The 43,039-nt window shown below is 51.0% G+C and carries 47 protein-coding genes; 22 read left to right on the top strand and 25 right to left on the bottom strand.

The window, feature by feature from the left end; genetic code table 11:
• From AC5JLP_RS08635 to AC5JLP_RS08620, 4 genes are all read right to left on the bottom strand, one after another.
• A partial coding sequence (locus AC5JLP_RS08635) for an ATP-dependent metallopeptidase FtsH/Yme1/Tma family protein (protein WP_496067522.1) occupies nt 1–412 on the bottom strand: 412 nt, incomplete at its 3' end.
• Between the two features lie 451 nt (nt 413–863).
• A complete protein-coding gene (locus AC5JLP_RS08630; RefSeq protein WP_496067521.1) occupies nt 864–1,367 on the bottom strand; it encodes a hypothetical protein in 504 nt (167 codons plus the stop codon).
• Nucleotides 1,368–1,476: 109 nt separating this feature from the next.
• Nucleotides 1,477–2,928, bottom strand: coding sequence for a glutamate--tRNA ligase (gene gltX, locus AC5JLP_RS08625; protein ID WP_496067520.1), 1,452 nt, complete (start codon nt 2,926–2,928; stop codon nt 1,477–1,479).
• Between the two features lie 125 nt (nt 2,929–3,053).
• Complete coding sequence (locus AC5JLP_RS08620) at nt 3,054–3,470, bottom strand: hypothetical protein (protein WP_496067519.1); 417 nt, start codon at nt 3,468–3,470, stop codon at nt 3,054–3,056.
• Nucleotides 3,471–3,650: 180 nt separating this feature from the next.
• Between AC5JLP_RS08620 and AC5JLP_RS08615 the strand changes: the two genes are divergently transcribed.
• A complete protein-coding gene (locus AC5JLP_RS08615; protein WP_496067518.1) occupies nt 3,651–4,316 on the top strand; it encodes an HAD family hydrolase in 666 nt (221 codons plus the stop codon).
• Between the two features lie 68 nt (nt 4,317–4,384).
• On the opposite strand, the gene AC5JLP_RS08610 is transcribed toward AC5JLP_RS08615, so the two are convergent.
• Complete coding sequence (locus tag AC5JLP_RS08610; protein ID WP_496067517.1) at nt 4,385–4,588, bottom strand: hypothetical protein; 204 nt, start codon at nt 4,586–4,588, stop codon at nt 4,385–4,387.
• A gap of 186 nt (nt 4,589–4,774) precedes the next feature.
• Between AC5JLP_RS08610 and AC5JLP_RS08605 the strand changes: the two genes are divergently transcribed.
• From AC5JLP_RS08605 to AC5JLP_RS08580, 6 genes are all read left to right on the top strand, one after another.
• Nucleotides 4,775–6,301, top strand: a complete 1,527-nt coding sequence (locus AC5JLP_RS08605) for a YifB family Mg chelatase-like AAA ATPase (RefSeq protein WP_496067516.1) — start codon at nt 4,775–4,777, stop codon at nt 6,299–6,301.
• A gap of 27 nt (nt 6,302–6,328) precedes the next feature.
• The gene (locus tag AC5JLP_RS08600; RefSeq protein ID WP_496067515.1) at nt 6,329–6,544 is read left to right on the top strand and encodes a type II toxin-antitoxin system HicB family antitoxin; all 216 of its coding nucleotides are present in this window, start codon (nt 6,329–6,331) and stop codon (nt 6,542–6,544) included.
• Nucleotides 6,541–6,765, top strand: a complete 225-nt coding sequence (locus AC5JLP_RS08595) for a type II toxin-antitoxin system HicA family toxin (protein WP_496067514.1) — start codon at nt 6,541–6,543, stop codon at nt 6,763–6,765. Before AC5JLP_RS08600 ends, AC5JLP_RS08595 begins: the two co-directional genes overlap by 4 nt.
• 22 nt (nt 6,766–6,787) lie before the next feature.
• Nucleotides 6,788–6,886, top strand: a complete 99-nt coding sequence (locus AC5JLP_RS08590) for a magnesium chelatase subunit ChlI family protein (protein ID WP_496067513.1) — start codon at nt 6,788–6,790, stop codon at nt 6,884–6,886.
• Nucleotides 6,887–6,980: 94 nt separating this feature from the next.
• Nucleotides 6,981–7,151, top strand: a complete 171-nt coding sequence (locus AC5JLP_RS08585) for a hypothetical protein (protein ID WP_496067512.1) — start codon at nt 6,981–6,983, stop codon at nt 7,149–7,151.
• A gap of 183 nt (nt 7,152–7,334) precedes the next feature.
• Entirely contained in the window at nt 7,335–8,819 is a 1,485-nt protein-coding gene (locus AC5JLP_RS08580) for a C1 family peptidase (RefSeq protein WP_496067511.1), read from the top strand.
• Nucleotides 8,820–8,898: 79 nt separating this feature from the next.
• On the opposite strand, the gene queC is transcribed toward AC5JLP_RS08580, so the two are convergent.
• Together queC and AC5JLP_RS08570 are read right to left on the bottom strand one after the other, a co-directional pair.
• A complete protein-coding gene (queC, locus tag AC5JLP_RS08575) occupies nt 8,899–9,594 on the bottom strand; it encodes a 7-cyano-7-deazaguanine synthase QueC (protein WP_496067510.1) in 696 nt (231 codons plus the stop codon).
• A 43-nt stretch (nt 9,595–9,637) separates the two neighbouring features.
• Nucleotides 9,638–9,958, bottom strand: coding sequence for a hypothetical protein (locus AC5JLP_RS08570; protein WP_496067509.1), 321 nt, complete (start codon nt 9,956–9,958; stop codon nt 9,638–9,640).
• A gap of 292 nt (nt 9,959–10,250) precedes the next feature.
• Here AC5JLP_RS08570 and AC5JLP_RS08565 point away from each other — a divergent pair, with 292 nt between their 5' ends.
• The gene (locus tag AC5JLP_RS08565; protein WP_496067508.1) at nt 10,251–11,768 is read left to right on the top strand and encodes a dolichyl-phosphate-mannose--protein mannosyltransferase; all 1,518 of its coding nucleotides are present in this window, start codon (nt 10,251–10,253) and stop codon (nt 11,766–11,768) included.
• 289 nt (nt 11,769–12,057) lie between these two features.
• Here the strand turns inward: AC5JLP_RS08565 and trmB are convergent, their stop codons facing one another.
• Together trmB and AC5JLP_RS08555 are read right to left on the bottom strand one after the other, a co-directional pair.
• Nucleotides 12,058–12,681, bottom strand: coding sequence for a tRNA (guanosine(46)-N7)-methyltransferase TrmB (trmB, locus tag AC5JLP_RS08560; RefSeq protein WP_496067525.1), 624 nt, complete (start codon nt 12,679–12,681; stop codon nt 12,058–12,060).
• Between the two features lie 143 nt (nt 12,682–12,824).
• Nucleotides 12,825–14,114 carry an FIST signal transduction protein gene (locus AC5JLP_RS08555; RefSeq protein ID WP_496067507.1) on the bottom strand — a complete coding sequence of 430 codons (1,290 nt, stop codon included), beginning with the start codon at nt 14,112–14,114 and terminating at the stop codon, nt 12,825–12,827.
• 388 nt (nt 14,115–14,502) lie between these two features.
• Between AC5JLP_RS08555 and AC5JLP_RS08550 the strand changes: the two genes are divergently transcribed.
• From AC5JLP_RS08550 to AC5JLP_RS08525, 6 genes are all read left to right on the top strand, one after another.
• A complete protein-coding gene (locus tag AC5JLP_RS08550) occupies nt 14,503–14,748 on the top strand; it encodes a Calvin cycle protein CP12 (RefSeq protein WP_496067506.1) in 246 nt (81 codons plus the stop codon).
• A 181-nt stretch (nt 14,749–14,929) separates the two neighbouring features.
• Nucleotides 14,930–15,532, top strand: a complete 603-nt coding sequence (locus AC5JLP_RS08545; RefSeq protein ID WP_496067505.1) for a DUF3177 family protein — start codon at nt 14,930–14,932, stop codon at nt 15,530–15,532.
• Nucleotides 15,533–15,536: 4 nt separating this feature from the next.
• Nucleotides 15,537–15,842, top strand: coding sequence for a DUF7734 family protein (locus tag AC5JLP_RS08540; protein WP_496067504.1), 306 nt, complete (start codon nt 15,537–15,539; stop codon nt 15,840–15,842).
• A gap of 148 nt (nt 15,843–15,990) precedes the next feature.
• Entirely contained in the window at nt 15,991–17,535 is a 1,545-nt protein-coding gene (gene glmM / locus AC5JLP_RS08535; RefSeq protein WP_496067503.1) for a phosphoglucosamine mutase, read from the top strand.
• 501 nt (nt 17,536–18,036) lie between these two features.
• The gene (locus AC5JLP_RS08530) at nt 18,037–19,434 is read left to right on the top strand and encodes a hypothetical protein (RefSeq protein ID WP_496067502.1); all 1,398 of its coding nucleotides are present in this window, start codon (nt 18,037–18,039) and stop codon (nt 19,432–19,434) included.
• Between the two features lie 472 nt (nt 19,435–19,906).
• Nucleotides 19,907–20,680 (top strand): hypothetical protein, encoded by a 774-nt coding sequence (locus AC5JLP_RS08525; protein WP_496067501.1) that lies wholly within the window; start codon nt 19,907–19,909, stop codon nt 20,678–20,680.
• Between the two features lie 127 nt (nt 20,681–20,807).
• Here the strand turns inward: AC5JLP_RS08525 and AC5JLP_RS08520 are convergent, their stop codons facing one another.
• The 3 genes from AC5JLP_RS08520 to AC5JLP_RS08510 are packed head-to-tail and all read right to left on the bottom strand — an operon-like array spanning nt 20,808 to nt 24,041.
• Entirely contained in the window at nt 20,808–21,032 is a 225-nt protein-coding gene (locus AC5JLP_RS08520) for a type II toxin-antitoxin system HicA family toxin (RefSeq protein ID WP_496067500.1), read from the bottom strand.
• Nucleotides 21,029–21,232: a type II toxin-antitoxin system HicB family antitoxin gene (locus tag AC5JLP_RS08515; RefSeq protein WP_496067499.1), complete on the bottom strand. Its 204-nt coding sequence runs from the start codon at nt 21,230–21,232 to the stop codon at nt 21,029–21,031. Before AC5JLP_RS08515 ends, AC5JLP_RS08520 begins: the two co-directional genes overlap by 4 nt.
• 34 nt (nt 21,233–21,266) lie before the next feature.
• Nucleotides 21,267–24,041 carry a tetratricopeptide repeat protein gene (locus AC5JLP_RS08510; protein WP_496067498.1) on the bottom strand — a complete coding sequence of 925 codons (2,775 nt, stop codon included), beginning with the start codon at nt 24,039–24,041 and terminating at the stop codon, nt 21,267–21,269.
• 461 nt (nt 24,042–24,502) lie between these two features.
• Here AC5JLP_RS08510 and AC5JLP_RS08505 point away from each other — a divergent pair, with 461 nt between their 5' ends.
• Nucleotides 24,503–25,108 carry a DUF3318 domain-containing protein gene (locus AC5JLP_RS08505; RefSeq protein ID WP_496067497.1) on the top strand — a complete coding sequence of 202 codons (606 nt, stop codon included), beginning with the start codon at nt 24,503–24,505 and terminating at the stop codon, nt 25,106–25,108.
• Nucleotides 25,109–25,195: 87 nt separating this feature from the next.
• Here AC5JLP_RS08505 and AC5JLP_RS08500 read toward each other — a convergent pair whose 3' ends face one another.
• Both AC5JLP_RS08500 and AC5JLP_RS08495 read right to left on the bottom strand, forming a co-directional pair.
• Nucleotides 25,196–26,656: a glycosyltransferase family 2 protein gene (locus AC5JLP_RS08500; protein ID WP_496067496.1), complete on the bottom strand. Its 1,461-nt coding sequence runs from the start codon at nt 26,654–26,656 to the stop codon at nt 25,196–25,198.
• Complete coding sequence (locus tag AC5JLP_RS08495; protein WP_496067495.1) at nt 26,610–27,584, bottom strand: radical SAM protein; 975 nt, start codon at nt 27,582–27,584, stop codon at nt 26,610–26,612. The genes AC5JLP_RS08500 and AC5JLP_RS08495 overlap by 47 nt, the downstream gene beginning before the upstream one ends.
• Nucleotides 27,585–27,870: 286 nt before the next feature.
• On the opposite strand from AC5JLP_RS08495, the gene ebsA reads away from it, so the two are divergent.
• The 4 genes from ebsA to AC5JLP_RS08475 all read left to right on the top strand — a co-directional run bounded on the left by ebsA (nt 27,871) and on the right by AC5JLP_RS08475 (nt 30,708).
• Complete coding sequence (gene ebsA, locus AC5JLP_RS08490) at nt 27,871–28,248, top strand: type IV pilus biogenesis protein EbsA (protein WP_496067494.1); 378 nt, start codon at nt 27,871–27,873, stop codon at nt 28,246–28,248.
• 150 nt (nt 28,249–28,398) lie between these two features.
• Nucleotides 28,399–28,785 carry a C6orf136 family protein gene (locus tag AC5JLP_RS08485; protein WP_496067493.1) on the top strand — a complete coding sequence of 129 codons (387 nt, stop codon included), beginning with the start codon at nt 28,399–28,401 and terminating at the stop codon, nt 28,783–28,785.
• Between the two features lie 42 nt (nt 28,786–28,827).
• Complete coding sequence (locus AC5JLP_RS08480) at nt 28,828–30,018, top strand: TRC40/GET3/ArsA family transport-energizing ATPase (protein ID WP_496067492.1); 1,191 nt, start codon at nt 28,828–28,830, stop codon at nt 30,016–30,018.
• 102 nt (nt 30,019–30,120) lie between these two features.
• Entirely contained in the window at nt 30,121–30,708 is a 588-nt protein-coding gene (locus tag AC5JLP_RS08475; RefSeq protein WP_496067491.1) for a Uma2 family endonuclease, read from the top strand.
• 87 nt (nt 30,709–30,795) lie between these two features.
• Here the strand turns inward: AC5JLP_RS08475 and AC5JLP_RS08470 are convergent, their stop codons facing one another.
• On the bottom strand, nt 30,796–30,933 hold the full coding sequence (locus AC5JLP_RS08470; RefSeq protein ID WP_496067524.1) for a hypothetical protein: 138 nt from the start codon (nt 30,931–30,933) through the stop codon (nt 30,796–30,798).
• Nucleotides 30,934–31,005: 72 nt separating this feature from the next.
• On the opposite strand from AC5JLP_RS08470, the gene AC5JLP_RS08465 reads away from it, so the two are divergent.
• Together AC5JLP_RS08465 and AC5JLP_RS08460 are read left to right on the top strand one after the other, a co-directional pair.
• Nucleotides 31,006–32,190, top strand: coding sequence for an isomerizing glutamine--fructose-6-phosphate transaminase (locus tag AC5JLP_RS08465; RefSeq protein ID WP_496067490.1), 1,185 nt, complete (start codon nt 31,006–31,008; stop codon nt 32,188–32,190).
• Between the two features lie 112 nt (nt 32,191–32,302).
• Complete coding sequence (locus tag AC5JLP_RS08460) at nt 32,303–32,899, top strand: DUF4126 domain-containing protein (protein WP_496067489.1); 597 nt, start codon at nt 32,303–32,305, stop codon at nt 32,897–32,899.
• A gap of 81 nt (nt 32,900–32,980) precedes the next feature.
• Here AC5JLP_RS08460 and AC5JLP_RS08455 read toward each other — a convergent pair whose 3' ends face one another.
• The 5 genes from AC5JLP_RS08455 to pstS form a co-directional block, all read right to left on the bottom strand.
• The gene (locus tag AC5JLP_RS08455) at nt 32,981–33,352 is read right to left on the bottom strand and encodes a hypothetical protein (RefSeq protein ID WP_496067488.1); all 372 of its coding nucleotides are present in this window, start codon (nt 33,350–33,352) and stop codon (nt 32,981–32,983) included.
• Between the two features lie 107 nt (nt 33,353–33,459).
• Nucleotides 33,460–34,266 carry a phosphate ABC transporter ATP-binding protein PstB gene (gene pstB, locus AC5JLP_RS08450; RefSeq protein ID WP_496067487.1) on the bottom strand — a complete coding sequence of 269 codons (807 nt, stop codon included), beginning with the start codon at nt 34,264–34,266 and terminating at the stop codon, nt 33,460–33,462.
• Between the two features lie 30 nt (nt 34,267–34,296).
• Nucleotides 34,297–35,169, bottom strand: a complete 873-nt coding sequence (gene pstA / locus AC5JLP_RS08445) for a phosphate ABC transporter permease PstA (RefSeq protein WP_496067486.1) — start codon at nt 35,167–35,169, stop codon at nt 34,297–34,299.
• A gap of 7 nt (nt 35,170–35,176) precedes the next feature.
• Complete coding sequence (pstC, locus tag AC5JLP_RS08440; RefSeq protein ID WP_496067485.1) at nt 35,177–36,175, bottom strand: phosphate ABC transporter permease subunit PstC; 999 nt, start codon at nt 36,173–36,175, stop codon at nt 35,177–35,179.
• Between the two features lie 267 nt (nt 36,176–36,442).
• Nucleotides 36,443–37,483 carry a phosphate ABC transporter substrate-binding protein PstS gene (pstS, locus tag AC5JLP_RS08435; protein WP_496067484.1) on the bottom strand — a complete coding sequence of 347 codons (1,041 nt, stop codon included), beginning with the start codon at nt 37,481–37,483 and terminating at the stop codon, nt 36,443–36,445.
• Nucleotides 37,484–38,029: 546 nt separating this feature from the next.
• On the opposite strand from pstS, the gene AC5JLP_RS08430 reads away from it, so the two are divergent.
• A complete protein-coding gene (locus AC5JLP_RS08430) occupies nt 38,030–39,136 on the top strand; it encodes a hypothetical protein (RefSeq protein ID WP_496067483.1) in 1,107 nt (368 codons plus the stop codon).
• 177 nt (nt 39,137–39,313) lie between these two features.
• Here the strand turns inward: AC5JLP_RS08430 and AC5JLP_RS08425 are convergent, their stop codons facing one another.
• The 5 genes from AC5JLP_RS08425 to AC5JLP_RS08405 all read right to left on the bottom strand — a co-directional run bounded on the left by AC5JLP_RS08425 (nt 39,314) and on the right by AC5JLP_RS08405 (nt 42,900).
• Nucleotides 39,314–39,721, bottom strand: a complete 408-nt coding sequence (locus AC5JLP_RS08425; protein ID WP_496067482.1) for an ExbD/TolR family protein — start codon at nt 39,719–39,721, stop codon at nt 39,314–39,316.
• Nucleotides 39,722–39,785: 64 nt separating this feature from the next.
• Nucleotides 39,786–40,484: a MotA/TolQ/ExbB proton channel family protein gene (locus tag AC5JLP_RS08420; protein WP_496067481.1), complete on the bottom strand. Its 699-nt coding sequence runs from the start codon at nt 40,482–40,484 to the stop codon at nt 39,786–39,788.
• Nucleotides 40,485–40,825: 341 nt separating this feature from the next.
• On the bottom strand, nt 40,826–41,791 hold the full coding sequence (locus AC5JLP_RS08415) for a hypothetical protein (RefSeq protein WP_496067480.1): 966 nt from the start codon (nt 41,789–41,791) through the stop codon (nt 40,826–40,828).
• Between the two features lie 226 nt (nt 41,792–42,017).
• Complete coding sequence (locus AC5JLP_RS08410) at nt 42,018–42,509, bottom strand: hypothetical protein (RefSeq protein WP_496067479.1); 492 nt, start codon at nt 42,507–42,509, stop codon at nt 42,018–42,020.
• Between the two features lies 1 nt (nt 42,510).
• Nucleotides 42,511–42,900 (bottom strand): hypothetical protein, encoded by a 390-nt coding sequence (locus AC5JLP_RS08405; protein ID WP_496067478.1) that lies wholly within the window; start codon nt 42,898–42,900, stop codon nt 42,511–42,513.
• Nucleotides 42,901–43,039 lie beyond the last annotated feature (139 nt).

Here is a 43,039-nt window from a genome sequence, read left to right as displayed (position 1 = left end):
CCATTTGAAAGCGGGCGCGTGATTTGCCAAAGCTCATCGCTTGACCTGGGCCACCCGGAACATTACCAGAGCGACGGAACAAGAAGAACAAGCCGCCTAGCAGCAATACTGGAAAGATTAAATTGCCAAGAAGACCCCAAATGGCACCATCGTTACGAGCTGGGTGAGAGTCAAAGCTGATCTTGTCGGTTCTGAGACGAGTAATCACCTCTGGCGCATTTCCAGGCAAATCGACACGCAGACGCTGGAACCGATTATCCAGCTCAGGGTCTACAGCTTCTACGATCGCCGTGCGCCCGTTTTCATAAAAATCAACACTCGTCACTCGATGAGCATCTAGATACTCTAGAAACCTCCCGTAAGTCATCCGAGTACTGGCAGCATTGTTGCCCATGTTAGCAGGTGTGCTCATGGACGAACCTTGCCATAGAAAAAATCCAATAATTACGGCTGGCAACGTCCATAACAAGACTGTTCGCCAAGAAAATTTCATACGCTAGCGCCTCTCACTACAACTAAAGCAATTTGATAACGATGGGTGCCATCACCCAAAACCTATCGTGAATGTCATAACCCAGCGATCAGTCAATATCCTTTTCTGAAACTAGAATCCTCATCTTGCTCGTGCAAATGACGATCGCACACTCGCAGATCGGCCATGAGTTCCTGTATGAGAACAATTGTTAACTAAATTTAACGTATTTACTCAGATCAAAGCAACTGAGTTCTCTCAGTCTCATCATGACGCGTTGATCAGGCATGCTTTGAAGAATAACGGGGTGGCTTTGAACACTTAGCGGTCAGCCGTTCACGCTTGGTTTAATCCTGTGAAAAAGAGACGAGAAGTCGCCACAACCCTGCTACTACTGGCGCTTTTCGGTGATGTGAAGCACATAGGCAGGCGTGCGATTTTTAGCGTATGAGCTAACCCAAATCTTATATGTGCCACGCAGCCATTGACCCGAAACACCAGGGTTTTTGCCCTGGTAATCGTCGTTGCACCAAACGCCACCAGGCCCTTGAATCGCCAATGCTGTGTCTTCGGAACTCTGCACAACAAGGCTTAACGATTCAAAAAAGTCGGTTAGCTCGATCGTTTGGTTGGGTTTGGCATTGCCATATCCGACACATTCACCCGTTGGCGTTTTGGCAAGATTCACAATCTCCTTGAGAGATGTATCACCACCAGCAGTGCCCTGCACGTCTAACGGATTCGGTGCAAAACGCGGCCCGATCGTGACAACATCGAGATCCTGCGTCGATTGTGCTTGCAAGGGCGCGATCGCAAACAAAACAGCAGACGCGATCGTCAGAGCAGCAAGAACGCCTGCACCGATCCGTGAGTCGCGATGATTTGTGTAAGACATACCTGAAATGGTAACAATGGGAACAACGACGCGCGGACGAGGGCAGAGTTCCTGATGGGAAAGGCTAAAGGATAAGGTTGGCTCCTGACTCCTGACCCCTGATCATCCACTACTTCCCCTGTGCTGCTTCTAACGCTGCTTGAAGGCGAGTCTGGTCTAAACCATGCTGATGCAGTAAGAGCCAGGATTGCACCAGATCAGGGCCGTTCATGGCACCTGTAAGGGCAGCGCGAAGGGTGCGCATGACCAATCCTTTTTTCAAATTTTGGTCTTTAACGACCTGTTTGATTAAGTCCTGAACGGTTGTTTCGGTGAGAGGCTGGTGGGCTGCGATCGCATCCGCAACCGCTTGTATGGCTTTAGCAGACCCATCTTGCTTGAGTTGGGCGATCGCGTCTTCGGTAAAGCCAACCGCATCCTTGAAAAGATACTCACTCATGGGTACAGCTTCGTCCAAGCGTGACAAACTTGGCCCAATGACGGCAGCAAGGCGTTCTAACCAGGGGCGATCGCTCCAGTCTGCCTGAAAGCCTGCTGCTTGCCAGTAAGGAATCAACAGATCAGTCAGTTTGTCGGCAGGTTTGATGTGCAGGTATTGACCGTTGAGCCAGTTAAGTTTATCCCAATCAAACTTGGCACCCGCCCGGTTTACTCGTTCAAACCCAAAGTGCTGAGCGGCTTCTTCCAGCGCGAAGATTTCGGTCATCCCTTCTGGCGGTGACCAGCCCAGCAGTGTCATATAGTTGACCAATGCTTCTGGAACGTATCCCATGCGCTGAAAATCTGAGATTGACGTAACTCCATCCCGCTTAGAAAGCTTTGCCCCGGCTTCGTTGAGAATTAAGGGTGTGTGTCCAAAGGTTGGCATCGTGGCTTCGAGCGCTTCGTACAGCAAGATCTGCTTGGGCGTATTGCCAATGTGATCTTCACCGCGAATGATGTGGGTGATGTTCATATCAATGTCATCGACGACGACGACAAAGTTATAAAGGGGTTGACCAAAATCATTTCCAGAGGCTGCACGGGCAATCACCATATCGCCGCCAAGGTCTCGCCCCTTCCAACTCACGTTGCCACGCACAAGATCGTTCCAGGCAATCTCACGATCGTCCTCGATAATGAACCGAATCACAGACGATCGTCCGTCTGCTTCGTATGCTGCCCGCTGCTGTGGAGTCAGGTTGCGATGACGATTATCGTAGCGAGGCGCTTCACCGTTTGCCTTTTGCGCCTCTCGCATGGCATCCAGTTCTTCTGGGGTGTCATAGGCACGATACGCCAAGCCTTTATCCAACAGCGCCTGCACCTTCTGCTGATACAGTTCCAACCGTTTGCTCTGGTAAAACGGGCCTTCATCCCAGGTTAAGCCCAACCAGGTCAAGCCATCGAGAATATTCTGTGTATATTCGGGGCGCGATCGCTCCTGATCGGTATCCTCAATCCGCAGTACAAACGTACCACCTAGATGACGAGCGTAGAGCCAATTGAATACGGCTGTACGGGCTGTACCAATGTGCAGGTTTCCGGTAGGACTGGGAGCAATGCGAACGCGAACAGTCATAGAAAATGCGGGCGAACCCGGAATTGTGGCTTTTCTATTTTAAGCGCAGATTCCCTTCTCTCGCTGAGTCAGAATCAACCTAAAAGATACTCTGCCAGCACAATCAATCAACGACGGCTCAGTAGTCAACGACGGCACACGTAGCGCATCACAGGATGTTTTCGATCACCTGAACCTAATAAACCGCCATTTTTAGCATCGTCAGAAAGCTCTGGAATTAAATTCTGATTTTTGTCATATGAACGCAGGCTTCTGAGTCGAGTGGCACCGCTTCGACAGTCAACAGACTCATACAAAGCGATAAAGCGAACGCGATAAAAGCGATCGTCAGGTTTGACATCGGGCGGTATGATAACAGCCGCACCGGACCAGAACCAGGCGAAATTCCCCTTTCGTTTCAGAGAATTTACGTCTACGTAATATTGAAAAGAACGATCGCTACTAATGTAAACCCACTTTTCTTTAGCCAATGCGGGTGTAGAAGACTGGAGTTGCAGAGCAGCGATCACCACGGCTGCTGCAATTTGAAAGAACCTGAGCATACCTTTTATAGATAGATGTCATTGTTAAGGTACCCAAGCGCCGATGCTGGAGCTAACTTTGCGCTGTCAGCCCGACTACAACTCAAGGCACTGGCAAGATAACCTCTGCAACAAGGGAGACGTTTTCTGATGGGTTCTGCACCATCGTTAATAGGCTGGTAGCTAGGGGACGATCGCGCGATGCTGGATGGCGTTTTGCTGGATATTGATGGCACCTTTGTATTAAGTAATGATGCTCACGCTCAAGCCTGGGTGGAAGCGTTTGCGGCTTATGGCTACGAGATTTCATTTGAGCAGGTGCGTCCATTCATTGGTATGGGTGGCGACCAAATTATTCCTCGCTTTGCGCCAGAGTTAAACGATAAAGATGGTACTGGAAAGCAAATTGCCGATCGTCGCAAAGAATTAATCCTGAAAAAATTTGGTTCACGCCTCATGCCAGCGAAAGGCGCACGCTCATTAGTTCAGAAGCTACAGGAGAATAAGCTGCATCTCATGGTTGCCAGTTCCGCGACTACAGAAGAGTTGGATCTTCTGCTAAAAGTGGCTCAAATCGATGACTTAGTGCATGAATTCACAACGTCTAGTGATGCCGAAGCTTCCAAACCACAACCCAACATTGTCGAAGCGGCACTCAACAAAGCGCAACTTGCTCCTGACCGTGCGGTTATGTTGGGTGACACGCCCTATGATGTCGAAGCGGCAAGCAAAGCAGGTGTTGCTGTCATTGCGTTTCGGACGGGTGGTTTTAGCGATGAGCAACTCGCAGACGCGATCGCCATCTACGACGATCCTGCCGATCTACTACAGCACTATGAGGAATCACCGCTGCATCAATCAGCCTAAACACATCCGCATGCCTAATGTCCGCGATTGCCGCTACGGTGATTCGCCTTCTGTGCCCCTAAATCGGTTTACGGTTTTGGCTCATTGGGATGCATAATGCCCCATAGCTTCTCGGCATCACTGCCAGATAGGGTCACGACACTGTTGCGATCGGACGCATCTGCGGCTAGATGGACGAAACCTGTCAATACTTCGTTGGTTGACCACATGATTCTAGTGATCTGGTCAGTGTTTAAGGTTGCTTGGACAGTGGGGAAATAGATGAAAGCCATGTGGGTTCCTTAAGAGTGTAAATTCGCGCAGATCCATCAGCCCAGGCGCGATCGCCTTCAAGAGTACCGTAATACAACCACCTTTTGGCTCACCCATAGGGTCAACGCGATGACTGCATCAGTGATAGCTCTGTTGTCTCATCGAGTCTTCAGGGCACTCTAGCAAGAGTACGATCGCGGGAAAGTATGCTTGCCAGAGTTTGGAGTGCATCACTGGTTGGAATCGACGCAGTTAAGGTCGGCGTTGAGGTTGATATTGCAGGCGGACTACCGGGCATCGTTGTGGTAGGTCTGCCTTCACAAGAAGTGCAGGAATCGAAAGAACGAGTGAGAGCGGCACTGAAGAATGCAGGCTACGTCTTTCCCATGCGTAAGGTGGTCGTCAACCTGACTCCAGCCGATCTGCGGAAGGAAGGCCCAAGTTTTGATTTACCCATCGGCGTGGGCATTCTGGCAGCCTCAGAACAGGTAAACACCGATTTGCTGGATGACTATTTGTTTCTGGGAGAAGTCTCGCTGGATGGGAGTTTGCGTCCGGTAGCGGGAGTACTGGCGATCGCAGCGGCGGCCAAACGTCTTGGGATCTCTGGGCTAGTCGTACCTGCGGATAATGCTCGTGAAGCGGCTGTCGTCAAAGGGCTATCGGTCTTTGGCTTCAAGCATCTATCTGATGTGGGTAATTTTCTATGTGCGGCGGATCAGTATGTGCCGACTCAAGTAGATGGATTGGAAGAACTGGAGCGATCGCAATTTGCTGGCCCCGACTTAAAGGATGTGAAAGGGCAGGCACACGCTCGCCGTGCCTTAGAAATTGCCGCAGCCGGAGGGCACAACCTTATATTCGTAGGGCCTCCTGGTAGCGGAAAAACCATGCTGGCACGTCGTCTTCCTGGCATTTTGCCGCCCTTATCCTTTGAAGAAGCCCTTGAAGTCACTCAAATCCATTCCGTCGCTGGTTTGCTAAAAAATAAGGGTTCACTGGTAGCGACGCGTCCGTTTCGCAGTCCCCATCACTCTGCGTCAGGACCATCGCTTGTAGGCGGCGGCAGTTTTCCCAGACCCGGTGAAATCTCTTTGTCACACCGAGGCGTACTTTTTCTGGACGAGCTAACAGAATTTAAACGCGATGTCTTAGAATTTCTTCGCCAACCGCTGGAGGACGGGTACGTCAGCATCTCGCGCACACGGCAATCAGTGTCGTTTCCGGCACAGTTTACGCTGGTTGCTAGCGCTAATCCCTGCCCCTGTGGCTACTTTGCGGATACGGTGCAACCCTGTACGTGTACGCCGAGGGCGCGAGAACAATACTGGGCACGCCTATCGGGGCCACTAATGGATCGCATTGATCTACAAGTGGCGGTGAATCGCTTGAAGCCAGAAGAAATTACCCAACAGCCGAAGGGCGAAGAGTCCGCTTCGGTGCGCGATCGCGTCCAAACTGCTCGGCATTGTGCCCAACTGCGCTTTAAGGACACAACCCTACGCTGCAATGCTGAAATGCAAAGCCGTCATCTCAAACAATGGTGTGTGCTAGATGATGCCACGCGGAACTTACTCGAAGCAGCCATTCGCAAATTGGGGTTGTCGGTACGGGCGAGCGATCGCATCCTCAAAGTGGCACGAACGATCGCGGATCTTTGTGGTGATGAGCATCTACAAACCCAGCATGTGGCTGAGGCGATTCAGTACCGCACAATAGATAGGATGCAGTAGATGATCCGAACTGCAAACCACTGAACTATGAGCAAAGAGTTTAATGTGATTATCGAACGCGACTCCGATGGCTATTTTGTTGCCTCGGTGCCAAGCCTTCCAGGGTGCCATACGCAAGCAAAATCTTTAGATGAACTGATGGAGCGCATTCGGGAAGCGATCAAGCTTTGCCTGGAAGTTGAGGGTAGTCTAAGCGAATCCCTAGATTTTGTGGGTGTGCATCAAATTTCAGTTGAACTATGACCAGACTGCCCAGTGTAACAGGGCGTAAAGTGATTGCAGCGCTTCGGAAAGCAGGATTTGCAGTTGCTAGAGTTCGTGGTAGCCACCATTTCTTACTGCATGTGGATGGTCGAGCAACCGTTGTCCCAGTCCATGCTGGTGAAACGATCGGCACTGGGCTATTGTCCCAGATCTTGCGAGACTGTAAGCTGACGCGCGAGGAGTTTAGAAATCTCTTGTAGGTTCCGCGATCGCATCCTTAAAGTGGCACGGACGATCGCTGATTTAACAGGCGACGAGAACCTGCAAACCCATCACGTGGCTGAGTTCATTCAGTACCGCACAATAGATCGGATGCAGTAGAAAACACGGTTGTCGTGATTAACCCAAAAGTTAGATGCAGCGTTTGTGGTCCGGCATGAAGATGAGGAATCAACCACGCTAGGACATCACAGTTATGAAAACTGGTCAACCCCCGACACGATCGCTGCAACAAATTGAGCGTGAACAGCCCATCAGCAAGAGAGCGTCCTTTTCTCTACTCATGAGCACGGTTGCCATCATACTTGGCATGTTAGTTGTAGCAGCGCTTTACTACTACAACACCAACACCCATCTTACGCCTTAGCCTCATAACCCTGATCGCACGCGATCAGTTATGACCACCATCCTGCTTTTGACTCTCCTCATGGGTGGTGGTTTTTTCTGGCTTGAACATTCTTTGTGTTTAAACCTCGTTAGCCCGGTTCTGGACAAGGGAATCCTGTATCAATGAGCACTGCACTCAGATACTCCTCTTAAAGGTTTCCCGATGCCAACCAAGAACTTTCGTCACGTCCGCAAAACAACGGTGGTTAAAACGCCCGATGGTGGGCAAATCAAACTGGGCAGCTATCGTCCCGATAAGAAAAATCCTAACGACAAAACCTATAAATCGAGCCGATCGACCGACGATCTGCCAGCCAAAGTTGATTTGCGCCCCTATATGACCCCAGTGGAAAACCAGGGGAACTCTAATAGCTGCACTGCCAACGCGATGGCAGGCGCATATGAATATCTGGCAAAGCGCGTTAGAGGGTCTGCACACGATGTCAGCCGCCTCTTCATTTACTACAACGCTCGTGATTTAGACGGTGCTCCCGACTCTGATGAAGGTACGTACCTCCGGAGTTGCATCAAGGTGCTGAAAAAGTATGGTACCTGCGCCGAAGCAACCTGGCCGTTTGATCTCCATCGCATCTTTGAGCCGCCCCATGAAAACGCGTATGAAGAAGCCACAAACTTTCTCATCGAAGATGCTTACCGGGTGGATGTCAATCTGGATGCCATGCGGCAATGTTTGGCAGATGGCTACCCCTTCACCTTTGGCTTAGATTTATTCTCATCGTTTCAAAAGGCTGGTTCAAAGGGTCTAGTGCCCACGCCCGATCCAGACAATGAAAAGCATGATGGTGGACATGCCATGCTCTGCGTAGGCTACTCCGATGAAGACAAGGTATTCATTGTCCGTAATTCCTGGGGCGAAGGTTGGGGCGACCGTGGCTACTGCTACATCCCCTACGACTACATGACCAACCCCGACTTAAACGGCGATTTGTGGGCTATTCGCCACGTAGCGGATGCCAATATCGACCTGAGCCAGGATATTCAAGGTGAGCAGGCTTCGTTGTTTAGTGGTGCAACGGCTGCGATCGCGCACGCAATGCAGTCTGCTGGCGCAGGTCGCACCGCAGAGTATGACAGCGACTACACCGTTGAATATGTACAAGAGTCAGTCTTTGTCGATGGGCACTATATCGATACTTCAGTCTGCGAAGATCTGGATGCTCTGTATTACGCCGAATACGAGGATGAATATGAGGAATTTACACTCGTAGAGACCTCTGAAGAATCCGAGTATAGCTACGAAGAAACGTCTGAAGCGACTTCTGAAGAAACAGAGTATAGCTACGAAGAAACATCTGAAGCATCTGAAGAGATCGAAGATAGCTACGAAGAAGAGTCGGAAGAGGAAGACGCTGAGGAGGATGAAGATGAAGAGGAGGAGGACTCTGAGGAAATAGAAAACAGCTACGAAGAAGACGAATCGGAAGAGGAAGAGGAGGAATCTGAAGACGAGGATTCTGAAGAGGAAGAGGACTCCGAGGAAATAGAGGCCAGCTACGAAGAAGACGAATCGGAAGAAGAAGAGGAGGCAGAAGAGGATTATGCCGAAGACGAAGCTGAAGAGGATTACGGCGACGCTGAAGCAAGCTACGACGAAGGCGGCGAGGATTATGGTGGCGAGGAAGAATAGCTAGCTGCCACAGAAGCCTCAAATTCAAAGGCTCAGTTTCAGGTCTCCGATGTCTTCAAGATGTTGGAGACCTGAAGGTTTAAAGCGTGTTGTGCAACGCCTGACCGATCGCTGTAGCCAGCTCGATACATCCCGCTTCAATCAAGGCCCGATCGCGAATACGGCACGAGTCACATAAGCCGCATGGTTCCGATTCTCCCTGATAGCACGACCAGGTTTGAGCGATCGGTACGTCCAACTGCATCGCACGTCGCACAATATCTGCTTTGCTATCCATCACTAACGGTGCCATCAATTTCGGTGCGTTGCCTGCCAATCCTGCTTTAGAAGATAGCGTTGCAAGGTGCTGATATGCCTCTAGATAGGCGGGTCGGCAATCAGGATAGCCAGAGTAGTCCACTGCATTGATGCCCAGGTAGATAGCGGCTGCGTTTTTGGCTTCTGCCAGCGAAAGGGCGGTCGCCAGAAACACCGTATTGCGCCCCGGCACATAGGTATTGGGAATGACATCGGACTGTACACCCTCTAGCGGTACTGTGATCGTCTCATCGGTCAATGAGGAACCACCCCACTGCGCCAGGTTCACGTCCAGGGTGAAATGTTCCTGAATGCCGAGATGTATTGCAATTTGCTTGGCAGCCAGAAGTTCGCGTACATGGCGTTGCCCGTAATCAAGCGACAAGGCAATGACGGTATAGCCATCCGCGATCGCTTGAGCCGCTGCGGTCGCAGAATCGAGTCCGCCGGAAAGTAATACGATGGCTATTGGCTTCATGCTTTAGGAAAAAACTGAGTAATGAGGGCAGGACGCGATCGCCTCATGCCTCCCTTTCGAGTAACTGTTCCACAATGCGAGACAGTCGTGCCACACTTTCAGCCTGCTGCTGGCTAATTTTAGACTGCTCTCTAACCGTCTCTTTGATTTCTGCCATATCAGCTCTAAATTCAGTCATCCCATCCGTTAGATGACTGATTTGAACGCTGACTTGAGCAATCTGAGCGCTATTAGCTTTGATGGCTTCTTTGATTTCTGCCATATCAGCCCTAAATTCGGTTGTACTCTCGGTAAGCCTACCGATCTGTTCGGTGATGATTTCGAGGCGGTGGTCGATGGTGTCCAGGCGCTTTTCGGTAGTCATGGCAGGTTTAAGAGGCGATCGCGACTGATCGTCTGGCTTATTCTACACGAGTTGCAATCTAGGCAGAAGGCAGAGGGCAGAAGAAAGGAGTCGGGAGTCGAGAGTCGGGAGTGGGTTAACGGCTGACCGCTAATAGCTCTTCAACTCAAAACTCAAAACTCAAAACTTCTCCGCTGACCGCTGACCGCTGACCGCTAGAACCTGACTATCCAACTTTGCCACTTCAGATCTATGGCAATCGCTCCCCCCTATGCGACAGTAGGAACGCACACGGAAGGACAAAACGTGAGCTATGTTCAACAAAGCATCGGGTGGGACTGCCACCTGGTTCAAAATTGGCCTGATCGGGCTACTGCTGTCGTCCTTAGCGCTACGCTTTTGGGGCTTGGGACGGTTTAACAGTTTGGTCTTTGACGAGGTGTATTACGTCAAATTTGCCCACGATTATTTGACACAGACTCCGCTGTTTGATGGGCATCCACCTCTAAGCAAATACCTCATTGCAATCGGCATTTGGCTGGGTAATCAGTGGCCGATCGGGCGAGATACTGTCAACAGTTTGGCGGGGGCTGAGTACAGTACGTGGAGCTACCGTTGGCTGAATGCGCTGACGGGATCGTTTATGCCACTGGTCATTGCAGGCATTGCGTATCAGTTGACTCGTCGCCCCAGCTATAGTTTTCTGGCGGGGCTATTTGCGGCACTGGATGGGTTGTTTCTGGTAGAGTCGCGCTATGCCCTGAATAACGTTTACCTGGTGATTTTTGGGCTGTTAGGGCTGTGGTTTCTATTGCTGGCGTTGGAGGGACGATCGACCCGTCGCAGCCTTTACTTCATTGGCTCAGGCATTTTCTTTGGAGCCTCGGCATCCATTAAGTGGAACGGACTGTGGTTTCTGTTTGGTGCTTACGGGCTATGGCTTGCCGCCTGGTTGCTCTGCTGGCTTCAGAAGCGCTTCCCTTACCATTCTGGGCTACAGCTATTCGCGGGTGCGTCAGACACAGCACAGATCGATCGCATACCGCGCATTCCGCTTCAACGATTGGCCCAGGTAGCGCCCTGGCAAATTGCTTTGAATCTGGGCGTTGTACCAGCCGTTTTTTATCGCCTGATCTGGATTCCTCACCTCAAATTCAACACAACGGTTGGCTTTTGGGAGTTGCAAAAGCAAATTCTGGAGTACCACGAGCGGGTGCCAAATGGGCCGAAAGTGCACCCCTATTGCGCTGATTGGTACACCTGGATTTTGATGCTGCGTCCAGTAGCGTACTACTACAAAGTCGAGGCGCAGGGTGGGCCGCTCTTGTCTACCGATCCGGCTGTGCGCCCTGGCAGTATGGTGATCTACGATGTCCACGCAATCGGCAACCCCTTTCTTTGGTGGCTGTCAACACTGGCGATTGTGCTTGTCTTCGTCGTCCTGGTACAACAGCTTTTAAATTGGCGGACAACGCCGCTATCAACGGAAGGTGTCGCTACGTCCGATCGCCGTCTCACCTTGAGTACAACTGAAATCTGGCTGGCGCTCTTCATCGGTGTGAATTATGCTGCCAACCTGTTGCCCTGGGTAAAAGTAACGCGGTGCACGTTTCTGTATCACTACATGGGTGCGTCAGTCTTTGCGACAATGGCGATCGCCTGGTTAGTCGATCGCTGGCTCCATAGCAAACAAACAAACTTGCGAATGCTCGGCATTGTGGCGATCGTCCTCATCGTTCTAGCCTTCATCTTCTGGCTACCCATTTACTTAGGGTTGCCCCTATCCACTCTGGGGTTCAAGCTACGGATGTGGCTACCATCGTGGGTGTGAGGGATGGGGGATGAGGGATGAAGGCTAAAGGCTAAAAGTTTTGAGTCATACTTTGCGCTGCTGGGCTAGAGAGTCTTGAGTTGATTGAGCGGTCAGCAGTCAGCAGTCAGCAGGCAGCGTAAAAGTTTTGAGTTTTGAGTTTTGAGTTTTGAGTTTTGAGTTGAAGAGCTATTAGCGGTCAGCGGTCAGCGGAGAAGTTTTGAGTTAAAGAGCTACTAGCGATCAGCCGTTAACCCATTCCCCACTCCCCACTCCTTTCTTCTGCCCTCTGCCTTCTGCCTTCTGCCCACTATTTCCTAACAAACATTGATCGATACACCGCTTCGCCTCGCTCTATTGTTGAGGTTTCGCGTTCGGTAGGAATGGGGAGAGGGTTGGAGTCTAGCCAGCCGTCGTGTTTATAGACAAAGGCAGGATGGGCAGCGAAGCGATCGCGCATTTCTACCGCCACCGCTTCCACATCGGATTGCATGAAAACCATACCACCGTTCGCCAGCGCCTGTGCCAGTGCTTCGATTAGTTCTGGTTGCACCACACGGCGTTTTTGGTGTTTGCGCTTGAACCAGGGATCGGGAAATTGAATCGTGACTTGCTGGAGCCTTCCTGCGGGAAGCGATCGCAGCAGCGGATGCAGCGAATTGCTGGCATTGCAGAACAGATAATGCAAATTGGTCAAGCCCAACTCAGCTTTCCAACCATTTGCCTGAGCAACCAGCGGTTCCCGAATTTCCAACCCTAAATAATTCCAGTCGGGCTGTACCTGTGCCATTTGTAAGAGAAAGCGACCTTTACCGCAGCCGATATCCAGATGTAGTGGTTGATCGGGATCACGATAAACCTGGCTCCAATCTGGCGGACTAATTGGAGTTTGATACTTTTTGCTGAGCGGGTTGACGTGTTCACGCACGCGCACGATGGACAATGGAAAAACACCTCCTAAAAATAAGGCAAAAGGTAAGGGCAGAAGGGCTAAATGAGCCGATTTTCCACACTACTACCGATCGTTCGTTACAGGTAAAGCTTTCGGCAGGAAGATCGGTCTCGTCTACAAAAGCCTTACTTGGCTGACTGGCGCACAATGCCAAATACGGATGTGTACCCATGCAGAAACGTGCTGTTACCCACAGGGCCGATTTCGCCACTGCAAAAGAACCCACTCAGCGGCACGTGTGGAAAGTAGCGGCTGAAAAGCTGAGAATCAAAATTGGGTTCGTCGTACAACTGTTCACCCCGACCCACGCAAGCAAACATGAGTGCCCCGATCGTTCCAGGAGGATGGGTTTGCTGATAGCGTTCGAGCAGCATTTCCAGGTCTTCGGCAGATGTTTCTGCATCGCGCAGGTGAAACTGAATGCGTTGACCGGGACGAATGCGATCGCCAATCGCGATCGCGCCCACTCTGGGATCAACCCCCAACAAATACCGAATCAAAAAGTCTCCCTGCTCTAAGTCTTGCTTGAACTCATTTTGCGCCACGCCCACAAAGAGGGCATTTTGTGCCAGCATCCGATCGTCTTCGTCCAAAGTCTGGATGAGATCTTGCAATACTTCTAACGGTGTGCGCTTTTGAGAGACCCGTGATCCACCGCCATGCGGTACGGGGCTGGCGTCTTCCTGCTCTTCCAGCCCCAGGAGAATATTTCGTTCGCCCTCCGTTACCCAGTAGGGTTGCCCGATCGGTCGGCAGCCTTGGGCCACGATCGTCTCTACTACCACATTGCCGCTCAGTGCCAATCCTACTAGCCCTTCGCGCTTGAGATGGTAATTGCAGAATAAGCCCCCAAGGCCATCGTTGGTTGCAGCGCTGGCAACGCCACCAACTTTGACAGAGCCAGGGTAGGCAAAATCAAGTCCCTGAAGGAGGTCATTAATTTTATTAAAAGTTTGATCAGCCAGTAGGATGAACTGTGGTTGGTCGTCGATGGGGACACCAATCAACTCAACCCACGCATCCGGCGCACTATCTAAATCGGGCAACTGTTCAGCGGTGAGGTGAAACGATCGCACCGTGACACCTGGTAGCGTTGCCAATGTAAGCACGATCGCAGGTTCACCCTCTATTTCTTGCGGCTGGGTACCGATTGTGCCAACAACACCCGTCCCTCCACAACCAATGAGGGGAATATCGGGCAACCGCTCTCGTAGTAGTGGCATCAGGCGGGAGTATTCACTGGCAAAGGCAGCAGCAATAAACACAAAGCCAACGTCAGGCAAACCGACCAGTGCCGCTTGTGCCTTTTGCACCACGTCATCCACAGCAGCTTCCAAGGATGGACGCGTTGATAGCGCACTCACCCACTGGGTTGCACTGGCAGACGTTGCTTTGGCGATGTCTCCTCCCGTCATGCGTTCCTCCTTTGCGCAAAGGATGATCACCAGCGTAGCTGGAAATGTTTCAATCGTTTGAAAATTATGAGCAATTATTAGAACGGCCTCAACAATTCTCAAGCTTCCGATGGCACCTGACGGCTCTAGTCAGGTCGTGTTAGCGTTACGATAAGTAAAGGTGAAACTGTACTCATCGTCCTCATCTTGAGGGTAGCGAAAAATCTTGACCGATTTGGTACGGTTTTCCTGAGGCGCGATCGCGCTCTGCCTTACCCAAGCAGAGATGACTAAGGCGATGGATGTAAGCGTACATCAATCGGGCGATCGACACGATGCTAAAGTGCAGAGAAGTGGCTGTAACGTATGAATCAGTCGCAGACCTACGCTTACCCCATACTCGATAAGAATGATTAGTAGCGAACAATCCATGAGCGATATTCAAGAAAAAATCCAAGACGAGTTACAGCAAGCCCGCGCCGCTTGTGACGTGAATGGCAGCACTTCCCCTGAGTGTGCCGCTGCCTGGGATGCTGTTGAAGAGCTGCAGGCTGAAGCATCGCATCAACGGCAATCCAAACCCAAAAAGAACTCTCTCGAAATTTACTGCGACGACAATCCTGAAGCGGCTGAATGCCGGATCTACGAGGACTAGTGTCCACTTCCCACGCTTAACGCTGAACATCCCACACGGTTTATGCTGGTAGGGTGGTCGAGTTGACGAGTAGCTAAACCGCTGATTGGCGCTAGGTTACTCGTCAATTTTCGCGTTTAGCTGTCCAATATAGAAGATGTTTCAATCATTAGATGTTTCACTTATTGGTGATCTGATCGTTATGCCGTCTCCATCCTGGTTGCCATCGCTCGTCTGGACAGATTACCGCCTCGCGGTTCTGTTTACCGTTTTGATTCCGCTGGCGCTTTTGCTCTGGTCCTTTGTTGCCAAAGCCGATGCCATACAGAGTCTACTCATGATCTATTGGCGTGTTTCAAGTCTGCTGGCAATCACGGTGTATTTGTTGATTGGGGCGCTACCCGTTGGTTTTTTATCTGGTTGGCTGGCACGGATTTTAATCCCAGTTTCTCTTTGGTTTTGGGCCGATTTGAATGAAGAAATTTCGGAGCAGCCCTCTAGTCGCCTGAAGTGGGGTTTTGTTTCGTGGCGCTGGGCAGTCTCTCTGTATTGTGGTCTTGGCGTGATCGCCCAACTTCCGGTGTTACGCTGTGCGCTGATGAGTACCGATACCCTGATCAAGGAGCCGTTTTGCCGCCTCTGGCTTGATCCACCCTGGGCCTTCAGAGAACTGTTTCACCCTACCACAAGACCCTTTTTCTTAGGCTTTTTGGCCCTGGTTGGTCTGGCGATTTATGTCTTGTATCTGGGCTACTTTGTGGTGGTGCGTTTAGGCAGACAGGGCCGATCGGCGACCGGGCAGTAAACAGATGGCTCCATCGTTAGACACCTCCATCCATCGATTAGAACGGTACACCGAGAAGCAGCCAGAGGTGCTACTCGTCACAGCTATGGTAGAGGGTGAGATCGATCAGGTTGCTATTTTTCGAGGGTTTTCGAGTTCTTTGGTGCGATCGACGGCGTTTGATCCGGATCTTCCGATGCTAGCTGAGAATGCAGTAATCCAGTCCATCGATCGCCTACAGAGTCCTTATGATCCCAACCATCCTCGCTACATCCAACAGGGGCTGACCTGGGAAACAATACAGCCACTGCTTGAGTCCGTAGGCGTATAAAGGCTTGCAGGTTGGTTGTCCGTATCAGACTGTTAATTAGAGCGGTGCTGGTGAGTGGACGCTTACTTTTAAGTGGTGAGATACAGTCGCATTTCTAAAGAAAATGTTATCCTCCACTGTGAGTGTGTTGTGAGGGGTTATTTAGTGTATGGTTCAATCTCCTGTGAGGACGCAAGAGTCCGATAGCATTGGCTTAGCGCTACCGCAGCCATCATCGATCGTCGAACGGGCGCGATCGCCCATTTCAGCTACACCATTTGTTGATTCTGCGCTAGAGTCTGCTTTAGCAAACGCTGGCTCTGGGTGGGTTGGTCTCAAGCTTCCAGCCAGTCGTCTGTTTGGTACAGATGGTATTCGTGGGCGGGCTGGAGAGCTGCTAACCGCGCCACTAGCCTTACAAATTGGGTTTTGGGCAGGGCATATTTTACGATCGCAGGCTGCCAGTACAGCGCCTATTGTCATTGGTCAAGATTCGCGTCACTCTGGTAATATGCTGGCGATGGCGCTTGCATCCGGGTTGAATGCCGCCGGACTAGATGTTTGGAATTTGGGACTCTGTCCCACGCCTGCGGTCGCTCATCTGACCAGCACGTCAGGCGCGATCGGGGGTGTGATGATTTCTGCCAGCCACAACCCACCCGAAGACAACGGCATCAAATTTTTTGGTGCTAGCGGCAGCAAACTATCGCTGGTGCTGCAAGAACAAATTGAAGCGGCACTACGAGGCATCGGCACAATTAAGGGAACAGATGGCACTTCCTACGGGCAGCACTACTACCGCTCCGAACTGCTGAATGACTACCTGACTTCGATTCAGCAGCCCCTACAAGCAAACGCAGCAGCACAGCCTCTGCAAGGCTTGCGAATCGTCTTAGATCTAGCTTGGGGAGCCGCTGTACATTTAGCGCCAGAAGCTTTTCGAGCGCTGGGGGCTACGGTCATTTGTTTGCACGATCAACCCGATGGCGATCGCATCAACGTTAACTGTGGTTCCACCCACCTGGCAGCACTGCAAGCGGCTGTGCAGGAAAATCAAGCGGAGATTGGCTTTGCGTTTGATGGGGATGCCGATCGCGTGTTGGCAGTTGATGCCAGGGGACGTGTCGTCGATGGTGACTATATTCTTTACCTGTGGGGGCAAATGCTGAGGCAGGCGCAGCAGCTACCCAAAGACACGATCGTGGCAACGGTCATGTCTAATTTGGGCTTTGAGCGTGCCTGGGAAAAGCAGGGTGGCAAGCTGATTCGTGCGGCGGTGGGCGACCAGTACGTGCATGCCGAAATGGTGCAACATGGCTATGCGTTGGGAGGCGAACAGTCGGGGCACATCCTCTGTAGCCATTACAGCGTCAGTGGTGATGGCTTGTTGACAGCACTCCATCTGGCAATGTTGGTGCAGCAGTCAGGCGGATCGCTGGCGGCTCTGATGGATCAGAGTTTTCAAACCTATCCACAACGGCTGCAAAATGTGCGCGTTGAAGACCGCGATCGCCGACTCCATTGGCAAAACTGCGATCCCCTTCAGCAGGCGATCGCTCAGGCAGAAACCGCAATGGGCGACCAGGGACGTATTCTCGTCCGCGCCTCTGGTACCGAACCCGTGATTCGCGTCATGGTCGAAGCTGCTACACATGAGTTGGTAAATCATTGGACGGGTACACTTGTCTCTGTCGTGCGGCAACACCTTGTCTAAAACCCACAACACTTGACCTGTGGAAAAGGCAAAAACCGGGTTCTGGCGTAAAGATGCCGTTTGGGCATCCAAGTCCAGCAGCCCGGTTTCGTTTTGCAATCATTCGCGGAACGCTGGAAGCAGCTTGATCCTTCTGGAGTCAACAGGTGAAGCAAGTTCAATGGGCTACCAGCAAAAATGCCGCCACCATGCTAGTTTGGCTGCTGTTGTGGGCACTCTGATCGGGATAGCGATGACAGATTAGACTGAAATGAGCCAGACTTAAAGAGCCTGTTTCAGCATTAGCTGAACTTTAGCGAAGGCACGCGAAAGCCTTCAGTGAGGAGATGTTAAGGCTCAAAAAGTTTCACTAGAAGTCTTGCTGTCATAGTCGATCGTCAAGTTTTGTGCGAGCAAGTTGAATCTTTGTTAACAGCATCAAGAACGGTCGTTTCCTACAGGCGTTCCTGATACCATGCAAACAACTTGTGCATCGTACTCAATCCAAGTGGAGAAACCCCTATGGCGCTTGAACGGGATTGGGAATCGGGACAGGATCAAGAACGCTGTTTGGAGAAGCTGCTTTGGGCAGTGGAGCAGTTAGGAGGAGATGCTGATCCCGGTCGCTTGAACAAAACAGCCGCACTGGTGATTCAAACGATGACAGGCCCGTGGCGCTTCTTCCACACGCCTGAACATATTTTTGAGGTGGGCGCATCGGGGGATGCTATTGAAGTCTTGGCGGCCTTATTTCATGATCTGGTGTACGTTCAGGTCGATCAGGGCGTTAGCGTCAATATCAGTGGCTATATCTCTGCTTTCGTGAAAGAAATCACGGGACAGTTGGTGATTCGCGATCGCACCGAGCTACCGAATGATCCCCTGTTTGACCTGGTGACGCACTTGTTTGGTTTTGTGCCTGAGGAGGTGCTAAAACCCGCTGCGGGCCAGAATGAATTTCTCAGTGCGCTCATTGCCGCTAAATCGTTGGAACACTCGCTTGAGGCAAGACACATTGCGCAGGTCGTTGCCTGTATTGAGGCGACCATCCCGTTCCGCAGTCTATCTGAGGCGGGTTTGAGTCCCAGCGATCGCCTTTACGCGCGGTTGCAAGAGACTAATGCCAGCATGGGCTTTGGTTGGGATGATGAGGAAGTGAGCTACATCGTCCGGCGATCGGTACGACTCGCCAATCGCGATGTGGAAAATTTTGCCTATCCTTCAGCCGCAGATTTCCTCGACAATACCTGGAACCTCTTGCCTGAAACTAACCATGACTTGACGAATGCCAACTCTTACACGGTGAGCGGCTACCGGAGTTCACTGCAAAAGATGGAAGGCTTCATGTACTTTCTGAAGCCCGAACTGGTGTTCCAGATATTTCAATCGGAACCGCCTGTAGAGGTGTATCAACAACTGATCGCACGAACCCAACGCAACCTGGAAGTAGCACGGCTCTATCTCGGCAGTAAGCTGCTGTCGATCGCCGTCATCGAGGCCCTATCACAGCGACTTGGACGCGATATTCCCCTGGCAACGATGATGGGTGAACTCTCGTCTCAGGGGCGATCGGTGGCGCAGCTAGAGAACTTTTTACCCTACGTGGTGATGACTGTTGCACCCAGTAACGCGATCGAAGAAGACGTGTTGAGCCTGGTTGAAAAAGGCCGTGGGCAATCATCCTCCTATGACATTAAAAATTCACCTGTAGCAACCTATATCATCAAATCGATCGGGTTCTCGGAGTCGCGACGGTTGCTTGTCCACGCGAAAGATTTCTTCAAAGGAACGCTGACCGCAGAAGCCTTTTTAGCTGCATGCGATCGCACCGTGGTTGACACGATTACAAACGGGATTTTGCAAGTGTTTGAAAGCCGCAAAGTAGCGATGCGCGGACTTCCTGTAGAAAGTAGTGTGTGAAGCAAAGGTAGAAAGTAGAAGGCAGAGGGCAGAAGGTAGAAGGGAAAAGGAAGGAGTGGGGAGTCGGTTAAAGGCAGATGGACAAAGGCTAAAGGGCTAAAGGCTAAAGGATGAGGGCTTAAAGGCTAAAAAGCTGATGGCTGACCGTTGAAAGCTAGAGAACTGACCGCTGATCGCTCTTTAATAGGACTTACGCAAAAGCGGTCATCTTTCGCCCCCTAGCCCCCAACTTTGGGGGAACCGTCTCAATCAAAGCCCCCAAGATTGGGGGTTTGGGGGCAAATGCGTAAGTCCTATTTAACTCAAAACTCAAAACTTCTCCGCTGATTGCTAAAGCAGTTATTGGTTTTTAGAAGAGAACTGATAGCTGACCGCTAAACGCTTTGCCTGATTGCGTCTTTTTCCTCCTGATTGATTGAAAAAGACGGCGTATGATCTTAATCCGGCCCCTTTTAGCTTGAATTACGCTACCATGATGAGATTGCTGTTGAGAGCATTGCCAGTCGTCAGTTGGGGCACGATCGTTGCCGCTATTGTCATTGCCAGCAACCAGTTCACCGCGAGCAGAGCGATCACCGCTGATCCACCCAGATCCGAGCCACCCAAAACGATACTGCCCGCTAATCTGCGTGAGACCAATATCTGGACACGGGCACTGGGAACGACCAAAATGCCTTCACCGTGGCGTGTAGCTCCCTGTGATAGCAAGAGCAAGGCTCCCCTACTTTGTGTCTATGATCAGAAAACCCTGGTAGGCACCGTAGAAATGGGTACGTTTCTCCTCAGCAGTCGGGCTGATCTGAAGCAAAAGCTGACAGATGCAGGGATTCCTGCTAAAGCAAACTACGCTGACCCACAATACCGCAGCCGGGTTTTGACGGCTCTTAGGGCATGGGTTGACGATTACTACACCACCTTTAGAACCGATCGCGCATCCGCATACGGCAAAACCATTACCTTCACAACTCAACCACCCACACAAGTCACGATCGGCAAACTAACCGGACTACACTACAGCTTTGCAGGGCTGAAGCAGAACAAGGACATTCACGAACGGCACATTGGTTACGTGGCCTTTGATGGCTCGACGCTTTACGTCATCACAACGGCGTTTGATGCCACATCTGAAACGGGCAAATTTAAGACGCTGGCAGACTTCCAGCGGTTTGAACCTCACCTCGCCAAGCTATTGCCCAAACTGCAATTGCCGATCGCTGCCTCAGCAAAGCCCTCGGTCGATCGTTAGTTCCTGACGCGATCGGAGAACGAAAACGCTAGCAGAGGCTATGGTTTCAAGCAACGTGGCTCTTTAGTAGCCTGAAGCAAGACGAGCATTGCTTTAGCTGCTCATATACAACACAGTTTCTGATGTTCTATCCCTTTTTCCATTCAGCTTCTGGAATACTGGCGCTTATCATGATGTTGCGTAAGGTGCCGATCGGGAGGCTTCTACCTTTGTGATAAGGCACGATCACTTGAAGGTTCCGTTCCAGATTTCGCCACTTTCGATGACTTCCTTTTTGAGACACCAACTCAAAGCCATACCTTGTCAAGATACGTTCTACATCAGCGGCATTCATCGGTCGGATACGAGTCATCCCACCAGAACCTCGCGTACAACCGCGCCTGATTTTAACTCGATTTGATCAGGTTCTAAGTAAAGGGTAATTGCTTCGCGGATGTTTTCTAAGGCTTCTTCTTCCGTTTCACCGGCTGATACACAACCAGGCAATTCTGGACACCAAACTGCCCAATCTCCCGTTTCAGGATCGGTTTCAAGCACAACACGCCATTTCATCTTATTGTCTCCTTGAATTGGTGATGGCTAAATTTCAAAACAATGCTTGAAACGCTTCATTTTGTCGAAGTCGATCGAAGTCTGGGTTGTATTTTGCCTCCAATCGACATCGACGAGGCGCATATTCAATCGCCCGTCGCAGAGATTCAATAGCTAAGGCATCATGACCCTGTAGAGCATAGCAACAAGCTTTACCGTAATGTCCTCCTTCATCCTCTTTCAAGTTGAGGGCTTGCTCACAAAGATCTAAAGCTTCTGCGTAGCGACCTACACGAGCCAAAACAATGCCTTGATTGGCTAAATATAAGGGTTCTTTTTTATCAAGATCCCTTGCTTTTTTGAGATTGCTAATAGCTTCTTCATGCCGTTGTAAAAAGCTCAAGCATAAACCTCTTGAGTTCCAGACACCAGTATCACCCTTTGTAACTTTTAATGCTTTGTCATAGCTAGTAAGTGCCTCTTCATATCGCCTTAGCTCCCGTAAGACATCACCTTGTCTTGCCCAAACTTCGTAGGCATCAGATTTGCATTCAAGCGCTTTGTCATAGCTACAAAGCGCTTCATCATAGCGCTCTAGATTTTCTAGAACATTCCCCCGGTCACTCCAAGGTTTGTAGTAATCAGGTTTGAGCTCAAGCGCTTTGTCATAGCTACAAAGCGCTTCATCATAGCGCTCTAGATTTTCTAGAACAAGACCTCGATTTCTCCAAGGGTAAGCATCAGGTTTGAGCTCAATTGCTTTGTCAAAGCTATCGAGTGCTTCCTCAAAGCGTTTTAGCTTTCGCAGTACAAGCCCTCGGTTATTCCAAATTCCATAGTGATCAGGTTCAAGACCAATTGCTTTATCAAAGCTATCGAGTGCTTCTTGAGAAAGGTCTAGGCTATCAAAAGCATCACTAATATCAAGGAAGAGAACACTGCTGAACTCCGGATAAGCCAAAGTAACAATTTTCTCCGCTTCCTCCTTTGCTTGTCTAACTAAAGTAAGTTGCTGATTAGGTTGGCATCGCACCATTTTGCTCATTAATCCCGCATACTTTGCCAATCCAGTGAGATGATCGGTTTTCCGAAAGCAGCTTTCCAGCGCTGACTCAATTTGAGCTTTAATTAATTCATTTTTTTGATTCTTAGCGGATTCAGGCTTTTCAAGGTTAAATTCATACTGATCTGGATGATTCCCGATCACTTGCCAGCCAAACATAATCGCCAATTGAATGCTGTCTAGAAACCGTTGCGTATCTTCAGGCAACAGTTTATTGTCTTTGGGCTCTGCTTCGGCGGCGACTGCAATGAAGGCGGAGATCGCAACATCGGGCTGTTTGAGGTGTGCGCCTTCAAAAAAGTAGGTGAGCAGTCGAAACTGTCCTTTATCTCTGTTAGCGAAAAGAGCATGATAGGCTGTTTCGGCAACATATCTGCGCCAATCTGAGTTTTCATATCTCGCTGGAGCAGGTTGATCGTGAGCGACTTCGTGATCTGCTAACTGCTGAAAGTATTGAGCTAATTGATCATGGACGTGACGAAAGCCTTGCTCGTCTACCTTGTGTTGTTCTGCGCGGATCACATCGCGTGCGACATCATCAATGCGATAGGTACCCCGAACTACAAAGTCTCGATCAATCAGCCAGTCAAACCAGTCAATTTGGGCTTCTGTTACTTGATTCTCAAGAGTTAAATTAGCCTCTACCAGATACTGAATCATTGGACGATCGAACCAGCGGCAGTGAGCTGCCAGGCGTACAGCTTGCTTCTGTATAGGAGTCAGTCCATCCAGTAGTCGATCGACAATTTCGTCGTTGTCGCGCAAAGCATTAAGCGATCGTCCATCTTCCTTCTGGTCTTTGATCAATTTAAGAAAATAGGGAAGCCCTTTTGATGCTTGCGTCAATCGGCGGACTTCGTTCGGTTTATCAATGCCGATCGCCCTTAAATATGCTTTTGTTTCACTCGGAATGAATTTCTCAAGCTGACGCTCATAAATTAGGTTCCAGTGATGCTGAAACATCCGCTGATAGCGTTTATTCTTCAGCGAGTAACGCCCTGCCATCACAATACGAACGGGGTAGGTTTGCAGCGCTGTGTCTCCCAGAAGGTATTTACACAGGAAGACATCAAAATCCGATGATGCCTTCTCGTAAGTATCGAGTTCTAACACAATGGGGTGTTGCTGCGCTTTCTGAATTACCCCTGCTGCAAAAGCTTGCGTCAGCTTAGGCAACGGGTCTAGCATTAGTTCCTGCAACTCACGCTTGTTCTTGGTTGCCCGATGCTGTTTCACCAACTGTTCCAGTCGATCCTTTTCCGACAAGGCCAACGATGCGACATCCACAACCCCCTCAGCCGCTTTACCAAATTGCTCCGCCGCTTTCTCTGACAGTTGCAATGAAGCAAGCATCTTGACGGCACCGCCAACTAGCTTTTTAACCAGACTCACCTGCTCTGCGCTGGCGGCACCTTTACCATCAGCAGATTCCGTTTCTAGTTTGTGCAGCGTCTCTCTGTACTTTTGGCATAATTCCGTAAACGTGTCGTCGCCCCAGCCATCATCCGGCAACTGCTTATACAGATGCTCCATGAGTGCCAGTGGGCTGTCTACTTTGGATGTAGAACCAAAAAAAGCTCTGGCAAATTTTGCGTCATTTGCATACGTTTCCCGCAATTTGTCTAAAAGAGTGGACTTACCAACGCCCCCGATACCATAAGCATAGAAGACCAGAGGGTTTACCTCCGGTTGTTTTAGTGCTTTGCCAAAATTGTCTAGCAGTTTTTGGGCTGACTGACGGGAGATATAGGGGTCTAAATCGGTCATATCAACGTTGACGGTTTATCTTTTCACACATTCTAGCCCTCCTATCACTGCGATCACCCTCTAACTCTCACCTTCCAATCCCTGAACTCGGAGCCTCAACCTTTTTGCTTGAAACGCCGACCTCGGAACCTGGAACGCCGACCTTTTAACTCGGCACTTCAAGCTTAGAACTCGGAACTTCGACTGTTTTGCTCCACTCATCGAGCTTTGTACTCGACTAATGCAGTTCTGAACTCGAAACGCCGAGCTTTTTGCTGCAACCGTCCAGCTCTGAACTTCAACCTTGGACTTCTAAAGCCAAAGGCTCAGGCCATTTACAAATCTTGCCTCGGTCTTTTTGCTTTCGCGTCGCTGGTGTATCTGCAATGGTGAGACAAACTTCGGTTTCCTATTCGCCTTTTCAACAACCTCACTTTTGTTCGTGCGACAATGCTCACAGGTGAAGACAAGCAGCAACCGCTATGAACCCAGACTTTGAGATGCGCCGTCTGTTGGATGTGATGCCAGCCTCTGGTCGCATGGCAACAAAGCTAGTCAGCAAACCAGAGCAACGGCTCGTGGTGGATAGCACCTTTCCCATGCCGTGGGTGCGCGATCGCCTCATCTGGATTAACTTTGATCTGTGGGATCGACTCTCTCGCCCTCAGCGCGATCTGCTCATTCTCCGCACCGTGAGTTGGCTGACAGGCGTGAAATGGTTTCGTCCCAGCCTCTATCAAGGTGTCGTGCTGGCAGGCGTTGTGGGCGGCATTGTAGAACTGGTGCAGGGCGATCCCGTTGGCATCATTGCCGCAGGTGGGCTAACCGCGATCGCAGGCACCCAGATCTGGCGAAGTAACCGCAGCACCCAAACCGAACTGGATGCAGACGAAGCTGCCCTGCGTGTTGCTCAACGTCGTGGTTACGAAGAAACCGAAGCCGCTCGCCATCTCCTGACCGCCATTGAAGCCGTTGCCGAGATTGAAGGTCGTCCGTTGAACTTTACCGAACTCTTGCGATCGCAAAATCTGCGATCCCTGTCTGGACTGTCACCCGTTGGAGTCCCCGATCGAGTGCGGCAGAATTGAGAAAGGGTACCGGGGGAGGCAGAGGAAGCAGGGGAGGCGCGGGGTAATTCGCAACTCAAAACTCAAAACTTTTAACTCAAAACTCCCTCACCCCTCACCCTGGTGAATTGTCTTCACCCACTTCAGCCGCTTAGGGCGAATTGCGAGGCGCATTGTTGTGACGGCAACTACTGGCAACCAGTGGAACATATACAGTGTGCCAAAAAGCGTGTGAAACAACAGTCGTAAAGATGAGATTAACTGCTGGCTCACTGCACTCCGCTTTGGTAAAAGTATCTCTTGCGCCAGTTGAGACGAATTTTTCACCTGCGATCGAATCTGCCGCAGTCCTGCTACAGTACCGAACACCGACAGCGCCAGTGTAAGCGTCGTTAGTGGGGTTACGAGCAAGGGACGATTGCGTAAAAGAGACATCAACAGATCCGGCACGATCGCCGTGGGCAGCAAATACTGAATCACCCAAAACATGAAGAGGTCGATCGTTTTGCGGGTGCCCATCCGGTTGCGCAGAATCGGCTGCCAATAATCTAGATAGCGCTGGTAGCCTCCCTCAGCCCAGCGGCTTCGCTGATGCCAGAGCGAGATCGCCCGTGTAACACCTTCTTCTTCAACGGCTGGTACCGCCATAAAATCAACGTCCCATTGATCGAGATGCAGCCGAAACGTGAGATCCAGGTCATCGGTGATCGTCGCTTCATTCCAGCCACCGCACCGTTCCAACGCTTCACGACGGACAAATTGACCATTCCCGCGCAATTCACCAATACCGCCGATCGCAATGCGCTGTCGCTGGTAAAACGAATCCAGTGCCATTTCAGCGACCTGACCACATGTCCAGCCGTTTTCAGACCCGTTGGAAACCGCTTTTCGGACCTGTACAGCCCCTAAGGCTTCGCGCTTAAAGAGCGGTAAGACCCGCAGCAGCATATCTTGCGAAACCTGGGCATCCGCATCAAAGACGGCAATAATTTCTCCCCTGGTCAAAGGCAACACCTGGTTTAACGCACCTGACTTGCCGCCGCTAGCATTGGCTGAACGGTAAAAGACCCGTAACTGCTCATACTGCTCTGTCAGTTCTTGGAGTAAGAGAGGGGTCTTATCGGTACTGTTGTCATCAATTACCCAAAGCTCATAGCATTGAGCCGGGTAATTCAATGCGCATAGTGTTTTGACTAGTCGAGCAATGACCGCTTCTTCATTCTTCGCTGCCACCAGAATGGAAACCAGAGGAAACACATCCTCCTCTGTATCTAATAAAGGGCCAGGGACAGGCAACGGACGTGACAGCAAAATTCTGACGGCCTGAATACTCATCAACGTTGTCAAGCCAATGATGACCCAATACCCCCACGTCACAAGGTGCAGCGCGATCGTGCCACTCCAAATGCAAACCAGCGCCACCGCTGCTCGTCTTCGTCGGTTTTCACCGCGATCGGGTTGATGAGATGCGCCGTCTGCTTCAGGCAGATCAGAGCGATCGCCTAACAACGAGTGAAGCGGTTCAAGCTCGCTGTAGGAATCGTTTTCGGGCCAGGAACTCTCCGGCATAAGTTACTTGATTCAACCACCAATATTTGTCTAAACCTTTGAAGAAGCTCGGAATCAGATAACACCAAACCGTGCAGCCTTCACACACGGCTAGCTTACCTTGAGATTGCCGATAGTCCTCTACAATTTCGGACTGCTTGTACAAGTCGTAAAGCCGCCCGTTAATGGGCAAGCCCGTCTGAGCAAAGTGATAGCAAGGCAACAACAGTTCGTCGTGCGGCGAAATGGCAATCACAGCATCCACCGCTTTACAACGAGGTTTGCTAGTATCATTCCCACCAGCCTCAATAAAGGCGAGTGCTGCTTTGTTATAGCCCACATTGCTGTACTGTTTTGCCGCCGCCTCGATCGCTGTCACCAGCTCTGGTGTAGGATTCTTCTTCGAGTTGTAATTGCTGTGTGCGGTAAACGCTGGATTAAGCCAAACCCGCGCTCCTATCTGCTGTCCCAATGCGGCTACTTCACCAATGCGCTGGTAGTTCTGCGCCGTTACCGTATGATTCAGCACCGGAAATTCGCCTAGCGAGTGTGCGATTTGAACGGACTCAACCAGAGTGTCAAAGATTTTCACCCCTCTCGAATGATCATGGGTTTCAGCATCAGCACCATCCAACGAGAAGTTGAGAAAATCGACTAACCCCTGCATCTCTTTGGCACGCTTGGGATAGAGGATGGTATTGGTGGTCATGCTCGTCACAAACCCTTGCCGCTTGGCTTCGGCAAAGACCTGTGCCACATCTTTCCGCAACAACGGCTCGCCGCCCGTAAAGTCTACATACTTCACGTTGAGCCGTCTGAGATCTGCCAAATTTTGACGAATCGTGTCAAAATCTGCCTCTTGCTTAGGCTCTAGCGCCCAGATGTCACAGAAGTGACACCGAGCATTACATCGGTAGGTCAGGTAGTAGTTTGCAACCAGAGGTGCCATAAAATATCTAACGTTTAGTCCCCACTGAACTCACAATAAGTCGATCGGGTAAGGAAGACAAGCATTTAACTATAGAGTATTTTCAGGGGAATCGTTGGCAGGCTGTTGTTTAGCTCACTGGCTGCTTAGAACAAAAGCATAACCGCTAGAGGCTTGCAGACGTGTGGTCATAAGCTACGACAAGGAGGGTTATCCCATGATTGCTAACAGGTTACTGTCTGCTTTTTTTGGGGCATACTGAACTATCGCAACGTGAGCAGATCGACGTACTTTAGGAAGATTGAGCATGTCCATCGACAAACTTCAACCCGCCGCTAACCAACATGTAGGCGTTTACGTGCCCTACTACCCACAGGCAGCCAAGCGATCGCACCTGCCCCTGGCAATTAGCCTCTACCAAAAAGGGGCATTAGAAGGTCAGCGGAAGATTGAAGGTGGCGAAAGTATCCCCTTCATTGCCACATGGAGTGTGTCAACCTTACCTGCTGACTTGACCCGTTGCCGCATCCAGTTTGATGGCAACGCCGATCTCAGCTACGAACTCATGATGGCGAATTTTGAGTTCATTGATTTTCTCATTGACGTGATTCTCAACTTTAAACGCGCTCACCTGGCAGACTTTTCGCAAGCGTTCTATCGTAAGCTCATGCGGTATGACGAGTAGAGAGGAGGCTAGGGAAGCAGGGGAGGCTAGGGAAGCTAGGGAGGCAGGGGAAGCAATTCAAAACTCTTTCTCCGCTCCTCCATTTCCCTTTGCTATCTTATCTTCCTCCGCTCCCCCCGCTTCCCCCGCTCCTTTTGCCCCGTTTTTCTCATGGATATTCTCCAGATCCTTAAAGACGACTACCAGCGCTTTCCAGACGAGCAGACGTACAGCATCTACGCTGAGGATGTGTACTTTAAAGACCCAACGAGTGAGTTTCGGGGGGTCGATCGCTACCAAAAAACGATCGCCTTTATCCAAACCTGGTTTCGCCACTGTCGGATGGATTTGCACCACATCGAGCAAACAGGTGACATCATTCGCACTGATTGGACGTTGAGTTGGCAGACACCTCTCCCCTGGAATCCTCGCATCACCATTCCTGGCTGGAGCGAACTCACGCTAGATGCTGACGGTTTAATTGCCTCTCACGTTGATTACTGGCAATGTTCACGCTTGGACGTGTTGAAGCAGCACTTTCTGCCGAAAACTCGATAAAGTAAAAGAACGTAAACAATTCTCAGCAAAGGTTCGATCGCCATGCGCGTAATTTTGATGACGGGCAAGGGGGGCGTAGGCAAAACCTCCGTTGCAGCGGCGACTGGACTACGCTGTGCCGAACTGGGCTACCGTACGCTTGTTCTCAGCACCGACCCCGCTCACTCTCTGGCAGACAGTTTTGACCTGGAGTTGGGACACGATCCTAAACTGGTGCGTCCCAACCTGTGGGGAGCTGAACTGGATGCCCTAAAAGAATTGGAGGGGAATTGGGGTGCAGTAAAGCGCTACATCACCCAAGTTCTACAAGCGCGTGGTATGGAAGGCGTGCAGGCAGAAGAACTCGCCATCCTCCCCGGCATGGACGAGATCTTTGGTCTAGTGCGGATGAAGCGCCATTACGACGAAGACGAATACGATGTGCTGATTATTGACTCTGCTCCCACTGGCACCGCATTACGGCTACTGAGCCTGCCAGAGGTGGGCGGCTGGTACATGCGAAAGTTCTATAAACCGTTTCAGGGTATTTCCGTTGCGTTGCGTCCGCTGGTAGAGCCGCTGTTTCGACCGATCGCAGGCTTCTCTCTCCCCGACAAGGAGGTAATGGACGCGCCCTACGAGTTCTACGAGCAAATCGAAGCGCTGGAAAAAGTGCTGACCGATGCCACCCAAACCTCGGTACGGCTGGTCATGAACCCCGAAAAGATGGTAATCAAAGAATCGCTGCGTGCTCATGCCTACCTGAGCCTGTATAACGTGGCAACCGATATGGTCGTAGCAAACCGTATCCTTCCCAATACGGTTTCTGACCCCTTCTTTCAGCGCTGGAAAGAGCAGCAGCAGCAGTATCGGCAAGAAATCCACGCAAACTTTTCGCCACTGCCCATCAAAGAAGTACCGCTGTATTCCGAAGAAATGTGCGGACTGGCAGCGCTCGATCGCCTCAAAGATACCCTCTACCCCAACAACGAAGATCCGGCACAGGTTTACTACAAAGAAACCACACTGCGAGTCGTACAAGACAAGCAGCAGTACAGCCTTGAGGTCTATCTACCCGGCGTTGAGAAACATCAGATCGAGCTAAGCAAATCCGGCGATGAGCTAAATATTCGCATCGGCAATCACCGTCGCAACCTGGTCTTACCCCAAGCATTAGCCGCCCTCGAACCTGCGGGAGCCAAAATGGAAGACGACTATCTCAAAATTCGCTTTGCCGATGCGGTGAGGGTTTAGAGATGCTGGGGCGATTGCTGCTTGGAGCGATCACACTAGAATAGGGGCAACTCCGGCTCATCGGTGAACCTGGGGAGGGTTGAAATCATTCGGCTACCTGCAATGACAACTACGATCCAAAAGCTAACATTCGAGGCATACCTTGCCTATGATGACGGGACAGATACCCGTTACGAACTCGTTAATGGGGAGTTACGCCCAATGAGTTTGGGAATGGGAAAGCACGGAGCGATTACGGAATTTATCAACGACCAATTTAAGAGCGAAATTAGCCGAGTAGAATTTTCGTGGACAGCTAAGGATATGCGGGTTGGGGTACGCTCTCCTCGCGGAGGACGGTGGGACACGTCACGCAGTCCTGATGTCACCGTGTTGTCAATCGCGCAATGGGACGCAATGGTAGATCGCGAAGCTGTGATTACTCTCAACGAGCCACCACCATTGCTAGTCGTCGAAGTAGTAAGCGAATCGACGAAATCGGCAGACTACCGCGCTAAGTACAGTGAATACAGCGTTCTAGAGATTCCTGAATATTGGATTGTTGATCCGTTAGAAGGAAAGGTAACCATCTGCCAGTTGAACGAAGGTCGCTATGATGAGGCTGTCTTTGTAGACGAAGCGTTGATTGAATCTCCTACCTTTCCCGCTTTACGATTAACAGCGGGTCAAATACTCGCAGGAAAACTGTAACAGCCGCGATCGCTCTCTTACGTGAAACTGAACTGCGATCGCTCCTGTGCGTCTCAATTGTTGTCTAAACCGCTGTAGCCCGATTACTTAACCAGCGTTGAAACGATGTTTGACTTTCTCTGGCGGCTGCTCCAGAATCAGGTTCTTGGTGCTTATATCTTCAAGCTGCTTCCAGTGGATGCCACTGCTACCACGGATGAAACACCAGTTGTTGCGCTCTTTGATCGAGCCATGTAGGAGGCGAGGATACCACGCTAATAGTGATGGCGCTACTTGAGAAATGAGTTGAGGTTACCGTTGGTAGGGCACAAACCGATTCAAAACACTGACGCTGAACTGCCCGATCGACAAGGGTTTGCTCACTTCATGCTCAAGGAAATCTACGAGCAGCCAGAGGTCGTGCGTCGATGTCTGGCGGCGTATCTCAAGCCTGATTGGGATGGCCAGGATGCCTCAGTGCTGTCCACTCCCTTTAATTTGGCGCTACCAGAGCAGGTATCTGCTAATGTGGCAGAGATTCAGATTGTAGCGTGTGGCACCAGTCGTCATGCAGGCTTAGTCGCGCAGTATTGGCTAGAGCAACTGGCGGGCATTCCTACCAGAGTGCGATCGGCTTCCGAATTTGTCTCTGGCCCGTTTCCGTTAAGGGCCAATACACTCACGATCGCCGTCACTCAGTCAGGTGAAACGGCAGATACGTTAGCTGCGATCGCGGTGGCAAAACGGCGATCGCCCTCAGATGCCTCCTTGCAATCCTGGTCACTCGGCATCACGAATCAGCCAGAAAGTTCGCTATCTAAAGCAGTTGATTACATCTTTCCAACGCTAGCTGGGGTAGAGATTGGCGTTGCGGCTACTAAAACCTTTTTGTCTCAACTGGTAGTGTTTTGCTGTTTGGCGTTGGAGTTTGCCCTCCGTCGTCGTGCGCTGTCAGTTCAGGACGCGATGCCATTGATCGGTGCGCTGCGATCGCTGCCCGACCAGATCGAAACACTGCTTAACCAACAGCATGAACCCATTCAAATGCTTGCCAAAATCATTGCTGACACAAAGGATTGCATTGTTTTGGGACGAGGCATTAATCATGCAATCGCCTTAGAAGGCGCACTCAAACTGAAAGAAACGACCTACCTTCATGCTGAGGGTTATGCAAGCGGTGAGTTTATGCACGGCCCGATCGCGCTGCTGGATGCGACCGTCTCTGTGATTGCGATCGCGCCTGCTGGCACTGTTTATGCCTCAATGCTTGCCAACGCTCGGAAGGTAAAGGCCAATAGAGCGCCTCTGATTGGTATTACCAATGCTTCCACGCAAGCTGATCACGCCATGTTTGATCATTTGCTGACTGTACCCGCAACCGATGAAAGGCTTTCACCCTTGCTCACCGTCATTCCCCTGCAATTGTTGGCGTATGCGATCGCCGTGCAGCGCAGCTTTGATGTCGATCGACCCCGCAACATCACCAAAACGCTGCTGACGTGAGTGCGATCGTGGTCTTTGGGTTGATGTCTGCTCGCAAGCGATTTGTCACAATGAGCGAAGATGGAGCCGCTTCAGTCGAGACAGCTCAAGCAGAGGCAGGGAAGGGGGACACTTGGATACTTTAACTAGTTTGCTGCTGGGTGTGAGCTTGAGCGCTGCTTGTGGGTTTAGAGTCTTTGTACCACTGTTGGTTGTGAGTACAGCGGCGATCGTCGGTCATCTAGACTTACCAGCAAATGTTGCATGGGTTGGTACGGATCATGCCTTGATTACGTTTGCGGTTGCCAGCAGTTTAGAGGTCGCTGGTTACTACATCCCCTGGTTTGATCATCTACTCGATACAGTTGCCACACCACTGGCGATCGTGGCAGGTACCATTGTGACGGCTGCGACTGCGTCAGATATGAGTCCGTTGGCACAATGGACGCTGGCCGCGATCGCGGGTGGAGGAGCCGCCGGACTGACTAAAGGTTTGTTAAACTTGCTGCGTATCGGCTCGACAGCAACATCTGGTGGTTTGACCAATCCCATTCTCTCGACGATCGAGCTAATGGCATCCATTGGCTTGACTATGCTGGCGATTGCCTTGCCCACGGTCTCTGGTATTGCAGTGCTTACAGTGCTGCTGTTTGTTGGCTACAACGTTTGGCGCTTCTTCAATAAAGATCGGTATCAGTCAGGCGCGATCGATAAAGCAACATCGTCATGATCGTGCCGCTGTCTTGCCGTTGCGTTAGTTTTGAGCGGTAGCCAAAAGGCTTGCATTTATTACCGTTGAGCGATGGATGGATTAACCTGGCGGCAGTAGTCGATCGACAAGCTGAGCCTGACGCTCTACTGTCGCTGCCAGGCGGGCAATGCTTTCATTCTGCTGCGTAGCCGTTTCAGCAATACGTTCCAGGCTTGCCGCTTGCTCTTTCACGATAATTTTTAATTCCGAAAGGTCTACTCTCAGTTCAGAAAAGCCACCCCTCAGTTCTGCGAACCCTTCTTTGAGTTCTGCGAACCCTTCTTTGAGTTCTGCGAACCCAGTGGTTACAACCTCAGTGAGGTGTCCAATCTGGTCTGTGAGGAGATCAAGCTTGTGATGTCCTAACGCTTGCGACTGCAAAAGAGCGTCGAGCAATTGTTGAGTGCTGGGTTGGGGTGGGTCGGTCGTCATCTTACACGTATCAATCATGTCCAGCAGGTGTGACTAGATTGTAGCGGCAAAGCTCTAGATGGCAAGCGATCGGTGTTTCATCCCCATCCCTCATCCCTCATCCCTATCTACCCAAACCGACCTTCCACATAGTCTCGTGTGCGTGTTTCGGCAGGCTGCATAAAGATCTGAGAGGTTGGCCCAAATTCCACCAGTTGACCAATCCGGCTTTCATCGGTGCTAAAAAACGCCGTGTAGTTAGACACGCGAGAAGCTTGCTGCATATTGTGGGTGACAATGACGATCGTCAGTTCTTGCCGCAGCGTGTGGATGAGTTCTTCGATTTTCATGGTGGCGATCGGGTCAAGCGCAGAGCAAGGCTCATCCATCAAGAGTACTTTGGGCTTTACTGCCAGCGCACGGGCAATGCACAAGCGTTGTTGCTGCCCACCTGATAACCCCAAGGCAGATTTGCCCAGATTGTCTTTCACCTCATCCCAGAGTGCGGCTCCTCGCAAGGCAGACTCCACCATTTCATCCAGTGACGCACGGCCCGGACGACCAAACACGCGCACTCCATAGGCAACGTTGTCATAGATGCTCATGGGAAAAGGGTTTGGCTTTTGAAACACCATGCCAATTTTGCGTCGTAGGCGATTGAGATTGACCCGTGGGCTGTAAATATTCTGACCGAAAAACTCAACGATGCCATCGACACGCACCTTTGTTTCGAGTTCGCTGATGCGGTTTAGCGCTTTGAGGAAGGTGGATTTACCACAGCCAGAAGGCCCAATAATTGCGGTTACTTGCTCCTGGTGAACATCCATTGAGATGCTTTCTACAGCTTTTTGACTGCCGTAGTAAAAGCTCAGGTTTTTCACGCTCAAGGCAGGGCTATCCGTGGCGATTGACGCAGCAGTATCAACAGGGTGCATGAAACATTCGTCCTCACTGGATGAGATAGTCTAGCGGTTTGGCAAGCGTTTACGGGTGATGAAGCGAGAGAGAAGATTGGTCAGCAGAACCATACCGACTAAGATCACCGACGCACTCCACGCAAGCTGGTTTTGTTGAACATACGCGGAATTGGCGTAGTTGTAAATCATCACTGATAGCGAGGGTGCTGGCTGTAATAAGCCTTGCGACCAACCTTGCGTAAACAGAGCCGTGAAAATAAGCGGTGCCGTCTCACCTGTTGCACGCGCCACAGCCAACAGTACACCCGTAGTAATGCCTGCTAAAGCAGTTGCAACGACTGTACGCGTCGTTTGAAAGGGGTTAGCACCCAGTGCAGCAGAGGCAAGCCGTTGCTGCATGGGGACAAGCTTCAAGGCTTCTTCAGCAGTCAGCACCACGATCGGTAGCATGATGACAGCCAGCGCAAAACTACCCGCCAGTGCCGAAAATTTGAAGTTCAGCACAATGACAGCATAAGCAAACACGCCCACGACGATCGACGGGACACCGCTGAGAACCAGGATCAAGAAGCGTACACCCTGTGCAAGCGGCGACTGCTTCCCAAACTCCGACAGGTAAATGGCGGTCAGCAGCCCAATTGGAACGCTAATCAGGGTTGCAATGCTCACCATCATGACCGTACCCTGGATAGCATTGGCAAAGCCATTTGGCACGCCTTCTAAGCCAACTGGTGCCGGAAGCGAGGTCAGCACCTCCCACTTGAGATGAGGCGCACCTTCCCACAAAATTTTGAGGAGGATTGCCAGCAGCGGCAACAGCGCGATCGCGGTGCCCAAGAAGGCAAGCAGCGTCATGCCATTGCTTAAAGCGCGACGGCCAGCGGGTAGCGGTGCTGTTAGCTCTAACGCCTCATTTTTCATAGCCGCCTCATTTTCCATAGCCCAGTACCCGCACCATCAAAATTGCCAGCACATTGATTACCAGCGTCAGCACAAACAGAATCAAGGCGAGATACATCAGTGAGCCAATGTGCAAGGGATCGAGCGCTTCGCCAAATTCATTTGCCAGCAGTGCCGGGATGGTGTACCCCACATTGAACAACGAAGGGCTAATCTGCGCGGAATTACCAATCACCATTGTGACCGCCATCGTCTCACCCAACGCGCGCCCCAATCCCAGCATGGCGGCTCCCAAGATGCCCGATACCGATGACGGCAGAATCACCCCAAAAATCGTTTCCCAACGCGTGGCTCCCAGCGACATGGAGGCGGCACGCAGATCGGACGGAATCGCCAACAGCACTTCGCGGCTAATGGCCGCGATCGTCGGCAAAATCATAATCGCCAAAATCACCCCAGCTGCCAGCATGCCAGACCCAAAGGGCTGCGTGCTAAATAGGGGAATCTGCTTGAAGTGGTGGTAAAGCCAGAGCTGAATCGGCTGCAAAAACGGCACCAGTAGATAAATGCCCCAAAGACCAACGATGACGCTGGGAATCGCGGCAATGAGTTCCACCAAAAAGGCGATCGGCGATCGCACCCAGGGCGGCAGAAAATTTTCGCTGGTGACGAGTGCCACTGCCAGACTGATGGGAAGGGCTAACGCCAGGGCGATCGTCGAACTCACGACCGTGCCAAAGATGTAAGGCAGCGCCCCAAATTTCACATTGGCAATGTCCCATTCCTGGCTGGTCAAAAAGCCGAGGCCAAAGGCTTGGATAGCAGGTTGGGCCTGCTTAAAAATCACCCATCCCATCCATAGAAGCGTTAGCACCGTGATGAGTGCAAACCCACGGGTTAACCAGAGAAACCCCTGATTAAGCCAGGAGAACATGCCATCGGTTGCCATAATGTCTGCGCCGCGATCGGTGGACATTTGGCTGGTCGAGAACGTGTAAGCAGATTGAGGCGGTTCGGCTGAACTCATTGGGTGGAAAGTGAGGAGTGAACGGTGAGGGGCGAAGCGACTTGCAAGAGAGTGATGTCTGTTGCTGCCGATAATCTGTTGCTGCCGATAAAGAGTCAGAAGCTGAGTTTCTGCTGATGCAGAGGCATACCAAAGGCTAAATCCGGTTAAAAAACTGAGTGAAAACATCTTTCGGCCAGGAACCATCTCCATGAAGCAATCAACAACCTGAAAGCGTCCTCCAGATCAACCAGAGGACGCTTCAAGCTGTGAATGGGTCGATCGCACCTATGGCTTCACGTTCGCGTTCACATCACTCACGATGCGCTTTGCGTCTTTAGCAGGAATCCGCACATAATCAAGGCTCGCGTTGAGATTCTGCCCGTCGTTCAACACCCAGTTCACAAACTTTTTAATCGCCGCTGCTTTTTCAGGGCTGTCGTACTGTTTGTAAACCATCAACCAGGTCAATCCAGCGATGGGGTAACCATCATTAGGATCACCTACAAACACGCGATTGTTTTCAGGGAACTGTACAGTAGACAGCGCCTTGTTTGTGTCGCGGATGGAAGGGGGCAAGAATTGTCCTTTTTTGTTTTCTACCAGTGCGGTCTGGATTTTGTTCTGCTTGGCGTAGGCATACTCAACGTAGCCGATCGTGCCTTCAGCATTGCTGACTTCCTTCGCCACACCAGGATTGCCTTTACCCTTCAGCGGACTTCCGGGCCACTTAGGAGCGGTGCCAACACCAACCTCAGATTTGAAGGAGGGGCTAACGGCGCTCAGATGGTTTGTGAAGATAAAGGAGGTACCGCTACCATCGGCACGCACGACAGGCTTGATCTCAGAATCGGGAAGCTTTGCACCGGGGTTAATTTTCGCAATTCTGGGGTCGTTCCACTTCTTGATCTTGCCTGCAAAAATGTCAGGCAAGACATCACGAGACAGCTTGAGGTTAGGTACAAAGGGGAGATTATAAACCACGGCAACTGCACCACCCGCAGTGGGAACGAGGATAACGCCTTGCTTGACCTTTTCGATCTCAGCATCGGTCATGGCAGCATCGCTACCACCAAAGTCAACGGTGCCCGCAATCACCTGACGAATACCAGCACCGCTACCGACACCCTGATAGCTCACGTCAATATCGGGATTGGCTTTCTTAAATTCAGCGATATAACGCTCATACAAAGGAACTGGGAAAGTCGCTCCAGCGCCCGTCAAGGGGACTGCCTGCGCGATCGCAGTTAACAGTGGCCCAAGCGCGATCGCGGCAGTTACGGCTGAGGCAGTAACGGCGCGACGGAATGCAATTGCAGGAAATGCCATTTTGCCTTGTCCTCACAAAGAGACTTAATTGTTAGATTGGGTAACAATGACAACCGTACAACTACAGCAGTTAAGTGAAAACCAAAGAAGCTGTAACAGCAGGTTAAGGTTGATTAAACGTTAGTTTAAGACACTCTCCCTATCGGCATATTTTGTTTCAACTCAATGTTTCTGGTCGGCTCGCTTTAACGTGCTGTATGAACATTTCTCGCTCTTCAAGCAACACGATTAGAGGCTGAAAAGCCTTGCTATAAGGTGATTGTCATAGCATCCGGTGAAATTGTGGAGGAAGAGTTATAGTGCTTATATCTCTTTTGTTAACGGTTTATACTGGCGATCGACCCACCCATTGCAGCATTGGGCTACCCTGAATGATCTCTTTACAAAGTCAAGTCAATCTATTTTGCAAAGCGTTAGAGCGATCGCGTTCGTTATTGTGAATTGTGCCCTGATCCACGTACTATTTAGCTAGTTCAATCGGAGTGAAATGTCTTGAGGTTTGCGCTTCTACCAACCATTGTGGTGCGATGACCGTGACATTCAGCGTTGACGCTGCTGACGGCTAACGTCTTCATCAATGGCGCGATCGCAGATTCAGCCCGTCCCTTTCCCTTTGTTGCTTTCTACACGGCGTTCCTTGCTGCAATCATTTTTATGACCACCATTCCAGCCTTAAAGCAGTTGCCTGCGCCTATACGATTGCTTATCCGACCGATGCTGATTGCGGCGATCGGCCTACACGCACTGTTGCTCTTCACCCCCCTACCGTCTGAGCAGAAGCCCAAGAAAACGGACGATAAGGAAAACCCCGTCAAAATCACGCAGTTACCCACAGCCAAACCAGCCGCTAAGGCACGCCCCAAACTGGCAAAACCCTCACTGCCAAAGATTAGTCGCCCCAAACCTGCGATCGCGCCTCCGGTGCAAAAGACTCCAGCAACGTCGCAACGGACAGCAGGCGCTACGTCCAGTGATGCCAAAAACCCCTTTGCTGATTTTCCCCATTACCCTGGTGCAACCCCTTTCCAGAACCTCGAAAACTTGCGGGTTGCAGACAGTGCGTCTCCAGCTTCGGTGGTCGCTCATTTTCGTAAGGCGTTGCCTGTCCAGAAATTCACCCTTAGCGATGAACCGGAGCAAAATACATTCAAGGTATCCAAGGGGGGTGTCAGCTACTACCTCAGTGTTGTAGAAGACGGTTCACAGACGTTCTACTTGCTTGGCCCCGATAAGTTAGACAAAGACAAATTGGCGAAAATCAAGAAGGGGGATGTGGTTGGCATTCCCAAAGAATTAGGTGACATTGCCAAGGAGCTTGACGCAACGTACAGCACCTCGTCCGATAATTCTGCCACCTCGTTCGACCTGCCTGATCCTGATGCCTTTCTTGAACCGGACAAAGATAACCCTTCAAACCAGGTGTACGTGGATGGGATCTTTGAGACACGGGTGATTGAAGGGCAGCCAGCCGCACAGGTTTACCAGACGTTGCAATCTGTCTTGAAAAAATTTGAGAGTGCTACCGAGTCTGGCTCCTACGGGGGTGGTTCACTATACGAGCTGAAGAAAGGCAAATTTACAGGCTATTTGAACCTGGTGCCCGGTAAAGCAGGCGGCACTGTGGCTGTGATTTGGACAAAGAAGCCAAATTAACGGGGCAAACCTGATATCAGTTGGAATTGCGCCAACCTCGGAGGTTTTAACCAGACATCAGGCATCATCACTAAATGTAGTGGCCTAAACCTCCAAGGTTTTGGTCAAAATGTATAAGCCCTGGATTAGATTGAAAATGCGACATATGTAGTAGGGAACAATGCCCTATCTCTACGATTATTCGATCGCCAGGGAAACGCGATCGCCGCCGATATCACGCAGCGTACCTAACACCTGCACCACTTTCTCATATGTAACCCCCTTATCCGCCTTGAGAACAACCGTCCCCTTCGGGTTCTTTTGCAGATAGGTCACAATAAGTTGCGCCAGTTGAGTATCCGATACGGGGGTGTTGTTCATCAACACCTGCCCCTGGCGGTTCATGGCAATAATAATTGGCTCAATGGGTTTTTCTTTGCTAACGCCTTTGTCCGTGCTGGGTAGCGGCACATCAACCGCTTGAAAGCTAGTCAGCGTCATCGAAACGATAATGAAAAAAGTAAGGACGGTCAAAATCACGTCCATCATCGGCACCAGATTGGGTTCCGGCATCTGAGAGCCTTGCTGCTGTGCTTTAAATTTCATGACACGCTCTGGACAGAATCTGGCTGGACAATGCTGACAGGAAAGAAGGCTGAAGCAATGACGGCTAGGAATGACCGCTGACAACCGGATCGGACTTTGACGCGATCGCCCGATCGCCATTTAACTGCCCCGCTTCATACCAGACGTGGCGGTAAATTACCTCAAGTTCACTGCCAATCTTGGAAAAATACTCGATCTGCTGCGTTTGGAGTGTGACAAACACCCGAAAGGCCGCCAGCGCAATAATCGCGACCACCATCCCAGCCGCCGTAACAATCAGCGCTTCGCCAATGCCCGCTGCGGCTTTGGACGTGTCAGCCCCTGTGCCACCCCCGCCAATATTTAAATTACTGAACGTGCTAATCAAACCAGTCACGGTTCCCAGTAGCCCCAATAGGGGCGCAAGCGCAACCACCGTTTCGAGGAGTTTATCGCCCTTCCGCATCCGCACAAATTCTTGATCGCCTGCGGCTTCCATCGCCAGCCGAAAGGTTTCGGGTGTGGGGTGCTGGAGTTTGAGCGGTGCCAGCAAAAAGCGACCGATCGGTAATGTCTGGTTGCGCTCAGCGATGAGCCGTGCGTCGTCAAGGCTATAGCGAGCGGCTTCTAGCACATCGTGGGCGATGCGATCCTCACCGCGAGAGAGTTTGAACCAGAACCAGGCCCGCTCTAGCGCACAAGCAAGCGTCGCCACAGATAACCCAGCCATTGGGATCATGACTGGGCCACCATCTGATAACAATTCAAATAACGTAGAAGACATCTTAAAGGCTTGGGAACGACCGTTCTGCTGGAGAATCTGGGATTGAACACAGTCCTCCCGTTAGAATAACGGACTTGCAGAGGGGGTCTGGTTAACGTCAGGTTAATAAAAGTCAACACAACTTTGAAGATGCAAATCTTGCCGCGAAGCGATCGCCTCACTAAGGCAGAAGGCAGGGAGTGGGGAGTCGGGATGCGGAGGGAGCTAGGGAAGCAGGGGAAGACGGAAATTTAACTCAAAACGTCTACCCTGATCGCTAAAGCAGTTGTTGGTTTTTAGAAGAAGGCTACGGCTGACTGCTGACCGCTCTTTAACTCAAAACGCAAAACTCAGAACTGGTATTAGTTTGCCTGCGCAATCTCTCCCGGTTTCGGCTGAGACAAATCCTGAAAAATAATGCTGTTAGCAACTTTTTCGGCAGGGGGTTTGTCTGCCACTTTATCTTGCGGTTCGTCTTCTTTGCGACGTGCCAAGGCTTGCTGCTGGTAAGTGCCTAGCGCTCGTGAGATCGCAGTCAGGCGTCGATTTTGATCGTGGCTGATCCCATCTTCTGTATTACCCAACCCAGGAGCTTCCCAACGATTTCGCCGTGGGTTCCAGTAAGACTGCGTGCGTGCCCAGAGTACCGCATCAGACCCTGTAAGACCGCGATCGCGCGCTTTCTTCAGCCATTCAATGTATCCAGGCGTATCCAACGCAGCCAGAGGAGCCTGATTTGCCAAGTCAATGGCGTTCAGTTCTTCTTCTAGCGATAGGTTCAAGCGGTGTGAGTCTGCTCTTTGGCGAATCACATCTGCCTGCTGCTGTAAGCGCCGAAGTTGCCTCTCATCAGCTTCTTCCGGTGATTTCGCCCCATGCTGGTAAGAAAAACTACCTAAATTCCAAACTCCATTACCGGGATCAGAGTGTCCGTAGTAGGCGCGGGTTTTGCTGCCGTCGGCTGTGCGCGTGCCTTCTGCATGACCCACGGTACGGGCAACCAGAGAGTCTGAGCCACCTGCAAAAATATCGCTGCCCTGTTCAGTCGCAACATCTGGTGTGGGACTCTCCTTCAGAGCAACTGGTTTGGGCGCTGGAGGGCTTGGTGAGGCGGCAGGTGGTGCAAAGCTGAGGGCGGACGAAGCAGGGGTTGATGGCGGGGCTGGCGCTGCCTCCGACTGTTCGATCAGTGCAGAGGCAACGGAGCTGGATGGCGTATTTGCAGTCAACGAGAAATCGATCGCACCGCTCTCATCGGCCTGTGCTGCCTGATGGACGGTTGAGAGGAACGCAAGCAAACTAAAAGCAACCAGGGAAGAGACTTTCATGCGGGGAAGCAACGGTAATAAGGATAAGAGCAGAGTCTTTAGTTGTTGTGAATGGTCAGTCGTTGTGAATGGTCAGCAAGCTAATACCAATTTGAATTGAAAATGCGACACATCCTGTAGGGGCAAGGCAACGCCTTGCCCCTACCCACCGATTGATCTGTAGCCGTCATTCTTTAAATCGGTATAAAACGTTGCCAATTGCACGTTTCAATTGATCGCGCACCATCTAAGATTTCTTCAGCGTGCGTTCCAGGATGGCTTTGGCAGGTTCAACAATGGCCCAGGTGCCGTTGGGCTGTTTGCGCAGAGTTGCGAACTGAAGCAGGGTACCACTGCCGATCGCATCGCCCTGATTGACTATCCTGGGGCGTGCATCCTTCAAACCACACAGGCGAAACAGATAAGCAGGCACATCTGGGCTAGAAAAAATGAGGCATTGATGCTGATCGAGTTGGGTGCGACCGTCAAAAGGGGCATAGACGCTGTTGCCATTGAGAGCAATAGAAATGTCTCCTAACCCACCGAGAATGCGGCGATCGCCTAAGACATCGCCTGGCTGAAGTTCCCACGTTTGGTAAAGCTTGATATTGAGAGTGGAAGAATTGCTCGGCGCACGAGCACAGCCAAACGGTAAGAGCAACAGGGCAATGCCTGCGATCGTCCCTTTCAAAACAGCCCCTCGCAACCTTGCTCCTCTCAGAATGAGATGGATTCGCATGCTAGTGACGGAAGCTAAACGCATAACCTGCATATTCGTTGCCCTCGTAGAGCACAATCAACCAGGTTTGGGTATCAAAGGCGAGTGGATAGGCTTCACGACGCGAAGAAACGCTCGATCGTACATCCACAGGCGGCAACTGGCAGTAAGGCTCTTTCATGATTTGACGTACCTGCGCTTTGCTAGAGCGCTCAGGAATCGTCAAAAACTGGGATAACTGCTCCCTCGACAGCGTGGCTTTCGACTGCACAACCTCCTGGCAGATCGCTTTAGTTGGGGCAGGCGTTGGCAACAAGCTGCGTGGATCCGCTAACAAGCCAACTGCTGCTACGACAGACCCACCAGCCAGCATGTATTTCATACTGTTGGTGCGAGATTTACGACGATGCATCGTTCCAGTCCTCGAAGGTGACAAGTCGTGAAAGTAACTAGGTTTAGTGACGGGTTAAATCAGGTGAACAAGAGCCTCATACCGATTTAAAGAATGACGGCTACAGATCAATCGGTGTGTAGGGGCAAGGCATTGCCTT

It is taken from the genome of Stenomitos rutilans, assembly GCF_059505485.1.
This window is presented reverse-complemented; position numbering and strand designations above follow the sequence as displayed.

Coding starts and splice junctions, on each gene's coding strand:
- AC5JLP_RS08630 (WP_496067521.1), bottom strand. CDS start 1,367: ATGTCTTACACAAATCATCGCGACTCACGGATCGGTGCAGGCGTTCTT.
- gltX (WP_496067520.1), bottom strand. CDS start 2,928: ATGACTGTTCGCGTTCGCATTGCTCCCAGTCCTACCGGAAACCTGCAC.
- AC5JLP_RS08620 (WP_496067519.1), bottom strand. CDS start 3,470: ATGCTCAGGTTCTTTCAAATTGCAGCAGCCGTGGTGATCGCTGCTCTG.
- AC5JLP_RS08615 (WP_496067518.1), top strand. CDS start 3,651: ATGCTGGATGGCGTTTTGCTGGATATTGATGGCACCTTTGTATTAAGT.
- AC5JLP_RS08610 (WP_496067517.1), bottom strand. CDS start 4,588: ATGGCTTTCATCTATTTCCCCACTGTCCAAGCAACCTTAAACACTGAC.
- AC5JLP_RS08605 (WP_496067516.1), top strand. CDS start 4,775: ATGCTTGCCAGAGTTTGGAGTGCATCACTGGTTGGAATCGACGCAGTT.
- AC5JLP_RS08600 (WP_496067515.1), top strand. CDS start 6,329: ATGAGCAAAGAGTTTAATGTGATTATCGAACGCGACTCCGATGGCTAT.
- AC5JLP_RS08595 (WP_496067514.1), top strand. CDS start 6,541: ATGACCAGACTGCCCAGTGTAACAGGGCGTAAAGTGATTGCAGCGCTT.
- AC5JLP_RS08585 (WP_496067512.1), top strand. CDS start 6,981: ATGAAAACTGGTCAACCCCCGACACGATCGCTGCAACAAATTGAGCGT.
- AC5JLP_RS08580 (WP_496067511.1), top strand. CDS start 7,335: ATGCCAACCAAGAACTTTCGTCACGTCCGCAAAACAACGGTGGTTAAA.
- queC (WP_496067510.1), bottom strand. CDS start 9,594: ATGAAGCCAATAGCCATCGTATTACTTTCCGGCGGACTCGATTCTGCG.
- AC5JLP_RS08570 (WP_496067509.1), bottom strand. CDS start 9,958: ATGACTACCGAAAAGCGCCTGGACACCATCGACCACCGCCTCGAAATC.
- AC5JLP_RS08565 (WP_496067508.1), top strand. CDS start 10,251: ATGTTCAACAAAGCATCGGGTGGGACTGCCACCTGGTTCAAAATTGGC.
- AC5JLP_RS08555 (WP_496067507.1), bottom strand. CDS start 14,114: ATGACGGGAGGAGACATCGCCAAAGCAACGTCTGCCAGTGCAACCCAG.
- AC5JLP_RS08550 (WP_496067506.1), top strand. CDS start 14,503: ATGATTAGTAGCGAACAATCCATGAGCGATATTCAAGAAAAAATCCAA.
- AC5JLP_RS08545 (WP_496067505.1), top strand. CDS start 14,930: ATGCCGTCTCCATCCTGGTTGCCATCGCTCGTCTGGACAGATTACCGC.
- AC5JLP_RS08540 (WP_496067504.1), top strand. CDS start 15,537: ATGGCTCCATCGTTAGACACCTCCATCCATCGATTAGAACGGTACACC.
- glmM (WP_496067503.1), top strand. CDS start 15,991: ATGGTTCAATCTCCTGTGAGGACGCAAGAGTCCGATAGCATTGGCTTA.
- AC5JLP_RS08530 (WP_496067502.1), top strand. CDS start 18,037: ATGGCGCTTGAACGGGATTGGGAATCGGGACAGGATCAAGAACGCTGT.
- AC5JLP_RS08525 (WP_496067501.1), top strand. CDS start 19,907: ATGATGAGATTGCTGTTGAGAGCATTGCCAGTCGTCAGTTGGGGCACG.
- AC5JLP_RS08520 (WP_496067500.1), bottom strand. CDS start 21,032: ATGACTCGTATCCGACCGATGAATGCCGCTGATGTAGAACGTATCTTG.
- AC5JLP_RS08515 (WP_496067499.1), bottom strand. CDS start 21,232: ATGAAATGGCGTGTTGTGCTTGAAACCGATCCTGAAACGGGAGATTGG.
- AC5JLP_RS08510 (WP_496067498.1), bottom strand. CDS start 24,041: ATGACCGATTTAGACCCCTATATCTCCCGTCAGTCAGCCCAAAAACTG.
- AC5JLP_RS08505 (WP_496067497.1), top strand. CDS start 24,503: ATGAACCCAGACTTTGAGATGCGCCGTCTGTTGGATGTGATGCCAGCC.
- AC5JLP_RS08500 (WP_496067496.1), bottom strand. CDS start 26,656: ATGCCGGAGAGTTCCTGGCCCGAAAACGATTCCTACAGCGAGCTTGAA.
- AC5JLP_RS08495 (WP_496067495.1), bottom strand. CDS start 27,584: ATGGCACCTCTGGTTGCAAACTACTACCTGACCTACCGATGTAATGCT.
- ebsA (WP_496067494.1), top strand. CDS start 27,871: ATGTCCATCGACAAACTTCAACCCGCCGCTAACCAACATGTAGGCGTT.
- AC5JLP_RS08485 (WP_496067493.1), top strand. CDS start 28,399: ATGGATATTCTCCAGATCCTTAAAGACGACTACCAGCGCTTTCCAGAC.
- AC5JLP_RS08480 (WP_496067492.1), top strand. CDS start 28,828: ATGCGCGTAATTTTGATGACGGGCAAGGGGGGCGTAGGCAAAACCTCC.
- AC5JLP_RS08475 (WP_496067491.1), top strand. CDS start 30,121: ATGACAACTACGATCCAAAAGCTAACATTCGAGGCATACCTTGCCTAT.
- AC5JLP_RS08455 (WP_496067488.1), bottom strand. CDS start 33,352: ATGACGACCGACCCACCCCAACCCAGCACTCAACAATTGCTCGACGCT.
- pstB (WP_496067487.1), bottom strand. CDS start 34,266: ATGCACCCTGTTGATACTGCTGCGTCAATCGCCACGGATAGCCCTGCC.
- pstA (WP_496067486.1), bottom strand. CDS start 35,169: ATGAAAAATGAGGCGTTAGAGCTAACAGCACCGCTACCCGCTGGCCGT.
- pstC (WP_496067485.1), bottom strand. CDS start 36,175: ATGAGTTCAGCCGAACCGCCTCAATCTGCTTACACGTTCTCGACCAGC.
- pstS (WP_496067484.1), bottom strand. CDS start 37,483: ATGGCATTTCCTGCAATTGCATTCCGTCGCGCCGTTACTGCCTCAGCC.
- AC5JLP_RS08425 (WP_496067482.1), bottom strand. CDS start 39,721: ATGAAATTTAAAGCACAGCAGCAAGGCTCTCAGATGCCGGAACCCAAT.
- AC5JLP_RS08420 (WP_496067481.1), bottom strand. CDS start 40,484: ATGTCTTCTACGTTATTTGAATTGTTATCAGATGGTGGCCCAGTCATG.
- AC5JLP_RS08415 (WP_496067480.1), bottom strand. CDS start 41,791: ATGAAAGTCTCTTCCCTGGTTGCTTTTAGTTTGCTTGCGTTCCTCTCA.
- AC5JLP_RS08410 (WP_496067479.1), bottom strand. CDS start 42,509: ATGCGAATCCATCTCATTCTGAGAGGAGCAAGGTTGCGAGGGGCTGTT.
- AC5JLP_RS08405 (WP_496067478.1), bottom strand. CDS start 42,900: ATGCATCGTCGTAAATCTCGCACCAACAGTATGAAATACATGCTGGCT.